Raw genomic sequence first — 54,590 nt, 5'->3', positions numbered from 1 at the left:
CGGCGGGCTGCCAGTCGGGGGCGTCGGAAAACCGCGGGGCGGGGGCGGCCTGCAGCACGCCCTCGTGGTCCACCCAGGTGCCACGGGTGTTCATCGGGTGTTCGCGGGCTTCATCCGGGCTGAGCACCGGGGGGCGACGCAGGCATCCGTTCCCTGAAACAGATCGGCCCAGTGGGCGCGGGTCTGGCTGGCAAAAAGCCCGGCAAGGCGTCCGGTCAGCGCGGGCCATTTTGTGGTGTCAAACTGGTGCTGGAAATCAGCATCGTCGCTTAACCCCATCAGCGACAGAAACTGGGCGTAGAACTTTGGCTCAAGGCATTGCACGGTCATGTAGCCGCCATCAGCACAGGCGTAGCTGCGGCTCCAGTGGGGGCCATCCAGCAGATTGCTGCCCCGGGCCTCGCCAAAGCCGCCGCCCTGTCGGATGCTCATCAACAGGTTCATCATATGCGCCGAGCCATCGTAGATCGCCGCGTCCACCACCGTGCCGGTGCCACTTGTCTTGGCCTTGAGCAGCCCGGCCAGCATGCCCGCCACCAGGTACATCGCGCCGCCGCCAATATCGCCCACCAGCGTGGCAGGGGTAAGGGGCGCATCCCCGGGCGTGGAAGCATACCAAAGCGCGCCAGACAGGGAGATATAGTTTAGATCATGGCCTGCGGTTTGTGACAGAGCGCTCTTTTGTCCCCAACCTGTCATGCGGCCAAACACCAGCGCGGGATTCACCGCCTGGCAGGCCGCAGGGCCGATCCCCAGCCGCTCCATCACACCGGGGCGAAAGCCCTCAATCAGCCCGTCCGCCGTGGCAACCAGCGCCAGAAAGACATTGATATCGGACGGATCTTTCAGGTCCAGCGCAATCGAGCGCTTGCCGCGATCGAGCAAAGAGCGTTCCGGCATACCGGGGGTGACGCTGCCGCCCTTGCGGTGAACGCAGATCACATCGGCGCCCATATCCGCCAGTGTCATTGCGGCAAAGGGGCCGGGGCCGAGGCCTTCGACCTCAATGATGCGGATGCCCTCAAGCATGATGTCTTCTCCCTCTTGAGGCCTGCCCTGCAGGTGAGGGGCAGGCCTAAGTCTCTGCTGCGTGCTGTGGCTCTGATCCAGTTCTGGTTCCAGGCCTGATCCTAGGCCTGATCCTAGGTCTGAACCAGTTCTGATCCTAGGACTGGTCAGCTGCCGCCAAAGCCGCCACCCACGATCAGGGTCTGGCCTGAGACATAGTTGCTCTCGGGGATGCAGAAGAGATAGACGCCGCCTGCGGCCTCTTCGGCGGTGCCGGCGCGGCCCAGGGGGATCATCATTTCCATACCCTGCACCAGCTTTTTCGGGATGCCAATGGCGACTTTGTTGCCTTCGACCTCGATAGATTTCTTCTCGTCGGTGGCTTCGGTCAGCCGGGTCGAGATCATGCCAAAGGCCACCGCGTTGACGTTCACCTTAAAGCGTCCCCATTCCTTGGCCATGGTTTTTGTCAGGCCAATGACGCCGGATTTGGCTGCAGAGTAGTTCGCCTGTCCCGCATTGCCGCCGGTGCCTGAAATGGACGAGATATTGACCACCTTGCGAAACACTTCGCGGCCCTCGGCGGTCTCTTGCGCGACCTGTTCGGCAATAAAGGGGGCGGCGGCGCGCAGGATCTGAAACGGCGCCTTCAGGTGCACATCGATCATGGCGTCAAACTGCGCGTCGCTCATCTTGCCGATGAAGCCATCCCAGGTGTAGCCGGCATTGTTGACGATGATGTCTACGCCGCCGAACCTGTCGATCCCGGCCTGGATGAAATCATCGGCAAAGCCGGGGGCGGTGACGGACCCTGCAATGGCCAGCGCCTTGCCGCCCATGGCCTCGATCTCGGCCACAACCGCTTGGGCTGGCTCTGCGTCCAGATCGTTGAGCACCACATTGGCGCCGTCACCGGCCAGTTTCAGCGCGATGGAGCGGCCAATGCCACGTCCGGCGCCAGTGATATAGGCGGTTTTGCCTGCGAGCTTTGTCATCTTTTGTGAGTCCGTTATTAAAGACATATGAAGTGTTCCGTCCGGCGGTACGTCGGGCAGAGCCCGATCCTCCCCCTGGGAGGGCGCCGCCCGGCTCGGTTCTAGGGCAGCTGTACCAGTGCCTTGCCTGCCAGTTTGACCTCGCCATGCTGATCGGCGGCCTCAATCTCCAGCGCCACCAGATTGCCCTCGCGTTTCTCCACAACGCGGCCGGTGCAGGTCACAATTGCATGCACCTGCGTAATGGCCACAAACCGGGTGGAGAACTCCCGCACGGCGCGCTGTGGCACCCAGGCGGTGAGCAGATGGCCTAAGTAAGCCATGCCGAGCATACCGTGGGCAAAGACATCCGGCATGCCTGCCGCCTTGGCAAAGTCGATGTCGATGTGGATCGGGTTGTGATCGCCCGACGCCCCCGCAAACAGCGCCAGCGTGGTGCGGCTGATGGGTTTTGAGCTCACGGCAGGCAAAGTGTCGCCAACCGCAACCCCGTCATAGGTCACGCCCTGTGCAAAAACACTCATTTTGGGTCCCTCACAACGATGGTGCTGGTCATAGTGCCGAGATCCTCGCCCAGCTGGTTCACCGCCTGGGTTTTCAGGATGACAAACTCCATGGCGCCGCCCTTTTTGTCGTAGATATCCAGACAGGTGCAGGTGAGGGTCACTGTGTCGCCGGCGCAGATCGGCGCTGCGTAGCTAAAGGCCTGCTCGCCGTGCAGCACATGGCCCAGCTCGATCCCCATGGCATTGATGAAATAGAACCGATCCTCGCGCTCCTGATCCAGCGTAAACAGAAAGGTGAGCGGCGCGGGCAGGGCGCGATAGCCTGCGGCCTGCGCCGCCTCCTCGTCCCAGTACACAGGATCGCGCTGGCCCGTGGCGCGGGCAAAGGCGCGCAGCTGGCCAGCCTCTACATCGACATGTAGCGGCGGAAAACTGCGCCCGATGAAGGATCTGTCGATCATCTGCGTGTCCCCCTCAGGCGGCTTGGTAGAGCGTGACGACGCAGGCGCCGCCAAGGCCGAGGTTATGCTGCAGCGCGGTGCGCGCCCCCTCTACCTGAGTGGGGCCTGCGGTGCCGCGCAGCTGCCGCGTCAGCTCGTAGCATTGCGCAAGGCCAGTGGCCCCCAGCGGGTGCCCCTTGGACAACAGTCCGCCCGAGGGGTTGGCGACATATTTGCCGCCATAGGTATTGTCGCCCTCGGCGATGAATTTGCTGGCGCCGCCCTCGGGGCAGAGGCCAAGACCCTCATAGGTGATCATCTCGTTGTGGGCGAAACAGTCGTGCAGCTCGACCACATCGACGTCGTCGATACTGATGCCGGTCTGCTCCTGAATTTGCGCTGCGGCGGCGGCGGTCATATCATATCCCACCAGCTGCATCATGTCGTGCGCCTCAAAGGTTGAGGCATAGTCGGTGGTCATCGCCTGTCCCTTGATGCGCACGGCCTGATTTAGACCGTGTTTTTTGGCATAGGCCTCGCTGACCACAATGGCGGCGGCAGCCCCACAGGTAGGGGGGCAGGCCATCAGGCGGGTCATGACACCCTCCCAGATCATCGGGCTTTGCAGCACGTCTTCGGGCGTGAGCTCCTGACGGAACAGCGCCAGCGGGTTGTTGACCGCGTGGCGGCTGGCCTTGGCACGGATGCGGGCCAGATCGGTCATGCTGGAGCCGTGTTTCTCCATGTGCGATTTACCGGCGCCGCCAAAATAGCGCAGCGCCAGCGGAATTTCAGGACGGCCAACCAGATCATCGGTCTCGGCATCAAAGGCATCAAAGGGGCTGGGGCGATCGGTCCAGGGCGAGGTCAGCGCGCCGGGCTGCATATGTTCAAACCCCAGCGCCAGCGCCACATCCACCGCGCCGGACTGTACCGCCTGGCGTGCCATGAACAGCGCGGTCGAGCCGGTCGAACAGTTGTTGTTCACATTCATCACCGGAATGCCGGTCATGCCCACCTTGTAAAGGACCGCCTGACCGCAGGTGCTGTCGCCGTAGACATAGCCGGCATAGGCCTGCTGTACCGCGTCATAGGGCAGCCCGGCATCGGCAAGGGCATCACGCAGGGCCTTGGCGCCCATCTCGGTATAGGGCTCATTCTGGCCGGGCTTGGCAAATTTGGTCATGCCCACTCCGGCAACCAGTACCTCTGATGTCATTGGCTCTCTCCTTAGCTGCAGCGCGTGGATGCAGCGCCTGCCTGTGGTGAATTTACACTTGTGGGTTACTTTTGCCGGGGCTGGCCAAAAGGTCAACAACCCTGTAACTGATGAGTGTAATTACCGCGCGTCATCTGACGAAACAGACAGAGGCGGGCGCAGTGTTGAGGGCGTAATCAGAGCATGGGCAACAAGAGCTGGACCACAGCGGGCACTGACACAGCGGGCACGGGCCGGGATGCCAAACGTGAGGCGAAGCGGCGTGCTGTTCTGCAGGCCGGAGCCAGGTTGTTCAATGATCAGGGCTACGAGCAAACCTCGCTGGACGAGATTGCCGCTGCGCTGAAAATCACCAAGCGCACGATCTATTATTATGTTGAAAGCAAAGAAGATATTCTGTTTGGCTGCCATCTTTTGGGGCTGGAGGTTCTTGGCGAAGTGATGGCGCAGAGCCAGGATGAGAGCCTGCCAGTGGTGGATCGCATTGCCCTGCTTATCCGGGGCTACTGCGCCTGGGTCTCGACCGATCTGGGGGCGACAATCGCCATGGTGCGGGAACAAAGTCTTTCGCCGGCGCGCCGCAGCGCGCTGCGTGCCAGCAAGGCAGAGGTGGATTTTCAGTTGCGCAGCCTGATTGCCATGGGCATGCAGGAGGGCAGTCTGCGCCCGTGCGACCCGCGGCTGGTGACGGCGGCGGTGTTTGGCGCGCTGAATTGGATTCCGCACTGGAATCGGGTCGACTCTCCGGTGCCGCAAGAGGTGATTGCCGAGCAATATCTTCAGCTGATGTTTTCGGGCATGACGGTTGCACAGGATGCAGCGGCGCAGAATGAGCAGGATGCAGCTGTGGGCGGGGCTGCGGGCTAGACTGGCGCGGCCCTTACGCTTTGGTCACTTGGTCTCGGCCACTTTTTGACGGAACAGTTTTGGCGGCGTGCCGGTGCCTTTGGCAAAGACCCGGCTAAAATGTGCGGGGTCGGAAAAGCCCAGATCATAGGCGATCTGCGCTGCCGTCAGGTTGGTGTAGATCAACATCCGGCGGGCCTCACGCAGCATGCGTTCGTTGATCAGCTGCGAGGCGGCCTGACCCGATGACTGATGGGTGATCCGGTTCAGATGGGTGGGAGAGATCGCCAGGTCACGGGCGTATTCGGTCAGCGGGCGACGTTTGCGAAAGTCGCGCTCGATCATCTCTTCAAAGCGGGTGAACAACGGGTTGCCTGCCAGCATCTGATTGGCGTTGTCGGCCTCAAAAATACTGCGGGCTGCAAGCGCCATAAGAGCCCCTGCCAAAGAGCGCAGGACCTGGGCGCGGCCAAAGCTTTGTTCGTGGTATTCGCAAAACAAATGCTCTGCGAGGCCGCGCAGCTCTGGCGGCAGCGGCAGAACCATCGGGCGTTCCAGCGGAGCCCGCACGCCTTCGCTCTCATGAATGCAGTGATCCAGCAGATCTGAGGTCAGCGTGACGACCCAGCCGCGTGTCTCGGGGGCAAAATCGTAGCCATGCACTACGCCGCGCGGAATATTGACAAAACTATCGGTTGGGATCGGCTGCGCCACACCGTCTATCTCTGCCTGACCGCTGCCTTTGGTCAGAAACAGCAATTGGTGCAGCCGTGCGTGACGATGCGCCTTTAGCCGCCAGTCGTGCAGCGCTGAGCGGGAGCGAATGGTCTCCACATGCAACACATCCGCCAGTTCAGCGGTTTCGCCAAACAGGTTGTAGCTGCGGATATCAGAGGTCGATGTCATGTGTGAATTGTACAAGAGGTTGCGCGCTCAGTCCATTCGCAAAGTGATGTTTGATCTGCATATTCAAATCAAATTCGAGACCTCAGGGCCCGGTCACATGTTCAGGGAGACGTATAGATGTCGCAAGCAGCCACGCCAAAAACCACTCAAGTAGCCATTATTGGCGGCGGTCCTTCGGGGCTGTTGTTGTCGCAGCTTTTGCACCGTCGCGGAATCGATAGCGTGGTTCTGGAACGCCAGACGCGGGACTATGTTCTGGGCCGGATCCGGGCCGGTGTGCTGGAGCGCGGCTTTGTTGAGCTGATGCGCGAAGCGGGCTGTTGCGCGCGGATGGAGGCCGAGGGCGAGGTGCATCATGGCGTCTATCTGGCGCATCAGGGGCGGATGGACCGGATCGATCTGGCGGCCTCGGCCGATGGGGCCACGGTGATGGTTTATGGCCAGACCGAGGTGACGCGGGATTTGTATGAGGCGCGCGAAGCCATGGGCGGCGTGGTGATCCATCAGGCAGACAAGGTGCAGCCGCATGATCTGAAGTCGGAAAAACCGTTTGTGGCCTATGAGCTTGATGGGGTTGAACACCGTGTAAACTGCGATTTCATTGTTGGCGCGGATGGGTTCCACGGCGTCAGCCGCAAATCAATTCCGGCAGATGTGCTGCGAGAGTATGAAAAGGTCTATCCCTTTGGCTGGCTCGGAGTGTTGTCAGAGACAAAGCCCGCCTCGCCGGAGCTGATCTATGCCCGCCATGAGCGCGGATTTGCGCTGTGCTCTATGCGCAGTCAGGTTCTCAGCCGCTACTATATTCAGGTGCCTCTGACGGATAAGGTCGAAGACTGGTCGGACGAGGCCTTTTGGGCGGAGCTGAAGGCGCGCCTGCCTGAGGAGGTCGCAGCAGGTCTGCAGACCGGGGCGTCGATTGAGAAATCCATCGCCCCGCTGCGCAGTTTTGTGGCGGAGCCAATGCGCTATGGCCAGCTGTTCCTTGCGGGCGATGCGGCGCATATCGTGCCGCCAACGGGGGCCAAGGGGCTGAACTCGGCGGCGTCCGATATCTACTATCTTTATCATGGCTTGCTGGACCACTACCAAAACGGCGACAGCGCCGGGTTGGACAGCTATTCGCAAAAGGCCCTGGCGCGGGTCTGGAAGGCGGAACGGTTTAGCTGGTGGATGACCAATCTGCTGCACCGGTTCCCGGATATGAGTGACGCGGACCTGCGGTTGCAATGTGCGGATCTGGAGTATCTGTTCTCGTCAGAGGCGGCGCAGGCCTCGATGGCGGATAACTATGTTGGCCTGCCGTATTGATGCGCAGGGCGTGGGCCTCTTCGTGAGCCGCGGGGCCCCCGCCCTCTGAGACTGCATCACAGATGCCCTCCCAGACTTTGGGCCGGGCGCCGCGCTGTCGCGCGGCGCGGTTGCGTTCCATTGGCGCGACAGCGCGGCTAGAGGCCGCCGGGCAGCAGAGCGCTGCTGTTTAGAGAAACTTTGTGACCTAAGGCGCTTGGGCGGCGCTGGGAGACTCTGGGTCTTTGGGCTCTTTCGCCGCATCTTGTGCGTGCGAAGCGGCGGCGGGGGCCATCAAGACGGATCGGTGGTTCAGCTCCGCGCCGCTGTGTCGGTCTGTCAGTACCGGATCTACCTTTTCGCCACTATCACGTGTCACAAATGTAAACGGTGTCGGCACTGGGCTGGGGAGATTGCGCTGCGCCCAATCCTGCATCGCCAGCAAGACAGGCGCAAACTCTTTGCCTGATGCGGTCAGCCGGTATTCGTGCCGCAGGGGGCGCTCCTGATAGGGGCGGCGTTCCAGCAGCCCCATCGTCTCCAGCCGTTTTAGCCGTTCCGCCAAAAGATGCCGGGTCACGCCAAGGCGCTTTTGGAAGCTGTCAAAGCGGCGCACCCCCAGGAAACATTCCCGCAGTATGAGCAGCGTCCAGCGGTCTCCGATCACGCCCATGGCGCGGGCGAGGGGGCAGGCGTCGTCTGTGAGATCATGCCATTTCATCCGGTGAGTCCTAACATGGATTGACAGGGTTCTCAAATGGAACTGATAATAGGTTCTAAATTAGAACTAACTTTTGATTCTGACCGCTCACCCCCAAATCTGGGGTTCTGGCGCAGCGGTTTGGTGCAAATGCTCAAAGGAGGCCCGCTATGGTCACTGTTCCAACTGCCCCGACTGTCCCAACTGCCCAGCCCAGCCCTGCCCCTCAGACCCGCAGGCGTCGCAGTCCCCTGTTCCGGGGGGTGCCGCTTGCGATCAGTGGCCTCAGCGCCCTAAGCCCGGCTCTGGCGGCCTGGCTTTTTGCGTATTTCTTTACCCGGCCGAGACGGCAAAAACTGCCAGGCCATGAACGCGACTGGCTGCTGCAAGCGACAGCTCAGCCCATGCGCCTTACCTCTGGGGAGGAGGTGCCGCTCTACGAATGGCGGAGCGCGCCCTGCCTGTCGGGGGTCCGTGACGAGGCCCCCCTTGCGACGATTTTGCTGGTGCATGGCTTTGGCGGCAGAGCTGGCCAGATGGGAGGCTTTGCAGCACCTCTGGTGGCGGCGGGCTACCGCGTTGTGGCGGTTGATGCGCCAGCCCATGGTGCGGCGGCGGGCGCGCGCAGCTCGTTGCCTGAGATGCTGCAGGTGACCAGGGAGGTCGCGGCGCGGTTTGGCTGCCTGGCCGGGGTGGTTGCCCATTCCAATGGGGCGGCGGCGACCGTTGCGGCTCTAACACAGGGGATGCGGGCGGAAAAAGTCGCGCTGCTGGCGCCAATGTCGGATCTGGAACGCTATATGCAGCGCCTTGCCAGCCAGCTGGGGGTCTCAAAACGGGTGGCGCAAAGGGCACAACAGCGCATTGAGGCACGCTATGGTCTGCCATTTTCAGCTTTGAAAGCCTCGGACCTGGCGCGTCAGTTGACGCAACCGGCGCTGATCCTGCAGGACAGTGCGGACCGCACCGTGCCACTGGCCGAGGTTGAAGAGCTGGCGCAAAGCTGGCCGGGCGCGCGGTTGCAGCTGAGCACAGGTCTCGGGCACACGCGACTGCTGCGCGACAGGGCTGTGATTGCCAGTGTGGTGGCACATTTTGGCGCACCATCGCAGCACTAGCCAAACCGCACACTGGGCGTCGTCTCAAAAATGGGGGGGCATCAGAATGGGGATGCATCAGCAAGCATCTTGGCAGAGGGCTTGCGGGTCGGGTAGATCTAGAGGCAGGATTGTTCCCGACACCAGCAACAGGCGCGGGTTTCAGAGGCAGAGCGCAAAAGCTGTCCCATATCCCGCCCGCCCGCCTCAAGGAGAGCCGCCATGCAGATGAGTGATCAAAAAGAAATCGCCGCCCCGCCAGCCGTAGTCTATGCAGCGCTGCTGAACCCCGAGGTGCTGAAGGCCTGCGTGCCGGGCGCGGAATATGTCACCGGCAGCGTGGATGAGGGATTTGAGGCCAAGGTCACGCAAAAGGTCGGCCCGGTGAAGGCCAGCTTTAAGGGGCAGGTCACGCTGTCAGATCTGGTGGAGAATGAAAAACTGACCATCTCGGGCGAGGGCAAGGGCGGCGCGGCTGGCTTTGCCAAAGGCGGCGCTGTGGTGGGCCTCGCGGCATCCGGGACCGGCACCTTGCTGTCCTATGAGGTCGAGGCCAAGGTCGGCGGCAAGCTGGCCCAGCTTGGCAGCCGGATCATTGATGGCTTTGCCAAAAAGATGGCGGATCAGTTCTTTGTCAATCTGCAGACACATCTGGCGCCGGAAGCCCCTGAGGAGGCTGGCAGTGAGGAGTCTGGCAGTGAGGAGGCACATGGTGCGGCTGAGAAAAAGGGCTGGTTCAAAAAGATCACCGGTGGCAGCTGACGCCTTTCGCTGTCCCTGTCCGGCCTTCATCTGGCCTTCTAAATCTATCCCTGCGCAGGCGCACATGTGTCTGCGCATAGCTTCACTGGTGGCTGCGACAACCCGTCGCTAGGGTGCGCCAGTATTGATATTTCAACGGAGGCCCCATGGTGGCGATCCTGTCCATTTCTGATCTGCGCAAATCCTATGAGGGTGGCTTTGAAGCCCTGAAAGGTGTCTCTCTCGACATCGAACAGGGTGAGATCCTGGCGCTGTTGGGGCCCAATGGCGCTGGCAAAACCACATTGATCTCTACCGTCTGCGGTATCATCATTCCGACCTCTGGCACCGTAACGGTTGGTGGTCATGATATCCTGACCGAGTTTCGCGCCGCCCGCTCCCTCATCGGGTTGGTGCCGCAGGAAATCAGTCTTGAGCCCTTTGAGAAGGTGATCAACTCGGTGCGGTTTTCGCGCGGGCTGTTTGGCAAGCCAAAGAATGACGCGCTGATCGAGGATATCCTGAAAAAGCTGTCGCTTTGGGACAAAGCGTAACAACCAGATTAAAGAGCTGTCGGGTGGCATGAAACGCCGGGTGCTGATCGCCAAGGCGCTGGCCCATGAGCCGCGCCTGTTGTTTCTGGACGAGCCCACCGCCGGGGTTGATGTGGAGCTGCGCAAGGACATGTGGGATGTGGTGCGCGAGCTCAAGAGCAATGGCGTCACCATCATCCTGACGACCCATTACATTGAGGAAGCCGAGGCGATTGCCGACCGGGTTGGCGTGATCGCCGATGGTCAGATCCTGCTGGTCAAAGACAAAGATGAGCTGATGGCCCAACTGGGCAAGAAACAACTCTGTGTGCATCTGAATGCACCAATCCCGGCCATCCCCGCCAGCCTTGCCTCCTATGATCTTGAGCTGAACGAGGGCGGATCAGCGCTGATCTATACCTATGACACCAAGGCCGAGCGCACCGGCATTACCGCCCTGCTGAATGATGTGGCAGCGGCAGGGCTGCTGCTAGCGGATGTTTCCACCCGGCAATCCAGTCTGGAGGACATCTTTGTTGGGTCTCGTTTCAGGAGAGAAGTCATGAACTGGACAGCGATCTGGTCGATCTACCAATTTGAAATGGCGCGGTTCTTTCGCACCCTGTTTCAAAGTTTCCTGTCACCGGTCCTGTCGACCTCGCTGTATTTTGTGGTGTTTGGCGCCGCCATCGGCAGCCGGATAGATCAGGTGGACGGCATCAACTATGGCGCCTTTATCGTGCCCGGTCTGATCATGCTCAGCGTGATGACCCAAAGCATCTCCAACGCCTCTTTTGGGATCTACTTTCCCAAATTCATCGGCACAATTTACGAGCTTTTGTCAGCCCCTGTGAGCTTTCTGGAGATCGTGCTGGGCTATGTTGGCGCGGCGGCAACCAAGGCGCTGTTCATTGGCGTTGTGATCCTCGCCACCTCGACATTGTTTGTCGACATTACCATCGCGCACCCCCTGGCCATGGTGCTGTTTTTGGTGCTCACCTGCCTCAGCTTTGCGCTGATGCGGTTATCATCAGCATCTGGGCCAAGAACTTTGAGCAGTTGCAACTGGTGCCGCTGCTGATCGTGACGCCGCTGGTCTTTCTGGGGGGCTCGTTCTACTCGATCTCGATGCTGCCGCCGATCTGGCAGAAAATCACCCTGTTCAATCCGGTTGTCTATCTGATTTCAGGCTTTCGCTGGTCCTTCTTTGGCACCTCGGATGTGCCGGTGGGCCTCAGCCTGCTGGCAATTGGCGTCTTTACCGCCCTGTGCCTTGCGGTGATCTGGTGGATTTTCAAAACCGGCTGGCGCATTCGCTCCTAACAGGGGCTAACCCTTTGCAGCAGCAACAGCCTGCGTCAAATGACCGATATTAATGCAAACGCTCCTGACCCCGGTCGGGAGCGTTGCAAATTTACACAGGGCTCTTCACTTTTTGAGTGGATCGGGTTTTGTGAGGCGGCCTCCCTTGTTTCAGCTCCTGCGGCGATCTACATCGTCGCCATGATGCTGCGTATACCCTTTGTGAAAAAAGCGCCCCTGGTCTCTGTGGTGCGTCTCGCTGGTGCTATTGGCATCTCCGGGCGCGGCGCCTCCCTGAATGATGTCTCGCTGGCACCTGTTCTTGAGGCCGCTTTCAGCAAGGGCAAACCTGATGCTGTTGCGCTGGAGATCAACTCTCCGGGTGGCTCCCCGGTGCAAAGCTCGCTGATTGGCGCCCGTATTCGTCGCCTGGCGCAGGAAAAGGACATTCCCGTCATCGCCTTTGTCGAAGACGTGGCTGCCTCGGGTGGCTACTGGCTGGCGGTTTCTGCCGATGAGATCTGGGCCGATGCGAGTTCTATCATTGGCTCTATCGGGGTGATTTCTGCCGGGTTTGGCGCCCAGGAGCTGCTGGCGCGTTACGGCGTCGAGCGCAGGGTCTATACCGCAGGCGAGAGCAAATCCATGCTGGATCCCTTCCGGGCGGAAGACCCCGAAGATGTTGCGCGGCTCAAGGGGCTGCTGGGCGATATCCATACGAATTTCATCGACCACGTCACCGAACGGCGCGGCGATAAGCTGGACGGCAGTCACGAGCTGTTCACCGGCGAGATCTGGCTGGCCAAACGCGCCACAGAGCTGGGGCTGATTGATGGCATCGCGCATCTGAAACCCGCGCTGCAGGCCCGTTTCGGCGACAAGGTGAAACTGCGGAACTATGGGATCAAGCGGCCCTTCCTGAGCCGTTTCGGCGTGCAGCTGGCGCAGGATGCGGTGGCAGGGATCGAGGAGCGCGCCGCATTCGCGCGGTTTGGTCTCTGAGGTGATATTCAAGATTGTGACCCTGTTTTTGGTGGCCATCGCTGTTTTGGCCATGTTCGGAAAACTTAACCTTTCCCGGCCAGAAACGTTTGCAGTCCGCACGCTGCCCCTCCTGTGGGCGCTTTAAGATCGGCAAGAGCCCCTGCGGCTGTAAGTTAAAAGGACCACGTAAATGATGCCATGGCTGCTCTGTGCTTTGGGGCTGGTGATCCTGCTTTTGGCGGGCGACGCGCTGGTGCGTGGTGCTGTGAACCTGTCGCTGCGGCTGGGCGTGCCTGCCCTGATCGTCAGTCTGACCATTGTGGCCTTCGGCACCTCGGCCCCCGAGCTGTTGATCGCCATCAACGCCGTGTATGCCAATGCCGATGGCATTGCGCTGGGCAACGTGGTGGGGTCGAATACGGCCAATATCCTGATGGTTCTGGGTATTCCGGCGCTTATGGCGACCCTGCATACCAGCCAGTGCAGCACCCGCAGAAACTATGTCTTTATGCTCTTGGCGACGGTGCTGTTTATCGGTCTGGCCTTTTGCGGAACCTTCACGATCTGGTCGGGCCTGATCTTGCTGGCGGCGCTGGCTTTGTTCCTGGTGAATGCCTTTCGCGAGGCCCGTGCCCATCGCCGCAATGGCTGTGGGGCGCTGTGGCAGACGAAGACCTGGAGGGGCTGGATGAGGCAGACCCAGACATGCCTTACTGGCGTATTGGTCTCTATCTGGGGCTGGGCCTGATTGGTCTGCCGCTGGGGGCTGATCTGTTGGTTGATAACTCGACCATCATTGCCCGGATGTACCATATCAGCGAGACGGTGATCGGCCTGACGCTGGTGGCCATTGGCACCTCCCTGCCAGAGCTCGCCACCACAGTCATGGCCACGCTGAGACGGCAGGCAGATGTTGCCCTTGGCAATGTCATCGGCTCAAACATGTTCAACCTTTTGGCCATTATCGGTGTTGCCACCTTTGTTGGGCCGATTTCGGTTGCGCCAGAATTCCTGCGCTTTGACCTCTGGTTGATGCTGGCCGCCTCGCTGCTGTTGATACCTTTTGTGTTCCTGAAACAGGACATCACGCGGGTCTGGGGCTTTGTGCTGACAGGGCTTTACATCGCATATCTGGTGGTGCTGTTCTGAACGTGACGGCTGGATCGTAGGTTGTGGGAGGCTTTTGATGCGGGCATTGGTAACGGGGGCAGGCAAGCGTCTTGGCCGGGCCATGGCGCTGAAACTGGCCAGCGATGGCTATGATGTTGCGGTTCACTACCACAGCTCAGCCGGCGCGGCCGAAGAGGTCGCAGCGCAAATCCGCCAGATGGGGCAAAAGGCCGTCACTGTGCATGCTGATCTGTTGGTGTCCGAGGCCAGCATGGCGCTGTTGCCCAGAGCGGCAGAGGCGCTGCAGGGGCCTGTGACCTGCCTTGTGAACAACGCCTCGATCTTTGAGCCGGATCTGTTGCAAACCGCCACCCTCACGAGCTGGGACCGTCACTTTGACAGCAACCTGCGCGCACCGTTTTTGCTGACGCAGGCCATGGCGCAGCAGCCGGTGGCACAGCAGCGCGATCACGCCGGAGAGGCCCTGGCCTGGGGGCTGGTGGTCGATCATATTGACCAGCGGGTGCGCAACCTCGCTCCCGATTTTATGAGCTATACTCTGGCAAAATCAGCGCTTTGGACACTGACCCAGACCGCAGCCCAGGCGCTGGCCCCGGGGATCCGGGTCAATGCCATCGGGCCGGGCCCCACATTGGCCAACCAGCATCAAAGCGGCGAAGAGTTTGCCAGGCAGCGCGCCGCAACGCCGTTGCAGCGTGGCGTCGATCCTGAGGACATTGCCGCAGCGCTTGGCTACCTTCTGGCGGCGCGGGCGGTGACCGGCCAGCTGATTTGTGTCGATGGCGGTGAGCACCTCGGCTGGGATCACAACGACGGGCTGGCAGGCGACTGAGCTGCCTTTCAGGGTGACGCGGGGGAAGTTGTGCACCCCGGGGGGCGCATTCACGGATTTGTTACAAAAGAGTCTTTGTTTTCAAAAACTTGACAGATGTACGAAAAAGTTCCGTTTAATTTCAGCGACTTAAGATTTTGCCTAAAAATTAAGCAATGATGAATATTCGCTTTGAAACAAGGGGAATGTGGGGATAGCCCGAAGATATCTTCAGGTTTATCCACATGGTCAGTGGATTTGTTCAGGGCTTGATACTGTGGGGCAGTCATTGCAGCCGGGCGCAGGGAATCATATCACTGATACTATGACTGATCAGATGCCCGAACCGCCCAGAACCGGCTATGCCGTTATCCAGGATTATGTGAAAACGCTGGACGCCTCTCCGGGTGTCTATCGCATGCTCGATGGGGAAAGCCGGGTGCTCTATGTCGGCAAGGCGCGCAATCTGCGGGCGCGGGTGTCGAACTATACCCGGCCCGGCAATTCGCCCCGGATCGAGCGGATGATCCGGCTGACGGAAACCATGATGTTTCTCACCACCCGGACCGAGACCGAGGCGCTGCTGCTGGAGCAGAACCTGATCAAGCAGCTCAAGCCGAAATACAACGTGCTGCTGCGCGATGACAAAAGCTTTCCTAGTATCCTGGTGGCCAAGGATCATGCCTTTGCACAGATCAAAAAGCATCGCGGTGCGCGCAAACAAAAGGGCAGCTATTTTGGCCCCTTTGCCGGGGCCGGCGCGGTGAACCGGACATTGAACCAGCTGCAAAAGGCGTTCTTGCTGCGCAACTGTTCCGACGCGATGTTTGAAAGCCGCACGCGGCCCTGTCTGCAGTATCAGATCAAGCGCTGCTCGGCGCCCTGTACCGGTGAGATTTCCGAGGCGGATTATGGTCTGGCGGTCCGCGACGCCGAACGGTTTCTGGCCGGGCGCTCGACCAAAATTCAGGAAGAGCTGGCCGAGGAGATGATGAAGGCCTCCGAGGCCATGGAGTTCGAGCGCGCCGCCGCCCTGCGGGATCGTATCAAGGCGCTGACCCAGGTGCAGTCCGTTCAGGGGATCAACCCGCGCGGCGTCGCCGAGGCCGATATTATCGGGCTGCATATGGAGGGCGGTCAGGCCTGCGTGCAGGTGTTTTTCATCCGCGCCAACCAGAACTGGGGCAATCAGGATTTCTACCCGCGTGTGGACGCGGATATGAGCCCGGCCGAGGTGATGGAGGCGTTCCTTGGTCAGTTCTACGACAACAAAGAGCCGCCCCGGCAATTGATCCTGTCGGATGCCATCGAGAACACCGACCTGATGGAAGAAGCCCTCAGCGGCAAGGCGGGCCGCAAGGTTGAGCTGGTGGTGCCGCTGCGTGGAGAAAAAACCGAACTGGTGGCCGGTGCGGTGAGAAACGCCCGCGAAAGCCTGGCGCGCCGCATGGCCGAAAGTGCGACGCAAACCCGGCTGCTGAAAGGCCTCGCTGAGGCCTTTGGGCTGGAGGGGCCACCGGCGCGGATCGAGGTCTACGACAACTCGCATATTCAGGGCACCAATGCGGTTGGGGGCATGATCGTGGCGGGGCCAGAGGGGTTTATGAAAAGCGCCTATCGCAAATTTAACATCCGGGGCGACGATCTGGTGCCCGGCGATGACTTTGGCATGATGAAAGAGGTGCTGAACCGCAGGTTCTCGCGGCTGAAAAAGGAAGACCCGGATCGCGACAAAGGCCTGTGGCCGGATCTGTTACTGATTGACGGCGGCGCCGGGCAGGTCTCTGCGGTGGCCGAGATCATGGCAGAGCACGGCGTGCAGGACATCCCCATGGTCGGGGTGGCCAAAGGGGTGGACCGCGACCACGGCAAGGAAGAGTTCCACCGTCTGGGCGAGAATGCCTTTGCCCTGCAGCGCAATGACCCCGTGCTCTATTTCGTGCAACGCCTGCGGGACGAGGCGCACCGGTTTGCCATTGGCACCCACCGGGCCAAACGGGCCAAAGCCATCGGAGCCACGCCGCTGGACGAGGTTCCCGGTGTCGGGGCCGGGCGCAAGCGGGCGCTGCTAAAGCATTTTGGCAGTGCCAAGGCGGTCAGCCGCGCTGATTTGCTTGATTTAAAGGCGGTTGATGGCATTTCAGGTGCGCTGGCCGAGACGATCTATGATTTCTTCCACGGCCAAAGCTAGGCCAAAGCTAGGCCAGAGCTAAGACAGGGCTGGGCCAGGGTCAGGGCAGGGTCAGGGCAGGGGTAGAGTGGGTTGAAAACCCTACCCTGCGTCCAACTCTTTGCCCGTCTAGTAGCCCGTCTCGTCGCCCGTCTCGTCGCCGGTCTCTTTAGCCTGACGGTGTTCGTTTTGGCTGTTGCTGCCGCTGGTCGGTCAGCAGAGCGACTGGATGGGTGATTTTGCGCAGGAGGGCTGCGTCCTTTTTAAGGGGTCAAAACGCAGATAGTGGGCCAAAATGCAGCGATTTTTGCGCGGCGTGCTTTCGCGAAGCTAAAATGCTGCTAGCATCTTTTATGTTCCAGGTCGCATTGTAGGGTCCGACGCATGAAATGGACCCTGCCAAATATCCTGACCGTGGTGCGCCTGCTGGCGGCACCTGGCCTCGCCATTATGTTTCTCTATTTTTCGCGCCCGCTGGCGGATTGGTTTGCACTGATCCTGTTTGTGGGGGCTGCGGTAACCGACTGGTTTGACGGCTACCTCGCACGCACCTTGAAGCAGGAAACCAAGATCGGTGCTATGCTGGATCCCATCGCGGACAAGGCCATGGTGGTGATCGCGCTGATGATCCTGGTGGGCTATGCTGCAAAACACTGGACCCCCTGGCTGGTCCTGCCGGCCACGGTGATCCTGTTTCGCGAAGTCTTTGTCTCTGGCCTGCGTGAGTTTCTGGGCGACACTGCCGGCACGCTAAAGGTGACCAAACTGGCCAAATGGAAGACCACGGCGCAGATGGTGGCCATTGCGACGCTGTTTTCGCAGGGCATCTTTGAACACTACCTTGTGATGTCCTCTATTGGCATGGATGAGCCATTGATTTCAGAGATCCTCAGCGGGCAGGTGGAAGACGTGAATGGGTTGCGCTGGATGTTTGACGGCATGTACTGGACCGGCAGGATTGGCCTCTGGCTGTTGTGGATCGCGGCGGTTTGACCCTGATCACCGGGGCGGATTACATGCGCAAGGCGCTGCCTCACCTGAAGGAGACCCGTTGATGGATGTTGTATATTTTGCCTGGGTGCGCGAACGCATCGGTGTGCCGCGGGAGCAGGTCGAGACCAGTGCCGCCACGGTTGCCGAACTGGTTGAAGAGCTGAAGGCGCGTGACGCGCGCTACGAGGCGGCTTTTGCCGACCCATCGGCCTTGCGGGTGGCGCTGATCAGGATTTGTCGGATTTTGACGCCTCTCTTGCGGGGGTACGTGAAGTCGCCTTTTTCCCGCCGATGACGGGTGGATGACGGATGGCTGACGGGGGGATGAGAATGTCATGAAGGTTCTGGTGCAGGACGCAGATTTTGACCTTGGTCGGCAGAGTGACGCTTTTGCGGCGGGTGCGGCGGGGGCCGGTGCGGTTGTGACCTTTACGGGCGTGGTGCGGGACGCTGATGCGGGTGGACTGGTCGCGATGGAGATCGAGCACTACCCGGCGATGACGCAAAAGGCACTGGAGGCCATAGCGGCCGAGGCCATGACGCGCTGGTCTCTGGTGGATGCGCTGGTCATTCACCGCTATGGTCGGCTGGTGCCGGGAGAACGCATCATGATGGTTGCGACGGCCGCGCGGCACCGCAAAGATGCCTTTGAGGCGGCTGAGTATCTGATGGACTACCTGAAGTCCCGTGCCCCGTTCTGGAAGAAAGAAATCCTCGCGGATGGCGCCGCTGACTGGGTGGCTGCCAAGTCCGAGGATGAGGATGCTCTGATCCGCTGGTAGCCAGTTTTGCAGGGCGCAGCCACCTCTCCCGAGCAAACCCTCAATTTCAGCCGAAGTGTACGCGGTGAGAGGTACCTCTCCCCCCTGTTTCGGCAACATTCATAGAATGTGCCTGCTCAGTTGGGCCCGGCTCCGCGCGTTGCGCGGAGCGCTCACGCAGGTTGAGGACGTGTGTCTGTGGGTGATCGTCCCTTGTGATGTCCGTTTGCAATATGGCGGCCCAGCGCCTCGCCGCAGGCGAGGCGCTGGGCCCAAGGCCTGTCCGTCGGGCATAGCTCGATGGAAGGGCGCGGGAGCCCCCCTTTTTTTCTTGCTTGGCTGTCCGGACGTGGTCGACCCCAGGGCCTCACTCCTGTTTCAACGGGCTGCGTAGCTCTTCTGCCTCGCGGCGGGCATCCCGCAGCCCGTCCATGGCGGCCCGTAGTTCCGCCTGGGTTTGGGTGAGCTGGTTTGTCAGCTCTGCTTCGCGCTGCTGCAGGTAGGTGATTGCCTGATCCCGGGTTTCCTCGGCTTCATGCAGCTCCTGGCTCATGCGATCCAGGTCGGCGACATCGCTTTGGCTTACCCGGGTAAAGCGATGCACCAGCCAGTTCGCGAACCAGCCCATGGCAAAGGCGGCAAACAGGATGATGGCTGTGGTGAGGATGAACTCTGCTCTGCTCATTGCCCTGAAGTCTCCTGTTCGTTGTTGTTACCAGTGTCCTCACTGGCGGCGTCACTTGCTGCCGCAGTGGCGGCACTTTCGAGGGTGGTTTCCCCCTCAGATGTGGTTTCGGGCAGGATCATGCGGAACTCGATCCGCCGGTTGGCTTCGCGCCCCGCTTCGCTGTCATTGCTCTCAATCGGCTGGCTTTCGCCATAGCCCGTGGCGATGAAGGCCGCCGTGCGAATACGGCGGGCCCGTAGCTCGTTGAGGATCGACTGGGCCCGCGATTGACTAAGCGTCTGGTTCATGCCTTCGCGCCCCTGGCTGTCTGTGTGGCCCTGGATCTCCAGCCGGATCGGGCCGCAGCGCTCCAGAATGGCGGCGATATGATCCAGTACGGTGCTGCTGCCTGCAGCCACTGTGGCTGATCCGGGCTCAAAGCTGATTTTGCCACTGGCATGCTGGGCCCCCGTGAGCTGGGCTGCGCAAAGCTCGCTGCTCAGCGGCTGGTCCTTGGGGGCAGGCGGCTCTTCATAGCTGATGTCGAGCGCATAGCTCTCCGCTTCGCCCAGCTTGGCGGCCAGAAACCCCGACACCTCGGCCAGCGTGTCCTCGCTATGGCTCATGCCGCGCAGATGCAGGTTGTCCGGCGTCACCGTGACCGCGCCGCGTTCCAGATGCGACAGGGCCTCAAGCCCCGCCAGAACCCGCAGGGGCCAGTCGCTGGGCAGATCGGCCACCACACGGGTGGCGGTGTGCACCTGCGCCGAGCCAAGGCGCGCTTTGGCATAGCTGCTGGTGATATCGCGTGAAATCGCATCATTGATCCGACCGCGCAGCTGCACCTGTCCCTCGGGAGAGAGCGTCGCCGTGAACTCAGGAGCCCCGGCCGGGCTGTCAGTCGCGGGGGTGGGCAGCAGGGCGTGCAGGGCAAAGACCTCGGGGAGGGCGTTTTCCAGCTCGCCCACAACCTTGTCGAACAGCTCTGAGGGCGTGCCTTCGGCGGCGAAAAGCGTGATATCGGCGTTTGCAATGGTGACGGTGCCTTTGCCAAGGGCGGAGAGGCTGGCGATGCTCTGGGCGGCGGCCTGTGCCCAGTTGGGCGAAGGCACGCCCATGCCGATGACACATTCAGCCTGCCCCTCCAGCCCAGCAGCGCGGGCAGCATTCAGGATCCGCTCGCGGCTCTCTGTGCTTTCGGCAGAGCAGGCATCAAATCGCGCGCCGCTCTCGCCAATCAAAAACCGCAGGGTAAAGGGCGTGATCACCGGCCGGGCGGCAGTGATATTCAGCACCAGATTAACCTCGGGCGGGGCCATGCGCATCAGGCGCTTTTGCAAGGTTTCCTTTGCGGCGGCCGATTTTGCCATTGTGGTGATCCTGATGGTCTCGGCATCCACCGAAATCTTGGCGCGGGGCAGCAGCTCAAGGGCCGCAATGGCGTATTTCATCGCCGCGTTCCAGCCCCTGGGGGCGGTGTATCTGGCCGTTTCCAGCAGGTCGGCCACCTGACCGGCGTCGCTCAGCCCGTTCAGCGCCTTTACCAGCTCAGCGCGCGACGAGGAGGCCGGGATCAGGCCAATTATGGATATGCCACTGTGATTGCGCAGTATTTCTGCAGAAAACCGCGGCGCTGCAATGCCTTCAAAGGGGGTAACCGTCATGTCATCAATGACCCGAGCGGCATCAACAACGCTCCCTGCCTTCGATATGGCCGCAAACCGGGTAGCCTCGTCAGGGGCGGTGCCCTGCAACAGAACGCGCAGCCCGTCAGAGGTCACTTCGGCCCATCCCATGCCACCTTCATCCAGCGCGCGACGCAGGGCCGTTTCACTGTTTTGTTCGACCGCAGTCACGGCAAAACTGGCAGCGATCAGGCTGACGCCTGCTGCCGCAGCAAAGGTCAGGGTCGGGACAAAAAGCGATGACAGACGCATAGAATGGTTATTCCCCGCAAAAAACTGTCTCTTGTGTATAGGTCTGCGCCCTGTGGTTCAATCAGATCAGCGCGGCCAAAATGAAGAAAATAAGCGGAATCAAGCCGGTATCTCGGTTGAGGCGAAACAGCTGCAGCAGACGTGGGTTGTTCTCGGCGTCAAAGATCCGCAACTGCCAGGTCATGTGCCAGCCCATCGCCCAGGGGCCGACCAGCGCAATCCCCAGCGCCCAGTAGTTGTCCGCGAGATCCAGCGCCAGAATGACCGCCAGCGCCATCAGGCTGACCGTGCCGACAATGAAGCGCCGCAGCCAGGTGGGTGTGTTTGCGCCAAACAACCGGGCGGTGGATTTCACGCCGATCAGCGCGTCATCCTCGGTGTCCTGATGCGCATAAATAGTGTCATAGAACAGCGTCCAGCAGATGCCTGCGAAATAGAGCGCCACCGCAGGCCAGTGCAGCGCGCCGGTATGGGCCGTCCAGGCCCAGAGAGCGCCCCAGTTGAAGGCCAGCCCCAAAAACACCTGCGGCCACCAGGTGAACCGCTTGGCAAAAGGATAGATCGCCACCGGAAGCAGCGCCAGAATCCCCATCCAGATCGCCATGCGATTAAAGCTGAGCAGGATGACAAAGGAGACCAGCGCCTGCAGCACCATCCAGATCACCGCGCCTTTGACTGTGACCTGCCCCGAGGGGATGGGCCGCGAGCGGGTGCGCTCGACCGCGCCGTCATAGTGGCGATCCGAGATGTCGTTCCAGGGACAGCCCGCGCCGCGCATCAACCAGGCACCCAGGGCACAGGCCACAGCGATCCAGACGTCCTCCCAGCGTGGGCTTGCATCCCACAGGATCGCCAGCGCCAGCCCCCACCAGCAGGGGATCAGCAACAGCCAGGTGCCAATGGGCCGGTCCGCCCGGCTGAGGCGCAGATAGGGGCGGCTCCAGGCTGGTGCAATTTGATCAACCCAGTTGCCTTTGACCGCATATGCGACCTGCCCATCTGGTTTTGGCGCGTCACCTTGCATATGTAGGGCCTCATGAGTGCAAAAATCAGACTGTATGTAGAGCACCCACTGGGTGCAGGGCAATCCATTCCTCTGGAGAAGGAGCAGGCCCATTACCTTTTTGGGGTGATGCGGCAGCGCCTGGGCGGGGCCGTGGCGCTGTTCAATGGCGTCGATGGCGAATGGCAGGCCGAGGTGAGCGAGGCCGGTAAACGCGGCGGCTCCCTCACCTGTGTCGCGCAGAGTAAACCGCTGCAGATGCCGCCGGATCTGTGGCTGTTGTTTGCGCCGATCAAAAAGGCCCGCACTGATTTTATCGTCGAAAAAGCCGCCGAGATGGGCGCCATGCGTATCCTGCCGGTAGGCACGGACTACACCAATTCTGAACGCATTCGGCAGGACCGGCTGCAGGCCCACGCGGTCGAGGCCGCCGAGCAATGCGGTGGCACCTATGTGCCGCAGGTGGATGAGCTGCAAAAACTGGCGCGTCTTCTGGACTGCTGGCCCGCCGAGCGCCAGCTGATGTTTTGCGACGAGGCCGAGGTGGGCAATGCGCTGCAACTGGCGGCGCAGGAGCACAAAGACGCGCCCTGGGCCATTCTGATCGGCCCTGAGGGCGGCTTTTCTTCCGCCGAGCGCAAGCGCCTGCATGGTCTGCCACAATCCCATGTTGTCAGCCTAGGGCCGCGTATCCTGCGGGCTGACACCGCCGCCGTTGCCGCCATGACCCTGTGGCAACAAAGCCTTGGGGACTGGTAATGCTTCACCGCGCCACCGAGGCTGATCTGCCTGCAATCCGGGCCTTCCTGGCGCCTCGGGTGGCGACCTCGATGTTTCTGTCTGGCAATCTGCGGGACTATGGTCTGGGGACGGGTCTGGGGGCGGGGCTGGCCGCGGAACACCCCAAAAGCGTGACGCTCTGGTACAGTCATGCGGCGGGCGAAATTGTGAATGTCTTTGGCTATGTAAAGGCGGGCTTTTTTGTTTTTGAAGCGCCAGCCTTCTCGTCTGATCTGGCCTCTCACCTTCGCCGCGCCCTTTCGGGGCGACGCCTGCGCGGCCTCAATGGTGCGGCCAGTCAGGTCGAGGCCGTGGTTGCCGCATTGGAGCTGCCTGTCGCTGGGGCTGCACTGGATGAAGTGGAGCCGCATTACAGTGTAAAATTGGCAGACCTCCGGCTGCCCGGGGGCGACAGTCAATTGCGTTCGGCAGTGCTGGCCGATCTTGCTCTGCTGGGGGCTTGGCGAATGGCCTCAGAGGTGGAATCCCTTGGTCTGACGGACACGCCGGAAAACCCGCGCCCATGGCCGCGCAAGCCTGCAGGAATTGCTGATCGCGGATCGCGTGCGGATCCTTGAAGTGGGCGGTGCTCCGGTTGCCATGACCAATTTCAATGCCGCTCTGCCCTCCATCGTTCAGGTCGGTGGCGTCTATACGCCGCCCGATTTGCGCGGTTTGGGATATGCCCGCCGCGCCGTGGCGCTGCATCTGGCCGAGGCACAGCAGGCGGGCATCACCGAGGCGACGCTGTTTGCGGCCAACCCGGCCGCAGCCCGTGCCTATGAGGCGATTGGCTTTTCCAGGATCGGCAGCTACCGTATCGTAAATTTTGACCCTGCAATCCGTATCGGAGGTCCGCCATGAATTTCATTCGCCCCGAGGCCCGCGTTGCCATCTGGCGCTGGCGGGAGTTGATTGTTGCGGCGCTGATGCTGCTGGTGGGGCTGAAATGGGCCTTTACCTCTTACGGGGTCACCGAAGTCACCGGCTGGGCCCTGATCATGGTCGGCTTGATCATTGCCGTCGTTGGCGCCCAGCGGCTGCGCTTTCGTCTGGGGGCGGATGGCCCCGGTGTGGTGCGGGTGGACGAGGGGCAGATCGCCTACTTTGGCCCGCTGACCGGTGGGGCTGTGGCGACCTCGGAGCTGCAGCGCCTGCGGCTGGATCACACCGCCAAGCCGCCGCATTGGGTGCTGGAGCAAGAGGGGCAGGCGCCGCTGGAAATCCCGGTGAATGCCGCCGGCCACGAGGCGCTGTTTGATGTCTTTGCCGCCCTTCCCGGCCTCAGGACGGAACGGATGCTGAGCGAGCTGCGCCGCAACGGGCCTCACCAGGTCGTGATTTGGGAGCGGGCCTCTCTGCGCCCTGCGCACCAAAGGCTGCATTGACACTGGCGTCGATTCCGCCCACGACTGACGGCTCAAAACTGCAAACAACACGACGGAGTGCCCAGGCATGTCCATTCCCCAGTCCGGCGGCGGACCCATTGAGCGCCACGAACAATTGGCTGAATATCTGGCCAGCGGCTGCAAGCCGCGTGACGCATGGCGCATCGGCACCGAGCACGAAAAGTTTGGCTATTGCAAAGACACGCTAAAGCCGCTGCCCTTTGAGGGGGAGCGCTCGATTGTGGCGGTTCTGCAGGGGCTGCGCGACAGCTATGGCTGGGGCGAAGTCCTTGAGGGCGGCAAGCTGATCGGGTTGGAAAAAGACGGCGCCAATGTGAGCCTGGAGCCGGGCGGTGCACTGGAGCTGTCGGGGGCGCCGCTGGAGACCATCCACGAGACCTGCGACGAGGTGAACACCCACCTGCGCGAGGTGAAAGAGATCGCCGACAAGATCGGCGTGGGCTTTATCGGTCTGGGGGCGGCCCCCATCTGGAAACACGACGAGATGCCCCTGATGCCCAAGGGGCGCTATCGTCTGATGAACGACTACATGACCAAAGTGGGCACTATGGGGCGCGATATGATGCGGCGCACCACCACGGTGCAGGTCAATATCGACTTTGGCTCCGAGGCCGACATGGTGCAAAAGCTGCGGGTGGCGCTGGCCCTGCAGCCGGTGGCGACAGCCCTTTTTGCCAACTCGCCCTTCTTTGAGGGCAAGCCAAACGGCCACAAAAGCTGGCGCAGCAAGATCTGGCGGCATCTGGATGACAGCCGTACCGGCATGCTGCCTTTTGTTTTTGACGAGGGCTTTGGCTTTGAGGCCTATGTGCAATATGCGCTCGATGTGCCGATGTATTTTGTCTATCGCGATGGTGAATATGTCAACGCGCTGGGCATGTCGTTCCGCGACTTCCTGCAGGGCAAGCTGCCGGCGCTGCCTGGTGAAACCCCAACCCTGTCTGATTGGGCCGATCACCTGACAACCGCCTTCCCTGAGGCGCGGATCAAGAAATACATGGAGATGCGCGGTGCTGATGGTGGTCCCTGGCGACGTCTTTGTGCGCTGCCGGCCTTCTGGGTCGGGCTGACCTATGATCAATCCGCACTGGATGCGGCCTGGGATTTGGTCAAGGGCTGGGACGCTGAGACCCGTGAAGGGCTGCGTGTTGCAGCCTCACGCGATGGGCTGCAGGCCGAGGTCAATGGCATCAAAATGCACGATCTGGCCCGCGAAGTGGTAAAGATTTCCGAAAGCGGCCTGAAGGCGCGCGCCCGTCCCGGTGCCGGTGGCTTGGTGCCGGATGAGACGCATTTCCTGAATGCGCTGAAGGACAGTCTGGACAGTGGTAAGGTGCCGGCAGATGAGCTGCTGGAGCGCTATGAAGGCGACTGGGGTGGCGATCTGACCCGGATCTACGCCGACTACAGCTACTAAAGACCGAACACAAAAGGGGGCGCCGCTGAGACGCCCCTTTTTCTTGCTTATGTTGGTCTATGCGGCGCTTGCGACTGGATCGGGAGTGGCAGGGGCCGCGAGCGGTGGGGGCAGGGCCTCTCGGACAACCGCCCGCAGGGTTGCGACGGCATGACCCAAGCCCAGCCCAAGACAAAGGGCTGCAAGCCCGAGGCATGGCAGGATGCCGCTAGCACCCATCTCCAGAATGGGAAGGGCTGATCCGATCAGGGCGACGCCGCCAAAGCCGATCATCCCATAACCACAGGCAATGGTGACGGCCGCAGCCCTGGCGGCGCGGCCGGATTGAGGGCAGTTTCCAATCATATCCCCGATCTTCAGGATCATGATCGCCATTGCAGTGACCATGACAAGGCCGAGGCCGATGTAGAGACTGATGTTAAAAAGCATGATGTGGTCCTTTCAAGGTCAGATGGTTTGTTTGTAGAAATCGCGTTCGAATTTGCCGTAGATGGCGCCGCTGACAGCGCCCCAGAGGGGGGCAAAGAAGGCTCCGAACCAAAAGAACAGACTGGCTCCGTCGTGGTTGCCTTTGGTCAGTACAGTGAACAGAAAGATCGGTGCGAACAGGGCGATATGGGTCACGAAGGCGAGCCAGGCCCAGGTGTCTGGTGTGACAGTATTGCGGGACATGTAGAACAGCATCACCGGGACTCCCGCGACCAGGTAGATCGGGCCGCCAAGCAAGGCAGCAAAGGAAGGGATAAGCAGCAGCGGCGCCCCGAGCACGCCGACAATGAGCGGGCCACCAATCATGGCGAGGGCAAAGACGGTGGGGTCAACCAGCTGCCGTGTGGCAGTTGCCTCCGGGAAGAAGCTTTTATTGGATACGGTTATTTCTGTCATTTGTGAAATCTCCAGCCAAATTTTTTTGCTTATGTCACTAGGTCTTGGGTTTGCCGCCGGGCAAAAACCGCACCAGCCTGGCACCGAGCTTTAGCACCGCCAGATGTACCGAGCGCGGCAGACGGGAGAAGTCGACATACCAGTCGTCAAACATCCGCATCACCCGCAGGGTTTCACCCATGCGCTCCTTGATGGCCTTGGGGGTCTGGTCACTCTCGGCCTCCTCAATCACCTCTTGCAGGGCGCGCAGGGTGGGGGCGAACTCGCGCTCACGCCGGGCGGCAATCACTGCATCAACCAGATCAAACATATCGCGGATCGAGGTGAAATGATCACGCCGGTCGCCCAGCTGGCGGGAGGCCTTGACCAGCCCCTGCGCCTGCAACTCCTTTAGCCCGTTGGACACATTCGAGCGCGCCAGGGTAAGTGCTTCGCATATTTCGTCCGCCGTCATCGCATCCGGTGAGATATGCAGCAGGGCATGAATCTGCGCGACAGACCGGTTCACCCCCCATTTAGAGCCCATCTCGCCCCAGTGCAGGATAAAGTTCATCATGGCGGGGGTGAGGTTCATGTCTATATCCTGAAATTTCTGTAATGACAGAAATAAGTGTTGTGTCGAGATGAGTCAAGGTAATTCTCTTGATTATAGTCTGGCAACGCTTGCACACTGGATGGTGATTACAATCAGGGAGTTTGAAATGCGCGATACATTTATTGGCCTGTTTGAGAAAATTGTCGGAGGCTTTGTGCTTCTTCTGTGTTTGGGCGTCTTGATCGGCGCCGGCGCCGCCTTTTATGCCCCAACTGGTGGGCTTTTGAATGCTGTTCTGGTCCTCGCGGCAGGTGCCACCTACACTATTCTGATGGGCGGCATGATGTATCTTTTTCTGGGGATCTACCACAATACCAAGCGTACGGCTGAGGCCATCGAGGAGCTGGCGACGCGCCAAGGCCTGGACTGAAAAACCGGCGAAGCCCCGAGGCTCGCCGGTTTTGGTCTCGTATCAGAATAATTCCTGCGACGGGTTTACTGCTGCAGATCGGCGGGCTCGACATCTGCGATGTCTTCCCAGTTGGCGTCAGCACTTTGCACAAAGCCGGGAATGTCGCCTTCCCAGCGGGCCTGAATATCCTGCGACAGGTTCAGATACAGCTGGTTGTCGACGATTTTCCAATAGGTTGGATCGCCGTCGAATTTAAAGCCCATAGCGGCGCCAAAGGCGCAGTAGCCGCCATAGGCCGGCAGATAGGCTTCGGGGTTGGCCTCAAACTGGGCTTTGTTCTCTTCCGAAGAAAACCGGTAGGTCGCGTCATTAAAAAGTGTTGTGATCTTATAGCTGCCCTTTGCGGGGGCGCCGTCGGTGAAATAGGCGACGGGGTCATAGCCCTGCAGGGCAAGGCCGGTAGAGGAGGCGTTGAGCTCTACGCCTGCAGACAGAGCCGAGGTCGCCATGGCAGTTGCCAGCGCCAGGCCGCCAAGCAGTGATTTGAATGTGTTCATGGATCTTTCCTTTCAATCCCTGGCCAGAGAGCTGTGATGCGGTCTGGCCGTGTCTTCACCTTTGTCTGTGCGCCCCAGTCGGGGTGTCACAGCACCGATGTGGCGCCTGCCGCGATCACGTTCAAACCAACTGTTTTTGAATGCGCGTCTGCCCATAGGGGCTGTGCGCAAATGTGCAGGCTGCAGCGATCACATTGTGAAGAGCCCAGAAACGGCCTGACAGAAACGGCCTGACAGAAATCACCTGACAGACAGCGCGCAGCGGGCCACACTGCGGATAGTCAAACTGGGGATAGTCAAAAGGAGGATGGTTCGATGGATGCATATGTGTCGCGACGCGGCCTGCGCGCAGGGATGGTTGCGGCGGTGATTGGCCTGTCAGGTATGGCGGGTGCTGCCCCGGCCCAAAGCGTCGCGGGAAGCTATCATGCCGAGGGGCGCAACCCGGATGGCAGCAGCTATAGTGGCTCGGTCCAGATCCGCGATCGTGAGGGAAATCTTGTGGTGCAATGGCAGGTCGGCGATCAGGCCTATTCCGGCACCGGAACGCGCAATGGCGATGTCGTCTGGGTGAACTGGGGCGACAGATATCCGGTGGTCTATGTGCGCATGCCCAGCGGTGAGCTGCACGGAACCTGGGCAAATGGCACGGCTCTGGAGCGGCTTATCCCCTGAGCGCCGCCCACGTCCGCTGTCTACGCCTGCTACCCATGTCCAATGTTCACATCCGCCGCTCATGCCGGATGTTCATGCCCGCCGCCCATGCCCGCCGCCCATCCCCGCTGTCACGGCCTGGTGTAACGGCCTGTTATTTTTGGCCGATCCGCGGCTCTGTTCCTGCGCGCAAGCGGCTGATATTGGCCGCGTGACGCCAAAACACGATGGCTGCCAGCACAATGGCCAGCGCAATGCTTGCGGGATAGCCTAACAAATAGGCCCAAATTGGTGCCGCAAAGGCAGAGACAAGGGCGCCCATCGAAGAGATCCGGCTCACAGCTGCGGCCGCGATCCAGCTCAGGCAGCAGGCAATGCCCACGGGCCAGGCCAGCGCCAGCATCAGCCCCAGAAAGGTGGCGACGCCTTTGCCGCCCTTGAACTGCAGCCAGACCGGAAAACAATGCCCCAAGAAGGCCATGAGCCCCGCCAGTTGCGCCGCGTCCTCGCCGGCCAGAAAACGGGCCAGCAGCACCGCCGCCGCGCCCTTACCGCCATCCAGGATCAATGTCGCGGCCGCGGCGGCCTTGTTGCCGGTGCGCAGCACGTTGGTGGTGCCGATATTGCCCGAGCCAATCTCGCGCAGATTGCCCAGTCCCATGGCGCGGGTCAGCACCAGGCCAAAGGGGATTGAGCCCAGCAGATAGCCAATCACGGCCCAGAGCATCAGAACGGCAAGGGAGCTTTCAATCAGGGGCATCAATCAGTCTCTCCGAAACACCGGCGCACCGGTCACATAGGTTGCCAGCACCCGGCCTTGCATGCGGGCGCCGTCATAGGGGGTATTTTGCGATTTTGACTTCAGCTGAAACCGGTCCATCACAAAGGGCATGTCGGGATCAAACAGCACCAGATCCGCAGGGGCCCCGGCGCTGAGGCGGCCAGCCGCAAGGCCCAGCAGTTTTGCCGGGTTCAGCGACAGGGCGCGAAACAGCGTGGGCAGATCCAGCAGTTCCGCATGATAGAGCCGCATTGCAGCTGGCAGCAGGGTTTCAAGCGCCACAGCACCAGCGGCGGCCTCTTCAAAGGGCAGGCGCTTGCTCTCTTCATCTTGCGGTGTGTGCATTGACGAGATCGGGTCGATCAGCCCACTGCGCACGGCTTCGGCCACAGCCAGACGGTCGTCTTCGGACCGCAGCGGCGGCTTTACCTTGAAAAAGGTGCGGTAGTCCGCCACGTCCAGCTCGTTCAGGGTCAGATGGTGGATCGAGGTGCCCGCCGTGATATCCAGCCCGTTTGCCTTGGCGCGCTCAAGAGCGGGCAGGGCGCGTGCCGTGGTGATCTGGTCGGCGTGATATTTTGCACCGGTCATCTCCAGCAGGGCGATATCGCGGTCCAGCCCCATGCGTTCGGCCATAGGCGACACAGCCGGCAGGCCCCGCAGCGCGGCAAATTTACCCGAGGTGGCAGCAGCGCCTGCGCTCAGGATTGGCTCTTGCGGATGCGCAATCACCAGTGCGCCACAGCTGCGGGCATAGGTCAGGGCGCGAGAGAACACCTTGGTGTTGCTGACCACATGGTCGCAGTCGGAAAAGGCCACAGCCCCTGCATCCATAAGAAAACCGATCTCGGTCATCTCGCGGCCTTCGCGGCCCTTGGTCAGGGCGGCCATTGGCAGCACATGCACCGGCGCGTCGGCCTGGGCCCGGCGGGTGACAAACTCCAGTATTTCCGGGCTGTCGATGGTGGGCGTGGTGTCGGGACGGGTGACGATGGTGGTAACCCCGCCGGCCGCTGCCGCCAGCCCGGCGGTCTTGTAGCTTTCCTTGTGGCGCTCGCCTGGCTCACAGACCTTGACGCCAATGTCGATGATGCCGGGAGCGAGGCATTTGCCTGCGCAGTCGATGATCTCTGCCCTGTCGACTGAACTGTCGGCATCAATGTTTCGCTCGCGAAACAGTTGCGCAGGATCCGTACTCTCGGGCAGGAGTTCGACAATCTTGCCCTCCTGAACCAGCAGGGCCCCCAGGCTATCGGTGCCAGCTTCGGGGTCGATCAGGCGGGCATTGATAAAGAGAAGGGTCATTGTGCTACTCAATCTTGGCTACGGGCAGACTGTACGTCTTGCATGATTTTGTGAACGTCATTTCCGTTGGAAATTTGCTCAAATCCCACCTGAACATTTCGGTCTGCCGCGCGAAGTGCAAGGATCTTCCGATTTGTGAAGTAGAGGTTGTGAGGGAGCTTTGCCAGCCAGGACAAGGGGTGTCCAGTCCTGCGCTGGGTAGGATGTGATCTGGGTTTGAGAAAAAGGTCTTTGCATTGCGATAAGTGCGCGTTTGTTCGTCACAGCGTATTTGCTGCGGCGACGAATTACCGAAGGCCAAAGGACGTACAAAACGATCAAGACAAAATACGCTGTATAGAAAAGATTGACGGCGAGCGAGTGCTTCTCTGGTGGCCCTCCAGAAAAATAGTATATATTCGTGATGCTTAGCAGGAAGGTAGCCATGATGAGGTACTGGAAAGTGCTGACAACAACGCCAATGCCGGGGCGCCCTTGCCAAAGAAGCCTTTCATCATCTTCTAGAACTTCAGTCCAATCGCAACTATTGGCCAAACGTGATCTCCATAGGAAAAATCGTTTTTATGGAACGCCCTTCTGGCTTTCTATGCGACATCACCGCGCCCCTTCTATGGTGCTGGCGGTATAGGCGGGGCTGGCCTGGTATTTGATCAGATGCTTGTCACCACCCTTGGTGATCACCTGCACATAGGATCCCATAGTCTTCACCACCTCGATCTGGTTAAGCGGCACTCGGCGCTCAGCAGGGCCGGTGAGCACCCCGTCAGAAATGCGCCAGACCACGGCCAGCTCTTCGCTCATCATGTACCACCCGCGCAGGGCAATAGCGGCAAGCCCGCCAAAGGCGCCGGTCCAGACATGCGGATTACCGACGGCCCAGAGGATCCCCATGCCCGCGACCATGGCTACGGCCGCCATCCAGGCATGGGCGGTGATATAGGCGCTGCGGTTGGGGGTGAATTCGACCACTGTCATCTCAGGTTACCAATGCGTACAAAATCAGGGCGAAAAGGCACATCACCACGGCAAAGAGGCTGGCACCAATCCGTCGCGCCTGGGCGCGCGCGGCACGCGGCGGCAGTTTTGTCCCGGAATAGAGCCTGCTGCTGTCAGTCTCGGGCATTGCAGGCGCACTCCAGTTGATCGGCTTTTCGCCATAGCTGGCAACAAGCGTGATCTGGCTGGCGGGGGTCAGGCGCGTCGCTGCACCGGCAAAGGCGCGTGAGCGCAGCAGCAGCACATAGCCTTTGATCGCCGTCAGCGCCGCCCGGTCCGGGGCCACGTCTTCTTCTGGGATGCCGCAGCCCTGAATCAGGCATCCTGCAAGGCCCAACTCTTCCAGATCCGAGACCGGAAAGATCTCGACGTGGTCAAGATCAATGTCCTCAAGTCCCAGAACCTGCGCCAGGGCACCGGGCTCAGCCAAAAAACGCGCCTGTTCCGGCGGCATATCCAGATCAAAGACCCGGATCACGCTGCGCTCAGCTTTTGGTATGGGGATGACGCCCGACATCGGCTCAGCCTGCTGCCGCTGCCGCGTCCGCGCGGCTTTTGCGCAGGTTCTGCGCCAACAGATCCAAAACCGCCATACGCACCGCCACACCCATCTCGACCTGCTCCTGAATGACCGAGCGGTTGATGTCATCGGCCAGAGTGCCGTCGATCTCGACACCGCGGTTCATTGGTCCGGGATGCATCACAATGGCGTCGGGTTTGGCCAGGGCCAGCTTGTCGGCGTCCAGACCGTAGCGGTGGTAATATTCGCGCTCTGACGGGATAAAGCCACCGTCCATACGTTCTTTTTGCAGGCGCAGCATCATCACCACATCGACGTCTTTGAGGCCTTCGCGCATGTCGTCATAGATCTCGGCGCCGAACTCGGCAAACTGGCTGGGCACCAGGGTTGGCGGGCCAATCAGGCGGATGCGGTTTTCCATCTTGCCCAGCAGGATCAGGTTCGAGCGCGCCACGCGCGAATGGGCCACGTCACCACAAATAGCGATATTCAACCGGTGCAGACGCCCCTTGGCGCGGCGGATGGTCAGCGCATCGAGCAGCGCCTGGGTGGGATGTTCGTGCCGTCCGTCGCCCGCGTTCAGCACCGCACAGTTCACCTTTTGCGCCAGCAGATCCACAGCCCCGGAATGCGGGTGGCGCACCACCAGAAGATCCGGGTGCATGGCGTTCGGCGTCATTGCCGTGTCAATCAGGGTCTCGCCCTTTTTGATCGAGGAGGCCTGCATGGCCATGTTCATCACATCCGCCCCCAGCCGCTTGCCGGCAATCTCAAGGCTTGCCTGGGTGCGGGTGGAATTCTCAAAGAACATGTTGATCTGGGTGAGACCCGCCAGCGCGTCCGAATGTTTCTCGGGGCCGCGGTTCAGATCGGCATAGCTGTCGGCCAGATCCAGAATCGCGGTGATCTCATGCGGCTTTAGAGGCTCGATGCCCAAAAGATGGCGGTGACCAAAGGACTGCGCTGCTAAAGATGCAGACTGGGATGCTGATTTGGGCGACGACATTGGGGGCAAGCTCCGCTCTGTTTGACAGACCTTATAGGCAGCAAGCGGGGAGCGGGCAAGGCGGGCGGCTGGCTTTGGTCGCTGGCCTTTTTACTTGGGCTGATGCCTGCTGGTGCCCGGAAAAAGCCCTGTGATAACATGCATCAATTAGAGGTGTTCCGCTCGACCGCGCGGCGGGGTAGTTTAGCGCATGGAATCGGCATTGGATTATTGGAGCGCCAAAGCGCTGTTGGAGTGGCAGGTGGAGCTTGGCGCCACAGAGACCCTGTGCGAGGCGCCGGTCAACCGCTATGAGCTGGCGCCGCCAGCCCCAAAGGCCGCCGAGAGCTCCAAGCCCGGCAGGGCCCCGCCAGTGCCGCCCAAGCCAAAACCAGTCGACCCGGTTGCAGAGGCGCGCAAGCAGGCCAAAGCGGCGCCGGAGCTGCCGTCACTGCGCGCAGCGCTGGCCGGTTTTCGCCATTGTGATTTGAAAATGGGCGCGCGCAATCTGGTGTTCAGCGATGGTCAGCCCGGGGCGCGGGTGATGGTGATCGGTGAGGCGCCGGGGCGCGAAGAGGATCAGCAAGGTCGCCCCTTTGTCGGGCCCGCAGGCCAGATGCTGGACCGAATGCTGGCAGCGATTGACCTGAGCCGCGACAAGAACGTCTACCTCACCAATGTGCTGCCCTGGCGGCCGCAACAAAACCGCGACCCGCTGCCCGAAGAAGTCGCGATGATGGTGCCTTTTCTTGAGCGCCACGTAGGGCTGGCCCACCCCGATTTTCTGGTCCTTATGGGCAATGTCAGCTGTCAGGCCGTGCTGGGCAAAACCGGCATTTCGCGACTGCGCGGACAGTGGGCGCAGGCCTGGGGCAAACCGGTGCTGCCGATGTTTCATCCCGCCTACCTGCTGCGCCAACCCGGGCACAAACGCGCTGCCTGGGCTGATCTTCTCGAGCTCAAGGCGCGACTTGGAGCGGTGAGCTGAAGGGCCATTCTGCTGAAAACAATACTGGGTCCCGGCCAGCCTGTCTGGCCAACTTCTGTGGGCGGGATTTTGGCTGAAATATTTGCGGTCCTTGCCACGAGGTCCGCGCTTTTGCAAAAGACATGAGGTCTCCTATGTCACGTATCGACGAAACCCTGGAATTCATCCCGGTCCGCATTGCGGTGCTCACGGTCTCGGACAGTCGCAGCCTGGCCGAGGATCGCTCAGGTCAGGTGCTGGTGGACCGGCTGCAGGCGGCCGGGCATATTTTGGCAGATCGCAAGATCATGCCGGATGAGCGCACAGAGATTGCCGATCAGCTGCGCGCCTGGGTGGCGGATGCGGCGGTTGACGTGGTGATTTCCACCGGCGGTACCGGGCTGACCGGACGCGATGTCTCGGTCGAGGCACACCGCGATGTTTATGAAAAAGAGATCGAGGCCTTTGGCACCGTCTTTACGATCGTTTCGATGAAAAAGATCGGCACCTCGGCCGTGCAGTCGCGCGCCACGGGCGGTGTCGCCGGGGGCACCTATCTGTTTGCGCTGCCCGGCAGCCCCGGTGCCTGCAAGGATGGCTGGGATGAAATTTTGGCCTTTCAGCTCGATTATCGCCACCGGCCCTGCAATTTTGTGGAAATAATGCCGCGTTTGACGGAAACGCAGCGACGGAAGTGATCCCGTTGCCCGTAGAATACGTAAAGATGAAGACTATGTTCAATGATACCTGCCAGATAGGGCGGTCCTGATAGGGCGGCCAGATAAGGCAGCATTGACCACTGGGTCATTTTACTGCGGCGCGCGTCAGATGGTCTGATGGGTGGCACAATATTGATAAGGTAGCGCGGGGTTTCCCGGCCACCAAAGGGAATACAACATGCGGTTTTTGCGGCATAGTTTGACGGGTTTGTTTCTGGCGGCGCTTACAGCCGCGCTGTTGCTCTATGCGGGGCAGATGGTGATTGCTGCGGTGCAGACCCGCATGAACGCCGAGCCGCGCAAACCACCGGCGCGCGAACGTATCTTTGCCGTGAACCTGGTCACCGCCGAGCTGCAGCGGATCGCACCGGAGCTGACCGCCTTTGGCCGCATCGAAAGTCGCCGCACGTTGGAGCTGCGCAGTGCGCAGGGCGGCCGCATTACCCAGCTGTCTGAACAGTTTGAGGAAGGCGGCTCTGTGCGCGCCGGTGAGATTTTGGTGCAGGTTGACCCCTCTGATGCTCAGGCGGCAAAAGAACAGGCCGAGGTTGATATGCAGGATGCCCGTGCCGAAGAGCGCGATGCCGGCCGCGATCTTATTCTCGCCAATGACGAGCTGGAGGCGACGCAGGCCCAGGCGCAGCTGCGGGTGCGGGCGCATCAGCGTCAGCTCGATCTGCAGCGCGCGGCGTCGGCACCACAGCTGCGGTTGAGGCGGCCGAGCTGACGGCGGTGCAGGCGCGCCAGACGGTGATCTCGCGCCGTCAGGCTGTCAGCCAGGCCGAGGCCCGTGTGGATCAGGCGGCAACCCGCGTGGCGCGCAGCCGCATCGTGCTGGACAGCGCCGAACGGGATCTGGCCGAGACCACGCTTCGCGCCCGATTTGACGGCACCCTGCAGGCGGTTACCCTGGTTGAGGGACGTCTGGTGTCTGCCAATGAAAAACTTGCGGAACTGGTCGACCCCAGCGTGCTTGAGGCTGTGTTTCGGGTCTCGACCCGGCAATATGCCCGCTTGCTGGGAGAGGCTGGCCAGCTGTTGCAGGCGCCAGTGCAGGTGACGCTGGATGCGGCTGGCGCCGGTTTGGTGGCGCAGGGCCGCCTGTCGCGCGCCAGTGGTGCTGTGGGCGACGGACAAACCGGACGCCTGCTCTATGCCAGTCTTGAACTGGCGCCGGGGTTCAAACCCGGCGATTTTGTCACCGTGAAGGTTAGCGAGCCGGCGCTGGATGCGGTGGCTCGCGTGCCGGCCTCGGCTCTGGGGGCTGATGGCACCGTGCTGGTGCTTGGGGCTGAAGACCGGCTTGAGGCGCTGCCGGTAGAGTTGCTGCGCCGCCAGGACGACGATGTGCTGATCCGCGGCGAAGGCCTCGCGGGACGTCAGGTGGTCACGGGCCGCACGCCTTTGTTGGGGGCGGGCATTCGGGTACGCCCCCTGCGCCCGCAGCAACAGGGAGCAGCACCTGAGGCCAGCCCTCCCGATATGATCGAACTCTCGGAAGAGCGCCGGGCCAAACTGGTGGCCGCGATTGAGGGCAGCGCCCGTCTGCCGGATGCCGCCAAGGAGCGGATGCTGGCGGAACTGGCAAAGGAGCAGGTGCCGGCCAAACTGGTCAACAGGATCGAAGCCCGGATGGGAGGCTAGACGATGCGTGACCTGTCCCGTCCCGCAGGCGGTCTGCTCAGCTATTTCACCCGTCACCGCACGGCGGCAAATCTGCTGCTTGTGGTGCTTTTGATCCTTGGCAGTGCTGCGATCCCAAAGATGCGGGCGCAGTATTTCCCCGATGTTATTGTCGAAAACGTCACTGTCAGCGTCACCTGGGAAGGGGCCGGGCCCGAAGACGTGGATGGCGCCATTGTGCAGGCGCTTGAGCCCGCACTTTTGGCGGTGGACGGTGTCGAGGAAAGCACGGCCTCCTCGCGCGAGGGGTCGGCCTCTATTGTGCTGGATTTCGAGCCGGGCTGGGATATGGCGCGGGCGGCGGACGATGTGCAATCCGCAGTGGACGCCATCACCACGCTGCCGGATGACGCAGACGACCCTTCTGTGCGGCGCGGTGCCTGGCGTGACCGGGTGACGGATGTGGTGATCTCGGGGCCTTTGGCGGCGGATCAGCTGGGGCTGTTTGCCGATGAGCTGGTGGTGCGCCTCTTTGAGGTTGGTGTCACCCGCACCACCATTCGGGGCCTTGCCGCACCGCAGACCCTGGTCGAGGTGCCCTCGGCCAGCCTGATCACCCATGACATCGCCATGAGCGACATTGCTGCGGCCATCGCCTCTGAGGTCGACGCGGATCCTGCCGGCGATGTGAGTGGCGCCAATGCCCGCGAGCGCACCGGGCGCGAAAAGCGCACCCCGGAAGAGATCGAAGGCATCGTGTTGCGCACCAATGCGGACGGCTCTGTCCTGACCATTGGCGATGTGGCGCGCATCAGTCGCGAGGGCGTCGACCGCAACCGCTCGTATTTTGTCGGCGACAACCCGGCGATGTCGATCCGGGTGGATCGCTCGGATCAGGGCAATGCCATTGCCATTCAGGGTCAGGTGGAAGAGGTGGTAGAGGCGCTGCAGCGCACGCTGCCTGCGGGCGTCAAGGCAGAGCTGATCCGCACCCGGGCTGCGCGGATTTCCGACCGGTTGAGCATCCTCATCGACAATGGTCTCATGGGGCTTGGTCTGGTGTTGGCGCTGCTGTTTTTGTTCCTCACCAGCCGCATCGCCTTTTGGGTGGCTGCCGGTATTCCGGCGGCGATGTTTGCCGCCGTGGCGCTGATGTATGCCGCCGGGATCACCATCAATATGATCAGCCTGTTTGGCCTTATTATCACCCTTGGGATCGTGGTGGATGATGCCATCGTGGTGGGTGAACATGCTGATTTCCGGGTGCGGCGTCTGGGCGAGACTCCGATGCAGGCAGCCGAGAATGCGGCCCGGCGGATGGCAATGCCGGTCTTTGCCGCCACCCTGACCACGATTATCGCCTTCTTTGGGCTGACAGCGATTGGCGGCCGCTTTGGCGATCTGATCCGCGATATTCCCTTTACCGTGATTGCTGTGCTTGCGGCCGCATTGGTGGAATGTTTCCTGATCCTGCCCAACCATATGGCGCATGCGCTGAGCCACGCACAACAGCAACACTGGTATGACTGGCCTAACCGCGTGGTCAACCGTGGCTTTCGCTGGGGCCGCGACACTCTGTTTCGTCCGCTGATGGCGCTGGTGGTGCAGGCGCGCTACGTGGTGCTGGCCGGAGCCCTGACGATCCTTGCCAGCCAGATGGCGCTGTTCATCGGTGGCGATGTGAAATGGCGGTTCTTCAACGCGCCTGAGCGCGGCTCTGTGACCGGCAACTTTGCCATGGCCGAAGGCGCCAGCCGCGCCGATACCCTGGCGATGATGCAGGAGATGCAACGCGCCACGGCCGCGACGGGTGCCGAATTTGCCGCCCGCTATGGCGGCACCAACCCGGTTGATTTTGTCATCGCCGAGGTCGGTGGCAATGCCGGGCGCGGATTGTCCGGTGTTGATGCCAAGGACACCGATTTGCTGGGCGGCATCTCGATCGAGCTGATCGATGCGGATCTGCGGCCTGAGTATTCGAGCTTTGCCTTTGTGGCCGAGCTGCAGGACGAGGTGGTGCATCACCCGATGGTCGAGACGGTCTCGTTCCGCAGCTGGCGCTCTGGCCCCGGAGGCGATGCGCTGGACGTGCAGTTTTACGGCGCTGATGTGCAGGTGCTGAAGGGCGCCTCGGAAGATCTGAAAGACGCCCTGCTGCGCTACGCCGAGGTCTCGGCGGTGGAAGACAACCTCGCCTATGACAAAGAAGAAGTGGTGCTGGAGCTGACGCCGCAGGGGCAGGCGCTGAACTTTACCATCGATTCCCTGGGGCGGGTTGTGCGGGACCGGCTCAACGGGATCGAGGCTGCGACCTACCCGGATGGGCCACGCAGCGCCGAAATCCGGGTCGAGTTGCCGCAAAACGAGCTGACAGCAGATTTTCTTGAGCGTACCCTGATGCGCACTCCGGCGGGCATCTATGTGCCGCTGGCCGATATTGTCTCGGTCAGTCAGCGCACCGGGTTTTCCACCGTGCGGCGTGAAAACGGTATTCGGGTGATCAGCGTGACGGGCGACATCTCCGAGGACGACCCAACCCGCGCTGCCGACATTGTACAGGCGTTGCAGGATGAGATCCTGCCAGAGATCGCCAGTCGCCGTCAGGTGGAGTGGCGAATGAGCGGTCTGAGCGAGCAGGAGAGTGAGTTTCTCACCGATGCACGCAATGGGCTGGTGCTGTGTTTGGCCGGGATTTATCTGGTGCTGGCCTGGATCTTTGGCAGCTGGACACGACCGCTGGTGGTGATGGCGGTGATCCCCTTTGGTCTGGTGGGCACCATCTGGGGCCACTACATGTGGGAGGTGCCGCTCAGCATGTTCACGGTGATTGGCCTGCTGGGCATGACCGGCATTATCATCAATGATTCCATTGTTCTGGTCACCACCATCGACGAATACGCCGAGACGCGCGGGTTGGTGCCCTCAATCATTGATGGTGCCGCAGATCGGTTGCGGCCGGTGATGCTGACCACGCTGACCACGGTGCTGGGGCTGGCGCCCCTGATGTATGAAAGCTCGCAGCAGGCGCAGTTTCTCAAGCCGACGGTGATCACTCTGGTCTATGGTTTGGGCTTTGGCATGTTTCTGGTGCTGTTGCTTGTACCGGCCCTGATCGCGATCCAGCAGGATGCAGCGCGGCCTCTGACGGCGCTGCGGCGGGCGTTGCGCGGCGGGGCAGGAGCGCTGCGCTGGCTGGTTCTGGGCACCGGCCTTTTGCAGCTGGGCTGGCTGGCCGCAACGCTGGGCTGGGCCATGGCCACCGGCGTTTTGCACCCGGTCCTGCGCAGCGCCATTCCTGCGCTGAGTGCGACTGATCCGGTGCGGGCGGGGCTGTGGCTGGCTCTGAGCGGCATTGCGGCAATTGCGCTGCTGTCCTATCTGGCCTCGGCGCTGATCATTGGTCTGCGCCAGCGCCGCCAGGGTAGGGGCCTGGATAGTGGCAAGGTGAAACACCACGTGTAAGCTAATCCCCTGAGGCAGGCCGGATGCGCCGCAGCACTGTGCTGTTGGCACCGGCTCAGGAGTGGCGTTTCAGGTGTGGCGTTCCTGAACGATGTGGGCGAGGCGGGCGACCTCCGCGACCTGATCAATCAGCTCAAGACCGTGATCCTCAAGACCCGCGACGGGCAACCAGCGGGCCTGCAGTGCATCGTCAGCGGGCGTGGCTGTGCCACTTTCATAGCGGCACAGAACCGCTGTCAGCAGGTATTGTTTGTGGACCGCGCCCGTTCCGTCGCCCGTCTCGCTGCGCAAGAAAACGTCGATATTGGTAAGATATTCCAGTGGTTGCGCTCTGACGCCCGTCTCTTCAAACAGTTCGCGCACTGCGGCCTGCATCGCGGTCTCTCCCAGCTCCACATGGCCGCCGGGAAAGCCCCACCAGCCCGCGTTGGGTTGGGTTTTGCGCTGGATCAGTAGGACCTGATCCTGATGCCAGACAACGGCAATGGCCCCCAGAACCGGGCGCAGAACGTCAGGTGTGGTCATCCCGCTGCGCAGCCGGAAATATCCGCCGCGTGCTTCTGGCCCAGCACGGTGATGCGCAGTTGCGACCGGTCCAGCGCGGCAATGGTTCCGCTGGAGGCCGGCAGAAATTCGGTTGTCGCCACCAGCGTCGCGCCGTGGCGGATGGCAGAGGTCGACCCGGCATAGAGATACGGCGAGCCCGGCTCGATCACCGCGACCTCTGTGCCACCGGCGCTGGGCATGGTGATGCGGGCCTCGACTTCGATGCCGTATTTGGTGGGCTTGAGGCGACAGGTGGTGGCGCTCACCCCGGCTTCGCGGGCCGAAAACGGACGGCTTGCGATGGCGGCGACAATAGCCGGGTTGCGGCCTGCGTCAGAATCTAGCTGATGGTCAAAAGACAGCTCTGAGGGCACGCAGACATCCTTGCAGATCCCCAGCTCCATCCGCCCTTTCAGGCGCACGGGCCTGCCGGGGTTTTCCGGGATGATTTCGATCGGCAGCACCAGCTGATCATGATAGCCGATGGTTTGATAGCCCGAGGTGGAAAAGACCTCGGGGGCTGGCCATGTCATTGAAAGCGCGCCAACATTACGCGATCCCCGCCAGGTGAACTGTGGTGGGATGCCGGCGTCCCCGGGGGCGCGCCAGTAGGTTTTCCAGCCCTCCTGCAGCGTCAGGCGCAGGGCACCCACATAGGTGCCATCTGCCTTTTGGCCACCATCGAGGATTTCCACCTGCACCAGCGCGTCCAGATCATTTTCTGCGGCACTTTGGGCGGCCAGGGGCTGAGGGGGGAAGACGCCCAGCACCAGGGCCGCAGCCCCCATGGCCATATGCAACAGGCTGCGGGCAGTCCTGGTCGCGGAGACGGGCACGGGCACTGACACGGGCACTGACACGGGCCGGGACTGGCAGTCCGGATGAGACGTATTGCTGATCATGCCGATATAGATGGGCCTTTCGGGTTGAAATGCCAAGTCACGATCTGGTCAGGCGGACATATGCGCTGCTCTGTCGCAATTTTGCTGTTGTGATCCGACCGTTTGGATCCGACCGTTTGGATCTGCCTGTTTAAATTTGTCTGTTTAGATTTGCCTGGATTTGTCTGCTGCTCTTGCACCCTGGCCTCTTGCACCTAGGTCTGTGCAACGGCATGCTGCAAAAGAGCTGTGGCGCAGGCGACGTGACTGCGGGTCTGTGTGAAGGTGCGCAGGCTGGGCAGGTGGCGCACACCCGGCTGGGTTTGGCGTTTCAAAGAGAGAGGCAGGCAGGACATGGCTCTCACCGGCAAGCTTTTGGTTGCAATGCCGGGCATTGGCGACCCGCGGTTTGAGCATTCGGTTGTCTTTATTTGCTCGCACAGTGATGAGGGCGCCATGGGGCTGATCATCAACAAGGTGGCCCCTGAGGTGCGGCTGAGCAACCTGCTGAAGCAGCTGGAGATACCAGAGTCTGAGGAGGGTCCCGGCCAGCGGGCCATTCGCTTTGGCGGGCCGGTGGAAACCCAGCGCGGTTTTGTGCTGCACTCGCAAGATTATGAATCCAGCATCAGCTCTCTGACCGTGCCTCCCAGCTATCGGATGACGGCGACATTGGATGTGCTTGAGGATATTGCCGAGGGGGTTGGCCCGGAGAAGATGCTGATCATGCTGGGATACGCTGGCTGGGGGCCCGGGCAGCTTGAGGCGGAAATCATCGTTAATGACTGGCTGACCACCGAGAGCAGGGATGCACTGATCTTTGAGACAGCGGATGTGGATAAATGGAGCGCCTCTCTGGGGTCGCTGGGGATTGATCCGCTGTCGCTGTCGGCCAGTGCAGGCACCGCCTGAGCCCGTATCCTAAGTCTGCGCTTATACGGGCTCTGTCTGGCATGCTCAGGGAGCACTGTCGCAGCTTTGGCCTAGAGAGTGATCAGGTGTCGGTCTCGTGATCACGCGGTGCCGCCGCCCGGTGCAGCCGGTCATTGATAGCAACGCCCAGGCCGGTTTCGGGAATGGGGGCCACGGCGATGGGCTTTCCCAATGCGTCCAGATGGTGCAGATGGCCAAACAGATTGGCGGCGGCCTCGACCAGATCTCCGGTTTCAGACAGCGTCAGATCACAGGCGCGGGCGCCGGCGTTGGGGCCAAATCCCAGGTAGCATTCGCCCGCGCGCGCAGAGGTTGCATTGAGCCGCACTCGGGCCTGTGGCGCGTAATGTGACAACAGCTGGCCTGGCGCTGTCAGGGGATCGTGCGCATCGCGCAGGATCAGGGGCTGGCCGAGCACTGCCTCTATCTCTTCTGTGGCCAGCCCGCCGGGGCGCAGCAGCAGGGGAGCCTCTCCGGCGAGGCCGACAATCGTAGATTCCACCCCAACCCCACAGGCGCCATCGTCCAGCACAGCGGCAATGCGGCCCGAAGCCCCGCCATGACATGGGCGGCGGTGGTGGGGCTGATCCGCCCCGAGGGATTGGCCGAGGGCGCCGCCACCGGGACGTCGAACTCTGCCAGCAGCTTTTGCGCCGTAGGATGGGCCGGCACCCGCAGCGCCAGGGTGTCGAGCCCGGCGGTCACCAGATCAGAGATGCCATGTTCGGGGGCCAGCGGCAGCACCAGGGTCAGGGGGCCGGGCCAGAAGGCCTGAGCCAGAATTTCGGCCCACCCGTTCCAGACGACGTAACGTTTTGCTGCGGCAGTCGAGGCCACATGCGCAATCAGCGGATTGAAACTTGGGCGTCCCTTGGCGGCATAAATCGCCGCCACAGCAGCGCCCTGACGTGCGTCCGCACCCAGCCCATAGACCGTCTCTGTTGGAAAAGAAACCAGATCTCCGGACTGCAGCAACTGGGCCGCACGGCTGATCCCCGCAGGCGAGGGGGAGAGCAGTTCTGTCGTTTTTGAGGCAGTGTTTAGGGGCATTTTTGGTGACGCGGCGTTTTGGTTGCTTGCAGGGGGTGAGCGGTTAGGTAATCGAACAGCCTATCAGACATAGCGGCCCGGTCTGGCAAAGCCAAGCCTGCGTCCGTGATAATCCCCAAGGCCGACAAGAGGACGCCCATGACCTTCCGTGCCCCCGTTTCCGAGTATGAATTTCTCCTGAACACCGTGATCGGCTTTGACCAGATTGCTGAGACCGCGCGTTTCAGTGAGGCCAGCCCCGATATGGTGAGCGCCATTCTGACCGAAGCGGGCAAGCTTTGCGACGAGGTGATGGCCCCGCTGCAGCGCCCAGGTGACCTGACCCCGGCGGCCTTGCAAAACGGTGTGGTGCGGACCTCGCCCGGGTTTGGCGCGGGCTGGAAGGCGATTGCCGAGGGCGGCTGGATCGGCATGAGCGCGCCGCAGGAGTTTGGCGGCATGGGGTTGCCGATGACCCTGACGGCGGCGGTCAACGAGATGATGTCCGGTGCCTGTCTGTCGCTGCAACTGGCACCGCTGATGAGCCAGGGCCAGATCGAGGCGCTGGAGCATCACGCCAGCGATGCCCTGAAAGAGATCTACCTGCCCAGGCTGATTTCCGGCGAATGGTCCGGCACCATGAACCTGACCGAGCCGCAGGCGGGATCCGATGTGGGCGCGCTCAGTTCCAAGGCCGAAGCCAATGGCGATGGCTCTTTTGCGGTGACGGGCCAGAAGATCTTTATCTCCTGGGGCGACAATGATTTTGCCGAGAATATCTGCCATCTGGTGTTGGCGCGGCTGCCGGATGGTGTGCCCGGCACCAAGGGCATTTCGCTGTTTCTGGTGCCCAAATATCTCCCCAACGCAGATGGCACGCTGGGCGCGGCCAACAGCCTTGGCGTGGTCAGCCTGGAGCATAAGATGGGCCTGCATGGCTCTCCGACCTGCGTGATGCAGTTTGACGGCGCAACCGGCTGGCTGGTCGGGCCGGAACATGGCGGTATGGCGGCGATGTTCACCATGATGAACAATGCGCGTCTTGGGGTTGGCGGCCAGGGCGTTGGTGCGGGCGAAGGCGCCTATCAGCAGGCCCTGAGCTATGCGCTTGAGCGCAGGCAGGGCAAGACGCCCTCGGGATCTATCGCTGATCATGCCGATGTGCGCCGGATGCTGATGGAGATGAAGGCGGATACCTATGCCGCCCGCGCCATCATGCTCGCCTGCGCCCATGCAACCGACATGCACAGCGCCACCGAGATGCATAGCGCCACTGGGGCGGCGGACTGGAAAGCCCGGGCTGCCTTTTTGACGCCCATTGCCAAGGCCTTTGGCACGGATACCGGCATCCGGGTTGCCGATCTGGGGATCCAGGTGCATGGCGGTATGGGCTTTATTGAAGAAAGCGGTGCGGCGCAGTTTTTGCGGGATGTGCGGGTGACCTCGATCTATGAGGGCACCAATGGCATTCAGGCGATGGATCTGGTGGCGCGCAAGATGATGGATGGCGGGGATATGGCCAATCGCATCATTGATGAAATCGAAGAACAGGCCGAACGCGCCCGCCCAACCCATCCCAATATGGGCGAGGCCGTCTGGCAGGCCTGTGAATCCCTGCGCGAAGCAACCGAATGGCTGGTGGCGCAGGAGAACCTGCAGGACCGCTTTGCGGGCGCGGCCCCCTATCTGCGGGCCTTTGCCCGGGTGCTGGGCGGCCACTATCATCTCTCGGCCGCGATTGCGGATCAGGGCGGGGCGCGGGAAAAACTGGCGCGGTTCTATATCAAACGGATGCTGCCAGAACACGACGGCCTGTTGACCCATGCACAGGAAGGTGCTGCCGGCACCCTTGCGCTCACTCTCGAAGAATTGGCAAGCTGAATATGGCAAGTGTTCCCGAAGTCGGCCCCCGTACCCCCTGGACCGAGCCGCCCGCGCTGGGTGAGGCAATTGAGGTTGCCGAAGGCGTGCTCTGGATGCGTCAGCCGCTGCCCATGAAGCTGGATCACGTCAATATCTACGCGCTGGACGAGGGCGACAGCTGGACGGTTGTCGACACCGGTTTCAACACCCGCAAAAGCCGCGAGATCTGGGAAAGCCTGATGGCAGGTCCGCTCAAGGGCAAGCCGGTCAGCCGCGTGGTCGGCACCCATCATCACCCGGATCACATCGGGCTGGCCGGGTGGTTCCAGTCAGAGCACGGTGCCGAGCTGGTGACCAGCCGCACCGCCTGGCTGTTTGCCCGCATGCTGACGCTGGATGTGCAGGAGAGCTGGCCCGAGGAAACGCTGGCCTATTATCGCAGCGCGGGCATGGATTCTGAGATCTATGACAAACGCGTGGCGGACCGGCCCTTCAATTTCTCCGATATGGTCTATCCGATGCCGCTGGGCTTTACCCGGGTGCAGCAGGATGATGTCTTTCGCATGGGCGGGCGCGACTGGGATGTTCATATGGGCAATGGCCACGCGCCAGAGCACGCAACCTTTTGGAGCCGCGATGACAATCTGGTAATCTCTGGCGACCAGATCCTGGCCTCGATCAGCCCCAATATCGGCGTCTATGCCACCGATCCCATGGCCGACCCACTGGGAGAATGGCTTGAGGCCTGCGAGCGGCTTTCGCTGCTGGCGCGGCCGGATCACCTTGCGCTGGGGGGCCATAAACTGCCGTTTACCCGCCTGCCGCTGCGGATGCGGCAGCTGATCGACAATCATCATGGTGGTCTTGACCGGCTGATGGACTACCTTGCGACACCCCGCACGGCGGCGGATTGTTTCTCGCCGCTGTTCAAGCGTAAGATTGGCGAAGGGGAGTATGGGCTTGCTCTTGTCGAAGCGGTGGCCCATGTCAATCACCTCTACCGCACGGATCGGGTCAGCCGCGTCAAGCGCGAAGATGGCGCCTGGCTGTATCAGAGAAAAGACTAGGCACCGGGGCAGCACCCCCGGTAAGGGGAGCGTCCATGGACAACAAGATTTCAACCAGCGCCGAGGCAATTGAGGCGGCGATCCTGCCCTGTGTGCATGAGGTGCATTCGGACCCTGAGGCCAAAAATGGCCTGACTGAGGTGCCGGAAAAGCTACAAAAACCCGTCGGGAGCAAAAGCCCGGCGCGCTGGGCCTATGAGCGGCTGATCGTCTATATTCAGAACTTTGAAAACCAGCTGGACGGTGAACATGAAATCGCCATGGGCTTTGTTGGTGGCGACGCCGGTGTGCTCAGGATCGAGGGCATGGGCTATTATGACCCGGATATCGTTACCTTTTACGGTAGCGACGGCGCGGGCGCCAAGACCCAGCTGGTACAGCATGTGAGCCAGATGAATGTGATGTTGCGCGCACTGCCAAAGCCACGTCAAGAAGTGCCGGCCAATCGCATCGGCTTTCGCCTGGCCAGCGATCTGGAAACAGAGCCCAGCCCGGCCTAGGGGCCTGGGTCATCTGCGAGGCTGAATACTCCGAAAGGCTGATCCTGTCTGATCTGGTGGAAAAATTTGGCATCGCTGCCCCGACCCCGTGTAGGCCTGCCCCGTTTGGGCCTGCTTCGATTAGGTCGGGATGGCGGCGATTTGTTTTGGCCAGTCTGGTTGGCGCAAATCTGGCCCTGTCACAACCGGCGGTGGCCGAGGCGCCGCCCAGTGGGGTTTTCGGATTTTTAGGGTTGGAGCAACTGGCGCGGGGCATGCAGCTTCGCGCACATGCGCTGCTGCTGGAGCGCATCACCGAGCAGGGCGGCAGGCCCAGTCCTTTTACCTCGGATGGTTGCAGTGGCGGGCTGTCGGCCAGCTGGGCGCAGATTGCGGCGCATTGGCCGGGCTTTGCTGCGCGCTATCAAAGCAGCCCACCGTTTGAAGCCTGCTGTGTCACCCATGACCGGGCCTATCACGGCATCAGCGGTGCGCGCAGCCCCGAGGCCAGCTATGGCGCACGACTGCAAGCGGACCAGCAGTTGCGTCACTGCGTCAGGCAGCTCGCAGCAGAACAGGGCGAGGCGCTGGCTGCAGAGTATGGCGTCTCTCGCGCGGTGCTGGACCGCGGATTTTGGCAGCTGTCGCAGGCGATGTATTTTGCGGTGCGATTCGGAGGTGGGCCCTGTTCGGGCCTGTCCTGGCGCTGGGGATACGGCTATCCGGAGTGCTGACAGCGGCTCTGGGGCGCGACCTGAAGGCCGCAGAACCCGGTTTTCGTCCCCCTGTGCCCCCCTGTGCGCCAATGACGTGGTGACAGGCAAATTGAAATCCAGTATCCAGCAAGAAACACACGCGAATAGGAAGATCCGTCATGGCTGAACACAAACACGGCACCATGGACATCAAAGTTCAAGAAAAAACCTACGCAGATTTCATCTCCTTCACCACGCGATTTGGCATCTTTCTGGTGGTGCTGGCGCTGTTCCTTGCTGTCTTTGCAACCTGATATCTGCAAATGAAACTCGGTAATGTCTGTAGGTCCCGCGCGACGGGATCTTTTGCCATGCGTGTTGTCATGCGTGCGGGCCTTTTGGCCAGCTGCGTTGCCCTTGCTGGCTGTGCCGAGCAAAAAAAGCCCAATGCCGATGCGACAGAGCTTGCCGTGGCGTCCTACCGTCATGATGGCCCCCCGGCGCTGACCCTGTTTACCATGGTAAACAATCGCACGGGCAACGGTGCGCATACATCGCTGATGGTCAACGCCTCCGAGCGGGTTATTTTTGATCCCGCGGGCTCGTTCTACGCTGACGTGGTGCCGGAACGGGATGATGTCTTGCATGGCGTCACTCCCGGCGTGGTTCTGGCCTATCGCGGTGCTCATGCCCGCAGCACCCATCATGTGGTGATGCAGCGCGTTGAGGTGACGCCGGAACAGGCAGAGCGCGCCTTGCAGCTGGTGGTTTCAAATGGCCGCGTGCCAGGCGCCTATTGCGCCAATTCCACCTCTTCGATCCTGAGTCAGATCCCCGAGTTTGAATCTCTGAAAGTGACCTTCTATCCGGCGAAACTGTCGGATCAGTTCGGAGAGCTTCCCGGAGTGACCACCGAGAAATACTATGAAGATGACGATGAGGACCTGCAAAAGGCTCTGGCCGAGGGCAATGTCGTCCTGAACGGCTGACCTTTTGATCTGTTGAACTGACGTCTCAATTTGTCTGACTGATGGTTGGCGGCCGCGTGGGGAGACCTGCGCGGCCGCTTTTCCTTTTGCCGGACTAGCTGGTCAGTCAGCTGGACAGAAAGAACAACAGCAAGAACCCACTGACGCCACTTAGCAGCGCCCAAAGCACATTGCGGGTGAGATAGCCCACTGCAAAGGTCAGGGCCGCCACCGCCAGATGCGGCAGACTGGTTTCGCCGCCCGTGGTCGGGGGCCAGACCCCCGGCGGGGCCACCAGCGCTGGAATGATCGCCACCGCCGTGTAGCGCAGATGCCGCATCAGCCAGGCGGGCATGGGCCGCCCGCCCATAAACCCGATAAAGGCAAAGCGCAGGGCAAAGCTGCCCACAGCCAGCCCAATGATGACAATCCACAGACTGGTCTGATCAAAGTTGCTCATGACTGGTTCTCCTGTCGTGCGGCCCGCTCAAACCAGAGCTCGGCCTGTGCGCCCGCCATCATGCCCGCAAGGCCTGCAACAATCAGACCCAGATTATAGGGCAGCAGGGTTGCAGGCAGTGAGACGGCTATGGCGACAAAGCAGGCCACCAGATGGGCCGGCGTGCGCAGCATGGGTCCGATCATTGCCAAAAAGGCCAGTGGCAGCACAAAATCCAACCCCCAGCTTGCCGGGATCTGTGCGCCCACCAATGCGCCGGTGACAGTGGCAATCATCCAGCCCGGTGCCACAATGCCATTGGTGCCAAAGAAATAAGCCATGCGCTGGGGCACGGTCATATCGGGCTAGCTCTCGAATTTCACCACGGACAGCGCGTAGGATTGATCCACCACCAGATAGGCGGCACAGGCGCGCTGCCACAGCGGCGCGTCGCCCAGATAGGGGGTGAGGGAGGCAGAATACATCGCCACCCGCAGGTTCACCGCCAGCGCCGAGACCAGCACAATCAGCAGCGGCGTGTTCTCTTGCAGCAGCTGCAGCGCGGTAAACTGGGCTGAGCCGGCAAAGACCGCCATGGAAAAGGTAAAGGCCTCAAGGACATTTAGTCCGGCCTCGGCGGCAAGAACGCCAAACAATAGCCCAAAAGGACCAGAGACCAAAAGAAAGGGGGCGCTGTCGCGGACGCCCTTCCAAAATGCCGATTTCGTGGTGGTGAAAGCCATGCGCGCGTCCTAAGTTCGGTGCCAAATAGGTAGGCAGCTTTGAAAGGCTCTGCAATTGGTAAATTCTCCTGACCTAAAAGAGATCCTGTCGCAGTATCTGATCGCACCTGATCCTGGGCGTGCGGGGCTGACCCGTGCGGTTGAAGGCCGCGATGAGCACGGAAATGCAGTCGCGCTCTCGGTGGTCGAGGAACCCCCCCTGACCATCTATCTGAACCGGCAGGAAATTGTCACCGCCATGACCATTGGCGACTACCCGGAATACCTCGCCCTTGGGTTTTTGCGCAATCAGGGCATGCTGTCGCCGGACGAAGAAATCCTGCGCGTCGATTATGACGAAGAGCTGGAAATCTGTGGTGGTGCGCACCGCCATCGAGACGTCATATGAGGAAAAGCTGCAGAAAAAGACCCGCACCTCTGGCTGCGCGGTGGGCACTGTCTTTGGCGATATGATGGAGGGGCTGGAGGGCGTGCAACTGGCCGCAACCCCGGTGAAAACGTCATGGCTCTATGCGCTGGCGCATAAGATCAACCGCACGCCGTCGCTGTATCTTGAGGCGGGAGCCATTCACGGCACCGTGCTGTGCCACCGCGACCGCCCGCTGGTCTATATGGAGGACGTGGGGCGTCACAATGCGGTGGACAAGATTGCCGGGTGGATGCTGTCAGAGCGCATCAAAGCGGCGGATAAGATCATGTATACCACGGGTCGCATGACCTCAGAGATGGTGATCAAGACCGCGATGATGGGCATCCCGGTGCTGGCGTCCCGCTCGGGCTTTACCGCCTGGGGCGTTGAGATCGCGCAGCAGGTCGGCCTGACGCTGATAGGCCGGATGAAAGGGCAGCGGTTTGTCTGTCTTGCTGGCGATGAGAGGTTAGAGCGCGACATGGATCCGCGCGACGCGCCGGTTGAGGCAAAGAAACATCGCAGAAAGAGTGCGCAGTGATGGGATGCCACACCCATTGCCCGGCCCCGCCGGGCAGCGCCCAACCCGTCCCCCACGGGGCGGGCGCAGGGAGGTGGCGGAGTGACGGGTGATTTAGGGTATTGGATTGTAGTGGGGCTGAAATGTCTGGCTGTCTTGGTGGCATCGCTGATCTTGTCTCCTGTCTTTTTGTTGCCCGTTGTCATTGGGCTTGCTGTGCTCTTGCTGATTGTGAACTTTCTAGATGGTCGGAGAAACTATCATGACCAAACCCCTCGGCGTAATCCTCGCAGGCGGCCTCGCCACCCGCATGGGCGGCGGTGACAAGGGCTTGTTGCAGGTCGGCGGCCAAAGCCTCATGGCGCATGTGATTGACCGGCTGGCGCCACAGGTGGCAGAGCTGGCGCTGAACGCCAATGGCGATGCCGCGCGGTTTGACGATCTGGGCCTGCCCGTGGTTGCTGACAGTATAGAAGGCTTTGCAGGTCCCCTTGCGGGGGTGCTGGCCGGGCTCGACTGGGCTGCCACCCAAGGCGCGGATGCAATTGTCACTGCTGCTGCGGATACGCCGTTTTTCCCGACGGATCTGGTGGCGCGACTGCTGGCGGCCTCGGAAGGGCAGGCGCAGCCCCTGGTGCTGGCGACCACGCCGCGCACCGGGGAGGAGCTGAAATCCGGCGGCCGCAGCAAGGTAAACCGCCATCCGACATTCGGCCTTTGGCCTGTGGCGCTGCGCGATGATCTGCGCGCGGCGCTGAAGGATGGGCTGCGCAAGGTGGTCTTGTGGACGGATCAACATGGCGGGCGCGAGGCGCTGTTTGAGGCCACTCCGTTTGATCCCTTTTTCAACGTCAACACGCCCGAGGATCTCAAACGGGCCGAGGAGTTTTTACGATGAAAATCTACGGTGTCACCGGCTGGAAAAACTGCGGCAAGACCGGGTTGATGGAGCGGCTGGTGACAGAGTTCACCGAACGGGGGCTGACGGTCTCGACCATCAAACACGCGCATCACAGCACGGATGTGGATCAGCAGGGCACCGACAGTCATCGCCACCGCATGGCGGGCGCCTCTGAGGTGGTGCTGGCCTCGACCCACCGCATCGCCATCATGCAAGAGCTGCGCGGCGCGGTCGAGCCTGCGCTGCCAGAGCTGCTGGCGCGGCTGATGCCGGTGGATCTGGTGCTGGGTGAGGGCTACAAACGCGAAGCCCACCCCAAGATCGAAGCGCATCGGCGGGTGGCAGCACAGCCTCTTATTGCGCCGGGGGATCGCAGTATCCGGGCCGTGGCCAGCGATACCCCTCGGGACGTGAGAGCTGAGCTGGACCGGGTGGTGTTTGACCTCGACGACACTGGTGCGATTGCCGATTTTATTGCCGCTGATCTGGCGCTGTGACGCTGCGGCTCTACGGGCTGGCAAGGTCCGTGTGGAATGCTGAGGAGACAGAGATGACATTGAAGCCGCCGCCGCTGCGCAACGATTGTTTTGCCCTGCCGGCCGGGGTTGAGTGGACGCCGGTGGATGCGGCGCTGGATATGCTGCGCCAGCGGCTCGATCTGGTGGTTGGCCGCGAGAGCCTGCCGCTGGCGGATGCTTTGGGTCGGGTGTTGGCGGTGGATGTCGTGGCCAACCGCGCCAACCCGCCGCTGCCCAATACGGCCGTGGATGGCTATGGCTTTGCCGGGGCTGTGGCCGAGGGGGCGCATGTGATGCCTTTGGTTGCCGGGCGTGCGGCTGCGGGGCTTGCCTATGAGGGCGCGGTGCCTGCGGGGCACGCGATCCGTATCCTCACGGGGGCGGCCTTGCCGACCGGGGTCGAGACGGTCATTTTGGAAGAAGATGTGACGCGCGGGGCTGGCTCAGGTGCGGGCGAAATTGCCTTTAACGGCCCGTTGAAGCAGGGCGCCAATACCCGCAAGGCAGGCGAGGATGTGGCTGCTGGCGAGGTGATCCTGCAGGCCGGTCGGGTGATCACGCCTGCGGATCTGGCGCTGGCGGCGGCCACGGGCATAGCGGAATTTGAAGTTTACCTGCCGCTGCGGGTTGGCGTTTTGTCGACCGGCGACGAGCTGCGCGAGGTTGGTGAGGCGGCGTCGCCGGGGCAGATTTATGATGCCAATCGCCCGATGCTGCTGGCCCTGTTGGGCCAGATGGGATTTTCTGCGGTGGATCTGGGGCGGGTTCACGATGACCGCGCGGCGTTGCAGGATCGTTTGAACGCTGCCGTTGGGGAGGTGGATGTGATCCTCACCAGTGGTGGCGCCTCGGCAGGGGCTGAGGACCATGTCTCGGCCCTGCTGCGCGAGAGCGGCGCGCTGCAGGAATGGCGCATCGCGCTAAAGCCGGGACGCCCACTGGCGCTGGCGATGTGGCAGGGGGTGCCTATTTTTGGCCTGCCGGGCAACCCGGTGGCGGCGCTGGTCTGCACGCTGATCTTTGCCCGCCCGGCGATGGGGCTGATGGCGGGGGCCAGTTGGCAGGCGCCCAAGGGGTTTGATCTGGCCGCCGGTTTTGCCAAGCGTAAAAAGCCCGGGCGGCGGGAATATCTCCGGGCCCGTATGCGGGAGGGGCAGGTTGAGGTGTTTAAATCCGAAGGCTCGGGGCGGATATCGGGCCTGAGCTGGGCTGAGGGGCTGGTAGAGCTGGGAGACGGCGCAGCTGACATCCAGCCAGGAGACCCCGTGCGGTTTATCCCCTACGGCAGTTTTCGTCTGTAACACCGGCAGCTAAAGCGATTCTGGTGAGTTTGAGCAGCCTGTCGCTGCAGCAGGGCAGGGCTCCCGCCCGTCATCGCCCCTCCATAGGAGGGGTTCTTCCCGTTGGGGGTGGCAGGCTGCTGCGCAGCCTGCAGGGGCGCGCGCGGGCCAGTCGGCAGATGACGACATGAGCCTTAGCGCGGGGTGATGTGTTTCATCGCCTCGGTGACAAGGACCTGCCGCCTGGCCTTTGCCGCGATTGTGGCGATGTCGCTGTGCCCGGCGCGATACTGGTGCAGTTGGTGGTGCAGCTGATTGTACGGCGCGATCGCGGTTTTTGGGCCGCCAAACTGATCCGCGGTCAGATCCAGGATCCATCCCAGTGCAGTATCCAGTGCAGTACTCTGCCCAGTACCCTGTCCAGCATCCACTGCTGCATCCTGTAGGACCACCCAGGCATGCCCGTGCCAGCGCCACCCATCAAAATAGCCTTCCGGTTTGCCGGGGGCATCGCCCTGAGCTATTTTGGCCACCACGCCCCGCTGGGCGAGAAACTGCACCAGAAAGAGCGCGCTGGTCTGGCAGGTGTTTGTCGAAAGTGGGTCCGGCAGCACCTGGCAGCACCTGGCCGCGCTTGTGGTGCCAGCTGGGCCATATCCCTTCTAGAATATGGCGCGCCTCAAGGAGAGTGTCGGACAGGCGCTGTGGCACAGGTGGCTGTAGCGCGTGGCTCGGTGAGGCCTGGATCAATCAAACGTGCCGGCCACGCGGCCCAACAACATAAAGGCGCGGGCGGTGCGGGTTTCTCCAAGGGCGGAAATCTCGCCATCGCTGGCCAGGGCCTCAAACTCGGTGAACATCCGGTCAAAGCGGCGCAGGAAGTGATGTGCGGCATCGCGAAAGATCGGGTCCTGCTTCATCCGGGCTGAGGTCAGCGCCAGAGAGGTGCGGTCACGGACCCCGCCAAGCGAGGCGACGGCACGGCCACGGGTGCCCTGGGCAAACTGCCGCCAGATCTCGGGGCGGGCCATGTCGGGGCGCAGATCATCCATGTAGATGCCGTCCTGGCTGAGCAGGGTGAGCACGTCCTGCGCCGCCTGTACCACCTGTGCGGCCTTGCGATCCTTGAGGGCGGCGCGCAGAGCGGTAAAGCCCTCCTCGTCTTCTGCGGTCTCGGGAAAGTTCAGTGCCCGGATGAACTGGTCTGCGGGCAGTGGCAGCGCCATGTCCTCGGCGGGGGTGCCAAGCGCCAGGCTGCCCTGGTCTTCGGTT

At 61.5% G+C, this 54,590-nt stretch carries 50 protein-coding genes and 11 pseudogenes (1 of these 61 running past the window's edge); 35 read left to right on the top strand and 26 right to left on the bottom strand.

Annotated elements, in window-relative coordinates; all coding sequences use genetic code 11:
• The 5 genes and pseudogenes from B4968_RS16775 to B4968_RS16755 form a co-directional block, all read right to left on the bottom strand.
• Positions 1-1,029, bottom strand: a pseudogene (locus B4968_RS16775) (CaiB/BaiF CoA transferase family protein) (it extends 65 nt beyond the left edge of the window).
• 146 nt (positions 1,030-1,175) lie between these two features.
• A complete protein-coding gene (locus B4968_RS16770) occupies positions 1,176-2,003 on the bottom strand; it encodes an SDR family NAD(P)-dependent oxidoreductase (RefSeq protein ID WP_083100577.1) in 828 nt (275 codons plus the stop codon).
• Between the two features lie 101 nt (positions 2,004-2,104).
• On the bottom strand, positions 2,105-2,527 hold the full coding sequence (locus B4968_RS16765; RefSeq protein WP_083100576.1) for a MaoC family dehydratase: 423 nt from the start codon (positions 2,525-2,527) through the stop codon (positions 2,105-2,107).
• Positions 2,524-2,970, bottom strand: a complete 447-nt coding sequence (locus B4968_RS16760) for a MaoC family dehydratase N-terminal domain-containing protein (RefSeq protein WP_083100575.1) — start codon at positions 2,968-2,970, stop codon at positions 2,524-2,526. Before B4968_RS16760 ends, B4968_RS16765 begins: the two co-directional genes overlap by 4 nt.
• A gap of 13 nt (positions 2,971-2,983) precedes the next feature.
• Positions 2,984-4,168: a lipid-transfer protein gene (locus B4968_RS16755; RefSeq protein WP_083100574.1), complete on the bottom strand. Its 1,185-nt coding sequence runs from the start codon at positions 4,166-4,168 to the stop codon at positions 2,984-2,986.
• Between the two features lie 183 nt (positions 4,169-4,351).
• Here B4968_RS16755 and B4968_RS16750 point away from each other — a divergent pair, with 183 nt between their 5' ends.
• Positions 4,352-5,035, top strand: coding sequence for a TetR/AcrR family transcriptional regulator (locus tag B4968_RS16750; RefSeq protein WP_083100573.1), 684 nt, complete (start codon positions 4,352-4,354; stop codon positions 5,033-5,035).
• Positions 5,036-5,059: 24 nt separating this feature from the next.
• Here the strand turns inward: B4968_RS16750 and B4968_RS16745 are convergent, their stop codons facing one another.
• Entirely contained in the window at positions 5,060-5,920 is an 861-nt protein-coding gene (locus B4968_RS16745) for a helix-turn-helix domain-containing protein (protein ID WP_083100572.1), read from the bottom strand.
• Between the two features lie 117 nt (positions 5,921-6,037).
• On the opposite strand from B4968_RS16745, the gene pobA reads away from it, so the two are divergent.
• Entirely contained in the window at positions 6,038-7,231 is a 1,194-nt protein-coding gene (gene pobA, locus B4968_RS16740) for a 4-hydroxybenzoate 3-monooxygenase (protein ID WP_083100571.1), read from the top strand.
• Positions 7,232-7,418: 187 nt separating this feature from the next.
• Here pobA and B4968_RS16735 read toward each other — a convergent pair whose 3' ends face one another.
• A complete protein-coding gene (locus B4968_RS16735) occupies positions 7,419-7,931 on the bottom strand; it encodes a winged helix-turn-helix transcriptional regulator (protein WP_083100570.1) in 513 nt (170 codons plus the stop codon).
• Between the two features lie 149 nt (positions 7,932-8,080).
• Between B4968_RS16735 and B4968_RS16730 the strand changes: the two genes are divergently transcribed.
• From B4968_RS16730 to B4968_RS16680, 11 genes and pseudogenes are all read left to right on the top strand, one after another.
• Positions 8,081-9,028 carry an alpha/beta hydrolase gene (locus tag B4968_RS16730; protein WP_083100569.1) on the top strand — a complete coding sequence of 316 codons (948 nt, stop codon included), beginning with the start codon at positions 8,081-8,083 and terminating at the stop codon, positions 9,026-9,028.
• 201 nt (positions 9,029-9,229) lie between these two features.
• Positions 9,230-9,769: an SRPBCC family protein gene (locus B4968_RS16725; RefSeq protein ID WP_083100568.1), complete on the top strand. Its 540-nt coding sequence runs from the start codon at positions 9,230-9,232 to the stop codon at positions 9,767-9,769.
• A gap of 146 nt (positions 9,770-9,915) precedes the next feature.
• Positions 9,916-10,847 (top strand): annotated as a pseudogene (locus B4968_RS16720) (ABC transporter ATP-binding protein).
• Positions 10,844-11,604 (top strand): annotated as a pseudogene (locus tag B4968_RS16715) (ABC transporter permease). The pseudogenes B4968_RS16720 and B4968_RS16715 overlap by 4 nt, the downstream one beginning before the upstream one ends.
• Positions 11,605-11,784: 180 nt before the next feature.
• A complete protein-coding gene (locus B4968_RS16710) occupies positions 11,785-12,585 on the top strand; it encodes a S49 family peptidase (RefSeq protein WP_083100623.1) in 801 nt (266 codons plus the stop codon).
• A 172-nt stretch (positions 12,586-12,757) separates the two neighbouring features.
• Positions 12,758-13,716 (top strand): annotated as a pseudogene (locus tag B4968_RS16705) (calcium/sodium antiporter).
• 37 nt (positions 13,717-13,753) lie between these two features.
• The gene (locus B4968_RS16700) at positions 13,754-14,530 is read left to right on the top strand and encodes an SDR family oxidoreductase (protein WP_083100622.1); all 777 of its coding nucleotides are present in this window, start codon (positions 13,754-13,756) and stop codon (positions 14,528-14,530) included.
• 316 nt (positions 14,531-14,846) lie between these two features.
• Entirely contained in the window at positions 14,847-16,700 is a 1,854-nt protein-coding gene (gene uvrC / locus B4968_RS16695; protein ID WP_241525813.1) for an excinuclease ABC subunit UvrC, read from the top strand.
• 363 nt (positions 16,701-17,063) lie between these two features.
• Positions 17,064-17,734: pseudogene (gene pgsA / locus B4968_RS16690) on the top strand (CDP-diacylglycerol--glycerol-3-phosphate 3-phosphatidyltransferase).
• Positions 17,734-17,978, top strand: a pseudogene (gene moaD / locus B4968_RS16685) (molybdopterin converting factor subunit 1). Before pgsA ends, moaD begins: the two co-directional pseudogenes overlap by 1 nt.
• Before the next feature lie 29 nt (positions 17,979-18,007).
• The gene (locus B4968_RS16680; protein ID WP_083100566.1) at positions 18,008-18,454 is read left to right on the top strand and encodes a molybdenum cofactor biosynthesis protein MoaE; all 447 of its coding nucleotides are present in this window, start codon (positions 18,008-18,010) and stop codon (positions 18,452-18,454) included.
• A 346-nt stretch (positions 18,455-18,800) separates the two neighbouring features.
• On the opposite strand, the gene B4968_RS16675 is transcribed toward B4968_RS16680, so the two are convergent.
• The 3 genes from B4968_RS16675 to ubiA all read right to left on the bottom strand — a co-directional run bounded on the left by B4968_RS16675 (position 18,801) and on the right by ubiA (position 22,061).
• Positions 18,801-19,118 (bottom strand): hypothetical protein, encoded by a 318-nt coding sequence (locus B4968_RS16675; RefSeq protein ID WP_083100565.1) that lies wholly within the window; start codon positions 19,116-19,118, stop codon positions 18,801-18,803.
• Positions 19,115-21,037, bottom strand: coding sequence for an OmpA family protein (locus B4968_RS16670; protein ID WP_083100564.1), 1,923 nt, complete (start codon positions 21,035-21,037; stop codon positions 19,115-19,117). The genes B4968_RS16675 and B4968_RS16670 overlap by 4 nt, the downstream gene beginning before the upstream one ends.
• A gap of 61 nt (positions 21,038-21,098) precedes the next feature.
• Positions 21,099-22,061, bottom strand: a complete 963-nt coding sequence (gene ubiA, locus B4968_RS16665) for a 4-hydroxybenzoate octaprenyltransferase (protein WP_083100563.1) — start codon at positions 22,059-22,061, stop codon at positions 21,099-21,101.
• Positions 22,062-22,073: 12 nt separating this feature from the next.
• On the opposite strand from ubiA, the gene B4968_RS16660 reads away from it, so the two are divergent.
• The 5 genes from B4968_RS16660 to B4968_RS16640 all read left to right on the top strand — a co-directional run bounded on the left by B4968_RS16660 (position 22,074) and on the right by B4968_RS16640 (position 25,646).
• Positions 22,074-22,799 carry a 16S rRNA (uracil(1498)-N(3))-methyltransferase gene (locus tag B4968_RS16660; RefSeq protein WP_083100562.1) on the top strand — a complete coding sequence of 242 codons (726 nt, stop codon included), beginning with the start codon at positions 22,074-22,076 and terminating at the stop codon, positions 22,797-22,799.
• Positions 22,799-23,398 carry a hypothetical protein gene (locus tag B4968_RS16655; RefSeq protein WP_083100561.1) on the top strand — a complete coding sequence of 200 codons (600 nt, stop codon included), beginning with the start codon at positions 22,799-22,801 and terminating at the stop codon, positions 23,396-23,398. The genes B4968_RS16660 and B4968_RS16655 overlap by 1 nt, the downstream gene beginning before the upstream one ends.
• Entirely contained in the window at positions 23,385-23,684 is a 300-nt protein-coding gene (locus tag B4968_RS16650) for a GNAT family N-acetyltransferase (protein ID WP_139792875.1), read from the top strand. Before B4968_RS16655 ends, B4968_RS16650 begins: the two co-directional genes overlap by 14 nt.
• Positions 23,681-24,208, top strand: a complete 528-nt coding sequence (locus B4968_RS16645) for a hypothetical protein (protein ID WP_083100559.1) — start codon at positions 23,681-23,683, stop codon at positions 24,206-24,208. The genes B4968_RS16650 and B4968_RS16645 overlap by 4 nt, the downstream gene beginning before the upstream one ends.
• 67 nt (positions 24,209-24,275) lie before the next feature.
• Positions 24,276-25,646 carry a glutamate--cysteine ligase gene (locus tag B4968_RS16640; protein ID WP_083100558.1) on the top strand — a complete coding sequence of 457 codons (1,371 nt, stop codon included), beginning with the start codon at positions 24,276-24,278 and terminating at the stop codon, positions 25,644-25,646.
• A 57-nt stretch (positions 25,647-25,703) separates the two neighbouring features.
• Here the strand turns inward: B4968_RS16640 and B4968_RS16635 are convergent, their stop codons facing one another.
• The 3 genes from B4968_RS16635 to B4968_RS16625 are packed head-to-tail and all read right to left on the bottom strand — an operon-like array spanning position 25,704 to position 27,105.
• Positions 25,704-26,075 carry a hypothetical protein gene (locus B4968_RS16635; RefSeq protein WP_083100557.1) on the bottom strand — a complete coding sequence of 124 codons (372 nt, stop codon included), beginning with the start codon at positions 26,073-26,075 and terminating at the stop codon, positions 25,704-25,706.
• 18 nt (positions 26,076-26,093) lie between these two features.
• Positions 26,094-26,531, bottom strand: a complete 438-nt coding sequence (locus B4968_RS16630; protein ID WP_083100556.1) for a hypothetical protein — start codon at positions 26,529-26,531, stop codon at positions 26,094-26,096.
• 37 nt (positions 26,532-26,568) lie between these two features.
• Positions 26,569-27,105, bottom strand: a complete 537-nt coding sequence (locus B4968_RS16625) for a GbsR/MarR family transcriptional regulator (protein ID WP_241525812.1) — start codon at positions 27,103-27,105, stop codon at positions 26,569-26,571.
• A gap of 127 nt (positions 27,106-27,232) precedes the next feature.
• On the opposite strand from B4968_RS16625, the gene B4968_RS16620 reads away from it, so the two are divergent.
• The gene (locus B4968_RS16620) at positions 27,233-27,496 is read left to right on the top strand and encodes a hypothetical protein (RefSeq protein ID WP_083100620.1); all 264 of its coding nucleotides are present in this window, start codon (positions 27,233-27,235) and stop codon (positions 27,494-27,496) included.
• 65 nt (positions 27,497-27,561) lie between these two features.
• Here the strand turns inward: B4968_RS16620 and B4968_RS16615 are convergent, their stop codons facing one another.
• Positions 27,562-28,035 (bottom strand): YHS domain-containing (seleno)protein, encoded by a 474-nt coding sequence (locus tag B4968_RS16615; protein WP_083100555.1) that lies wholly within the window; start codon positions 28,033-28,035, stop codon positions 27,562-27,564.
• 315 nt (positions 28,036-28,350) lie between these two features.
• On the opposite strand from B4968_RS16615, the gene lfb1 reads away from it, so the two are divergent.
• Positions 28,351-28,710 carry an LIC10280 family protein gene (gene lfb1 / locus B4968_RS16605; protein WP_083100553.1) on the top strand — a complete coding sequence of 120 codons (360 nt, stop codon included), beginning with the start codon at positions 28,351-28,353 and terminating at the stop codon, positions 28,708-28,710.
• 133 nt (positions 28,711-28,843) lie between these two features.
• On the opposite strand, the gene plsY is transcribed toward lfb1, so the two are convergent.
• The 5 genes from plsY to B4968_RS16580 form a co-directional block, all read right to left on the bottom strand.
• Entirely contained in the window at positions 28,844-29,449 is a 606-nt protein-coding gene (gene plsY / locus B4968_RS16600; RefSeq protein ID WP_083100619.1) for a glycerol-3-phosphate 1-O-acyltransferase PlsY, read from the bottom strand.
• 3 nt (positions 29,450-29,452) lie between these two features.
• Complete coding sequence (gene pyrC / locus B4968_RS16595) at positions 29,453-30,775, bottom strand: dihydroorotase (protein WP_083100552.1); 1,323 nt, start codon at positions 30,773-30,775, stop codon at positions 29,453-29,455.
• Positions 30,776-31,369: 594 nt separating this feature from the next.
• Positions 31,370-31,750, bottom strand: a complete 381-nt coding sequence (locus tag B4968_RS16590) for a hypothetical protein (RefSeq protein WP_083100551.1) — start codon at positions 31,748-31,750, stop codon at positions 31,370-31,372.
• A 1-nt stretch (position 31,751) separates the two neighbouring features.
• Complete coding sequence (locus B4968_RS16585) at positions 31,752-32,288, bottom strand: hypothetical protein (protein ID WP_083100550.1); 537 nt, start codon at positions 32,286-32,288, stop codon at positions 31,752-31,754.
• Between the two features lie 4 nt (positions 32,289-32,292).
• A complete protein-coding gene (locus tag B4968_RS16580; protein ID WP_083100549.1) occupies positions 32,293-33,297 on the bottom strand; it encodes an aspartate carbamoyltransferase catalytic subunit in 1,005 nt (334 codons plus the stop codon).
• 190 nt (positions 33,298-33,487) lie between these two features.
• Here B4968_RS16580 and B4968_RS16575 point away from each other — a divergent pair, with 190 nt between their 5' ends.
• The 4 genes and pseudogenes from B4968_RS16575 (at position 33,488) to B4968_RS16560 (ending at position 40,047) form a co-directional block, all read left to right on the top strand.
• Complete coding sequence (locus B4968_RS16575) at positions 33,488-34,264, top strand: uracil-DNA glycosylase (RefSeq protein ID WP_083100548.1); 777 nt, start codon at positions 33,488-33,490, stop codon at positions 34,262-34,264.
• Positions 34,265-34,398: 134 nt separating this feature from the next.
• Positions 34,399-34,941, top strand: a complete 543-nt coding sequence (moaB, locus tag B4968_RS16570; RefSeq protein ID WP_083100547.1) for a molybdenum cofactor biosynthesis protein B — start codon at positions 34,399-34,401, stop codon at positions 34,939-34,941.
• Between the two features lie 199 nt (positions 34,942-35,140).
• A pseudogene (locus B4968_RS16565) lies at positions 35,141-36,606 on the top strand (efflux RND transporter periplasmic adaptor subunit).
• A gap of 3 nt (positions 36,607-36,609) precedes the next feature.
• Positions 36,610-40,047 (top strand): efflux RND transporter permease subunit, encoded by a 3,438-nt coding sequence (locus tag B4968_RS16560; protein ID WP_083100546.1) that lies wholly within the window; start codon positions 36,610-36,612, stop codon positions 40,045-40,047.
• Between the two features lie 69 nt (positions 40,048-40,116).
• Here the strand turns inward: B4968_RS16560 and B4968_RS16555 are convergent, their stop codons facing one another.
• Both B4968_RS16555 and B4968_RS16550 read right to left on the bottom strand, forming a co-directional pair.
• A complete protein-coding gene (locus B4968_RS16555; RefSeq protein ID WP_083100545.1) occupies positions 40,117-40,572 on the bottom strand; it encodes an NUDIX hydrolase in 456 nt (151 codons plus the stop codon).
• The gene (locus tag B4968_RS16550) at positions 40,569-41,381 is read right to left on the bottom strand and encodes a protein-disulfide reductase DsbD domain-containing protein (protein ID WP_173907553.1); all 813 of its coding nucleotides are present in this window, start codon (positions 41,379-41,381) and stop codon (positions 40,569-40,571) included. Before B4968_RS16550 ends, B4968_RS16555 begins: the two co-directional genes overlap by 4 nt.
• Positions 41,382-41,828: 447 nt before the next feature.
• Here B4968_RS16550 and B4968_RS16545 point away from each other — a divergent pair, with 447 nt between their 5' ends.
• On the top strand, positions 41,829-42,386 hold the full coding sequence (locus tag B4968_RS16545) for a YqgE/AlgH family protein (RefSeq protein ID WP_083100543.1): 558 nt from the start codon (positions 41,829-41,831) through the stop codon (positions 42,384-42,386).
• Between the two features lie 82 nt (positions 42,387-42,468).
• Here the strand turns inward: B4968_RS16545 and B4968_RS16540 are convergent.
• Positions 42,469-43,457 (bottom strand): annotated as a pseudogene (locus B4968_RS16540) (L-threonylcarbamoyladenylate synthase).
• Positions 43,458-43,595: 138 nt separating this feature from the next.
• Here B4968_RS16540 and B4968_RS16535 point away from each other — a divergent pair.
• The 6 genes from B4968_RS16535 (at position 43,596) to B4968_RS16510 (ending at position 48,529) form a co-directional block, all read left to right on the top strand.
• The gene (locus tag B4968_RS16535) at positions 43,596-45,317 is read left to right on the top strand and encodes an acyl-CoA dehydrogenase (RefSeq protein ID WP_083100542.1); all 1,722 of its coding nucleotides are present in this window, start codon (positions 43,596-43,598) and stop codon (positions 45,315-45,317) included.
• 2 nt (positions 45,318-45,319) lie between these two features.
• A complete protein-coding gene (locus B4968_RS16530; RefSeq protein ID WP_083100541.1) occupies positions 45,320-46,366 on the top strand; it encodes an MBL fold metallo-hydrolase in 1,047 nt (348 codons plus the stop codon).
• 35 nt (positions 46,367-46,401) lie between these two features.
• Positions 46,402-46,866, top strand: a complete 465-nt coding sequence (locus tag B4968_RS16525; protein ID WP_083100540.1) for a DUF6173 family protein — start codon at positions 46,402-46,404, stop codon at positions 46,864-46,866.
• Between the two features lie 146 nt (positions 46,867-47,012).
• The gene (locus B4968_RS16520; RefSeq protein ID WP_241525811.1) at positions 47,013-47,579 is read left to right on the top strand and encodes a hypothetical protein; all 567 of its coding nucleotides are present in this window, start codon (positions 47,013-47,015) and stop codon (positions 47,577-47,579) included.
• A 140-nt stretch (positions 47,580-47,719) separates the two neighbouring features.
• A complete protein-coding gene (locus B4968_RS16515) occupies positions 47,720-47,854 on the top strand; it encodes an aa3-type cytochrome c oxidase subunit IV (RefSeq protein WP_083100539.1) in 135 nt (44 codons plus the stop codon).
• Between the two features lie 57 nt (positions 47,855-47,911).
• Positions 47,912-48,529 (top strand): hypothetical protein, encoded by a 618-nt coding sequence (locus B4968_RS16510; RefSeq protein ID WP_173907552.1) that lies wholly within the window; start codon positions 47,912-47,914, stop codon positions 48,527-48,529.
• A 106-nt stretch (positions 48,530-48,635) separates the two neighbouring features.
• Here B4968_RS16510 and B4968_RS16505 read toward each other — a convergent pair whose 3' ends face one another.
• Complete coding sequence (locus B4968_RS16505) at positions 48,636-48,968, bottom strand: AzlD domain-containing protein (RefSeq protein ID WP_083100537.1); 333 nt, start codon at positions 48,966-48,968, stop codon at positions 48,636-48,638.
• Positions 48,965-49,690 (bottom strand): annotated as a pseudogene (locus B4968_RS16500) (AzlC family ABC transporter permease). Before B4968_RS16500 ends, B4968_RS16505 begins: the two are co-directional and overlap by 4 nt.
• A 55-nt stretch (positions 49,691-49,745) precedes the next feature.
• Here B4968_RS16500 and B4968_RS16495 point away from each other — a divergent pair.
• The 4 genes and pseudogenes from B4968_RS16495 (at position 49,746) to B4968_RS16480 (ending at position 53,339) form a co-directional block, all read left to right on the top strand.
• A pseudogene (locus B4968_RS16495) lies at positions 49,746-50,640 on the top strand (formate dehydrogenase accessory sulfurtransferase FdhD).
• A gap of 241 nt (positions 50,641-50,881) precedes the next feature.
• Positions 50,882-51,517, top strand: a complete 636-nt coding sequence (gene mobA, locus B4968_RS16490; protein WP_083100536.1) for a molybdenum cofactor guanylyltransferase MobA — start codon at positions 50,882-50,884, stop codon at positions 51,515-51,517.
• On the top strand, positions 51,514-52,017 hold the full coding sequence (gene mobB / locus B4968_RS16485; RefSeq protein ID WP_083100535.1) for a molybdopterin-guanine dinucleotide biosynthesis protein B: 504 nt from the start codon (positions 51,514-51,516) through the stop codon (positions 52,015-52,017). The genes mobA and mobB overlap by 4 nt, the downstream gene beginning before the upstream one ends.
• Positions 52,018-52,070: 53 nt before the next feature.
• Positions 52,071-53,339 (top strand): molybdopterin-binding protein, encoded by a 1,269-nt coding sequence (locus B4968_RS16480; protein WP_083100617.1) that lies wholly within the window; start codon positions 52,071-52,073, stop codon positions 53,337-53,339.
• A gap of 173 nt (positions 53,340-53,512) precedes the next feature.
• Here the strand turns inward: B4968_RS16480 and B4968_RS16475 are convergent, their stop codons facing one another.
• Positions 53,513-53,932 carry a hypothetical protein gene (locus tag B4968_RS16475; protein WP_083100534.1) on the bottom strand — a complete coding sequence of 140 codons (420 nt, stop codon included), beginning with the start codon at positions 53,930-53,932 and terminating at the stop codon, positions 53,513-53,515.
• A gap of 132 nt (positions 53,933-54,064) precedes the next feature.
• A pseudogene (locus B4968_RS16470) lies at positions 54,065-54,590 on the bottom strand (hypothetical protein); the annotation flags it as partial.

The sequence above is a fragment of the Pseudophaeobacter leonis genome (assembly GCF_002087335.1).
GTDB classification, from domain to species: domain Bacteria; phylum Pseudomonadota; class Alphaproteobacteria; order Rhodobacterales; family Rhodobacteraceae; genus Pseudophaeobacter; species Pseudophaeobacter leonis.
This window is presented reverse-complemented; position numbering and strand designations above follow the sequence as displayed.

What these genes read in the sequence shown, in the direction of transcription:
- B4968_RS16770 (WP_083100577.1), bottom strand. Translation starts at nt 2,003, where the DNA reads ATGACAAAGCTCGCAGGCAAAACCGCCTATATCACTGGCGCCGGACGT.
- B4968_RS16765 (WP_083100576.1), bottom strand. Translation starts at nt 2,527, where the DNA reads ATGAGTGTTTTTGCACAGGGCGTGACCTATGACGGGGTTGCGGTTGGC.
- B4968_RS16760 (WP_083100575.1), bottom strand. Translation starts at nt 2,970, where the DNA reads ATGATCGACAGATCCTTCATCGGGCGCAGTTTTCCGCCGCTACATGTC.
- B4968_RS16755 (WP_083100574.1), bottom strand. Translation starts at nt 4,168, where the DNA reads ATGACATCAGAGGTACTGGTTGCCGGAGTGGGCATGACCAAATTTGCC.
- B4968_RS16750 (WP_083100573.1), top strand. Translation starts at nt 4,352, where the DNA reads ATGGGCAACAAGAGCTGGACCACAGCGGGCACTGACACAGCGGGCACG.
- B4968_RS16745 (WP_083100572.1), bottom strand. Translation starts at nt 5,920, where the DNA reads ATGACATCGACCTCTGATATCCGCAGCTACAACCTGTTTGGCGAAACC.
- pobA (WP_083100571.1), top strand. Translation starts at nt 6,038, where the DNA reads ATGTCGCAAGCAGCCACGCCAAAAACCACTCAAGTAGCCATTATTGGC.
- B4968_RS16735 (WP_083100570.1), bottom strand. Translation starts at nt 7,931, where the DNA reads ATGAAATGGCATGATCTCACAGACGACGCCTGCCCCCTCGCCCGCGCC.
- B4968_RS16730 (WP_083100569.1), top strand. Translation starts at nt 8,081, where the DNA reads ATGGTCACTGTTCCAACTGCCCCGACTGTCCCAACTGCCCAGCCCAGC.
- B4968_RS16725 (WP_083100568.1), top strand. Translation starts at nt 9,230, where the DNA reads ATGCAGATGAGTGATCAAAAAGAAATCGCCGCCCCGCCAGCCGTAGTC.
- B4968_RS16710 (WP_083100623.1), top strand. Translation starts at nt 11,785, where the DNA reads ATGATGCTGCGTATACCCTTTGTGAAAAAAGCGCCCCTGGTCTCTGTG.
- B4968_RS16700 (WP_083100622.1), top strand. Translation starts at nt 13,754, where the DNA reads ATGCGGGCATTGGTAACGGGGGCAGGCAAGCGTCTTGGCCGGGCCATG.
- uvrC (WP_241525813.1), top strand. Translation starts at nt 14,847, where the DNA reads ATGCCCGAACCGCCCAGAACCGGCTATGCCGTTATCCAGGATTATGTG.
- B4968_RS16680 (WP_083100566.1), top strand. Translation starts at nt 18,008, where the DNA reads ATGAAGGTTCTGGTGCAGGACGCAGATTTTGACCTTGGTCGGCAGAGT.
- B4968_RS16675 (WP_083100565.1), bottom strand. Translation starts at nt 19,118, where the DNA reads ATGAGCAGAGCAGAGTTCATCCTCACCACAGCCATCATCCTGTTTGCC.
- B4968_RS16670 (WP_083100564.1), bottom strand. Translation starts at nt 21,037, where the DNA reads ATGCGTCTGTCATCGCTTTTTGTCCCGACCCTGACCTTTGCTGCGGCA.
- ubiA (WP_083100563.1), bottom strand. Translation starts at nt 22,061, where the DNA reads ATGCAAGGTGACGCGCCAAAACCAGATGGGCAGGTCGCATATGCGGTC.
- B4968_RS16660 (WP_083100562.1), top strand. Translation starts at nt 22,074, where the DNA reads ATGAGTGCAAAAATCAGACTGTATGTAGAGCACCCACTGGGTGCAGGG.
- B4968_RS16655 (WP_083100561.1), top strand. Translation starts at nt 22,799, where the DNA reads ATGCTTCACCGCGCCACCGAGGCTGATCTGCCTGCAATCCGGGCCTTC.
- B4968_RS16645 (WP_083100559.1), top strand. Translation starts at nt 23,681, where the DNA reads ATGAATTTCATTCGCCCCGAGGCCCGCGTTGCCATCTGGCGCTGGCGG.
- B4968_RS16640 (WP_083100558.1), top strand. Translation starts at nt 24,276, where the DNA reads ATGTCCATTCCCCAGTCCGGCGGCGGACCCATTGAGCGCCACGAACAA.
- B4968_RS16635 (WP_083100557.1), bottom strand. Translation starts at nt 26,075, where the DNA reads ATGCTTTTTAACATCAGTCTCTACATCGGCCTCGGCCTTGTCATGGTC.
- B4968_RS16630 (WP_083100556.1), bottom strand. Translation starts at nt 26,531, where the DNA reads ATGACAGAAATAACCGTATCCAATAAAAGCTTCTTCCCGGAGGCAACT.
- B4968_RS16625 (WP_241525812.1), bottom strand. Translation starts at nt 27,105, where the DNA reads ATGAACCTCACCCCCGCCATGATGAACTTTATCCTGCACTGGGGCGAG.
- B4968_RS16620 (WP_083100620.1), top strand. Translation starts at nt 27,233, where the DNA reads ATGCGCGATACATTTATTGGCCTGTTTGAGAAAATTGTCGGAGGCTTT.
- B4968_RS16615 (WP_083100555.1), bottom strand. Translation starts at nt 28,035, where the DNA reads ATGAACACATTCAAATCACTGCTTGGCGGCCTGGCGCTGGCAACTGCC.
- lfb1 (WP_083100553.1), top strand. Translation starts at nt 28,351, where the DNA reads ATGGATGCATATGTGTCGCGACGCGGCCTGCGCGCAGGGATGGTTGCG.
- plsY (WP_083100619.1), bottom strand. Translation starts at nt 29,449, where the DNA reads ATGCCCCTGATTGAAAGCTCCCTTGCCGTTCTGATGCTCTGGGCCGTG.
- pyrC (WP_083100552.1), bottom strand. Translation starts at nt 30,775, where the DNA reads ATGACCCTTCTCTTTATCAATGCCCGCCTGATCGACCCCGAAGCTGGC.
- B4968_RS16590 (WP_083100551.1), bottom strand. Translation starts at nt 31,750, where the DNA reads ATGACAGTGGTCGAATTCACCCCCAACCGCAGCGCCTATATCACCGCC.
- B4968_RS16585 (WP_083100550.1), bottom strand. Translation starts at nt 32,288, where the DNA reads ATGTCGGGCGTCATCCCCATACCAAAAGCTGAGCGCAGCGTGATCCGG.
- B4968_RS16580 (WP_083100549.1), bottom strand. Translation starts at nt 33,297, where the DNA reads ATGTCGTCGCCCAAATCAGCATCCCAGTCTGCATCTTTAGCAGCGCAG.
- B4968_RS16575 (WP_083100548.1), top strand. Translation starts at nt 33,488, where the DNA reads ATGGAATCGGCATTGGATTATTGGAGCGCCAAAGCGCTGTTGGAGTGG.
- moaB (WP_083100547.1), top strand. Translation starts at nt 34,399, where the DNA reads ATGTCACGTATCGACGAAACCCTGGAATTCATCCCGGTCCGCATTGCG.
- B4968_RS16560 (WP_083100546.1), top strand. Translation starts at nt 36,610, where the DNA reads ATGCGTGACCTGTCCCGTCCCGCAGGCGGTCTGCTCAGCTATTTCACC.
- B4968_RS16555 (WP_083100545.1), bottom strand. Translation starts at nt 40,572, where the DNA reads ATGACCACACCTGACGTTCTGCGCCCGGTTCTGGGGGCCATTGCCGTT.
- B4968_RS16550 (WP_173907553.1), bottom strand. Translation starts at nt 41,381, where the DNA reads ATGGGGGCTGCGGCCCTGGTGCTGGGCGTCTTCCCCCCTCAGCCCCTG.
- B4968_RS16545 (WP_083100543.1), top strand. Translation starts at nt 41,829, where the DNA reads ATGGCTCTCACCGGCAAGCTTTTGGTTGCAATGCCGGGCATTGGCGAC.
- B4968_RS16535 (WP_083100542.1), top strand. Translation starts at nt 43,596, where the DNA reads ATGACCTTCCGTGCCCCCGTTTCCGAGTATGAATTTCTCCTGAACACC.
- B4968_RS16530 (WP_083100541.1), top strand. Translation starts at nt 45,320, where the DNA reads ATGGCAAGTGTTCCCGAAGTCGGCCCCCGTACCCCCTGGACCGAGCCG.
- B4968_RS16525 (WP_083100540.1), top strand. Translation starts at nt 46,402, where the DNA reads ATGGACAACAAGATTTCAACCAGCGCCGAGGCAATTGAGGCGGCGATC.
- B4968_RS16515 (WP_083100539.1), top strand. Translation starts at nt 47,720, where the DNA reads ATGGCTGAACACAAACACGGCACCATGGACATCAAAGTTCAAGAAAAA.
- B4968_RS16510 (WP_173907552.1), top strand. Translation starts at nt 47,912, where the DNA reads ATGCGTGTTGTCATGCGTGCGGGCCTTTTGGCCAGCTGCGTTGCCCTT.
- B4968_RS16505 (WP_083100537.1), bottom strand. Translation starts at nt 48,968, where the DNA reads ATGAGCAACTTTGATCAGACCAGTCTGTGGATTGTCATCATTGGGCTG.
- mobA (WP_083100536.1), top strand. Translation starts at nt 50,882, where the DNA reads ATGACCAAACCCCTCGGCGTAATCCTCGCAGGCGGCCTCGCCACCCGC.
- mobB (WP_083100535.1), top strand. Translation starts at nt 51,514, where the DNA reads ATGAAAATCTACGGTGTCACCGGCTGGAAAAACTGCGGCAAGACCGGG.
- B4968_RS16480 (WP_083100617.1), top strand. Translation starts at nt 52,071, where the DNA reads ATGACATTGAAGCCGCCGCCGCTGCGCAACGATTGTTTTGCCCTGCCG.